Raw genomic sequence first — 57671 nt, 5'->3', positions numbered from 1 at the left:
CATTGCCATATCAATTTGCATTTGAGGTTTTAATTCGTTTGCGAGAGTTCTCCATTGTTCTATCAATCGAATCGCTTTTTGAATTTTATGTTTATTTACATCTTTGGCAATTGTTGCGGTGTATCCACCACGTTTAGCATTTTTAACTTGTCTTACATAATTAGTGCTGGTATTCATCATCACTCCCGAATATCAGTTTTATGTTATTCACTTGCTTGAGTTGCTACTGAGTTACATTAGGTACTTTGATTATCGTTAAGGAATATTGCATCTATATGATATTTATTTTTAAATTTTTATGACCCCCTTAGAATACACTAGAAGTTTTATGATTTGATACTAATTCAGGAAAATAAGAATTGAAACAGTGATGTGCATTTTTATATAGGGTGTTATGTATCTATTTGCTTCAAAAAGTAAAAGAATGATTGGATAAAGAGTTTGAGCTGGAAGAATAGTTTTATTTTTAACAAGACTCAAGTACAGTAAAACAGCTTTAGAATATTATCTATAACTATTTACGCATGTATTTAGAATGAGTTATTTTTAAATCGCATTATAAAAACTTGGCTAGATTGTGAATGAATGACTTAACAACAAGATTTTTAAATAATTTTAGTCAGTGGCATGAGTTGGCTCTGACAACCATAAAAGCCATTATTGCGATAGGAATATTATGCTTGGTTGCTTATCTCCTAACAATTGGTTATATCCCTTCAGAAATTAGCTTTGGCGATACACTCATTTTTTTACTGATTTTTGCTGCCTGTTCTATAGTCTACGCTGGATTAAGTATGGTGCTATTTTTCTTTGGTATCTCTTTAATGCCAGTGGTGTACCTAATCTTTAGTACGCTTGATAAATATTTACCACCTCATATAAGAATTGGAAAAAAGCTTCCATTTCCAAAGGTCAGTATAATCACATTAGCTGCATCCCTATATCTTTTATATACTATACGTGGCTTATTATTGTTAGATTGGAAAATTAGCCTTTATGTTGTTATTACAGCAAGTTTTATTTCCTTGTTTTATTATGCTTTTTACCTAAATCGACAGAAGATCAAAGAATTCAATAATAAGTTTGAAAATCTAAAAGATATTATTGATGATCCTGATGCGAGTGAAAATCTTAAAATGTTTGCAAGAGCCAAATTGAAGCGATTAGAAATTCATATTAAAGACAGCATACAAATCGCACTTTTTCTTATTCTGACACCACTCGTTCCCATGTACTTTATTGGAGATATTGGTAAAGTTTTTTTAGATTTTACGATGCAAAAAACAGGTGTAAGAATAGAAAAACCAACCTTATATATTAAAGCGCCTTATGCCAATTTAATTGATTTACCAAAGACTTCAACTCATGAGTTAAAACAGCAGCAAACCTATATTTTTAAGGATGCAAAAGTGTTATTTCAGGGTATTGGTAAAAATACTTTAGTCTCTTATAAACTTAAAAATATTGAAAAGCAGATCGTCATTCCAAATGAATACATTATTGTGGAGCGAATGAGGAGTATTGATGATTAATTTTCATGCACTTTAAGCATGTCATCTAGATTGGGACAGATGATAACAATAAAAAAGGCTTAAACCCTTATGGTTTAAGCCTTTTGAAATGAACGGTAATTTTTGAAAACATAATCTTGGCGAGAGAGGGAATCACATTTGAAGCCTAAATAATTGATAATATTTAAATAAAAAATAATTAATTTTATTTGATCCCCCAATCGTCCCCCAGACTATAAAAAATTTAGATTAGCATTTGAAGAACCATTCTTATTATACATCAATGTGATGCTGTAGCTGTCAGATTTCATTGCTATGAATTTTTCATGTATGATCATTTGATTTCATCTGTAGAGATAAACCATGTTTGAGATCATTGATGATTTAAAAGCTAAATTAGATCAGCATCGACCTCTTTCACCTGCAATTGTTAAAAATCTACATGAAGACTTGATCCTACGCTGGACTTATCACTCGAATGCGATCGAAGGTAATACCTTAACCTTATTAGAAACTAAAGTTGTTCTAGAGGGGATTACAGTAGGTGGGAAGGCGTTAAGGGAGCATTTTGAAGCGATTAATCATCGTGATGCAATTTTGTACGTTGAAGATATTATTAAAAAACAAGAACCGTTTTCAGAGTGGCAAATTCGTAATATTCATCAATTGATTTTAAAAAATATTGATGATGAGAATGCAGGACGATATCGTCAGCAAAATGTCTTAATCTCAGGTGCTACCACCACTCCTCCAGATCACACATTGCTCAATGACAAGATGGCTCATTTTATAGATTGGTATAACATGGAAGCTCATACATTGCATCCAATTGAGCGAGCAGCCAAAGTTCATGCTGATTTTGTGGGTATCCATCCTTTTGTGGATGGGAATGGACGTACATCTCGATTGTTGATGAATCTTGAATTGATGAAAGCAGGATATCCACCAAGTGTGATTACTGTCGAAAATCGTTTAGCCTACTATGAGGCTCTGGATCAATGGATGGCGTATGGCAATAGTGAGCCATTTAATAACTTAGTTGCTGCTGTTGTATTGGAGGGATTCAAGCCATATCAAACAGTTTTAGGAATCTAGGAAAGTAAAAGAAGGGCAAAAGCCCTTCCTCGTCAATTTTTGCTATCACACTCTAGGTAGATGAATTTTGGTGATACGAATTCAGATTCATAATAGACATATTTGTATTTTTCAACTTGTTGTCCAAAAATGACTTTCCATATCTTTTCATTTATACCGTCTACACCTTGAATATTCATTGAATTTTGAAATTCAAAAATACTCATGGTGATCTTCGAAAGTGGTGCAAAATTAAGAGTGCCATTATCACGAAAGTTGATGCAATCTTTCATTGATAGAGGCTGGCATTCTTGCTCTGTCGCACAATACACATTTAAGACATAGTTATCAGATAAATCACGTTGTATACAAAAAAATAATGCTAAAATTTCTGATTGATGTTTTTCATGAAACTGATTGATGATGCTGCGCATTTTTTGGGTCAAAGCATTTTCCACAGATTTATTTGCTTTAAACAGTTCATGCTCATTCATGTGGAACACATAAGTAAAATGATTTAGATTAAATTGTTGATGAGTTTTGAATAACTTTTTCATCACAGGTACATTTTCTTTACGTATTTCTTTGATTAATGCAATACGCTTATCACGATCAGCGATTGCATTTTTACTGGTTGAATGCTTTTTCAATTCATATATGAATGTATCTACAACAGGTTTTATCTGCTCAACATAGTATTCATTGTGTAGCAGCATTGGATTAATAGGTCCATCCGAATTGTAGCCCAAATTTACATATGCCTGATGCACAGCCTTTACACTTTGACTGATTTTGAATAGTGAGTGTTCTCGTAATTGAACATTAATTGGTTGAAAGCTCAGTAGTAGTTCAAATACATGATCTGTATGCGGAGTATTACTGACATAGTATTGAGTAGAGATTCGACTGATTTTTTTAAATTTTTCCTTGAAAGGCAAATAACTCGGATTCGTAGCGATTTCCGAAACGCTTTGCATATTGAATAGGTTGAACTCACCCATACAAAAATAAGGTAGATTGATGCTTTCTGTCGTATTGGTAGGTTGCATTGACATGTTCATTGTAATCTCGTTTTTTAAATAGGGAAGCAATGCTCTCTAAGGCTGACTGAGAGCATGATTTGAATATTTTGAATTAAGTTACTATGGTCTCTAGGAGAAGCTTACGGGGTCTTCCAACATTGCTTCTTTCAAGGTTGCGAGTGCTATAGCCAAAAGTCCGTTGTTTGACTTGACTCTTTTCGATGATGAATTGACTGGTTTTAGTGAGGTAGTTGACAACTAACTGGTCTAGTGCGTCAATTTTTTCCTGATCATTATGCACAAGTGTCCCAATTGCAAGTTTTTGATAAAAAGCCTTATCGTGATTGCAGCTATGGTAAGACCCTTTGTTCTGGGTAATATTTTTCCATAATTTGCCAAGTAGATCCGCAAAGTAGGTATCTTGCTTATAGATATTGCCATCCATAAAAAAGATAAAATGATAGTGATAGCCCTTTTGAATCCCATATTCTAATTTCCAAATAAAACCGACAATTGGGGGAACTGCATTATTTGGGGTATGGAGTTGTTTAATGAACATTCTCAGGTAATTTTTTAGAAGCTCAAGTGTGATTTTAAATTCTCGATAAATTGCAAAATCAATTCTGATTACCAATAATTTACTGAACTTATGAATCAATTTTCGAATAAGCTGTTTGGCTTTCAGTCTTTGGTTTAAGCTTTTCGCATGGCGTAATTGCTGCGCTTTTTTGTAGTCTTCATCATTCGCTATGGCATAGCTCAGTTGATGGCACAGTACATTGATCAATTCAGCTTTAAATACAAATTGTTGAGGTGCAATAGCGACTAGATCACTTTGACTTTTATGCCAAAAGTCAGTTTGACGATCAGCAAGGATATGTTGTGGTAGAACAGCTCTGAATATTTTTCGACATAAGTCCGCTTCGGGACTTGTACATGTGTCATCTTCCATATAGAAAGGATCAATACGGTTAAGTGAATCATGAATGTTTTTAAGTACAATAACAAATGTATCTTGTCTTTTTAAATGAATACGATAGACAGGATTATTACCACTCTTCTTTACGTGGTGTACGAGACAAATGAACTCAATTTGCTTGTAAGCCTCTTCCTCATTAAATTCTTTAGGTTCAGCATGATCCGTAATTGGTTCAACATCCATCGTTACTTTTTTTTCATTTTGAGTTATGAGATATGGGTTTAGGTCTGTGTTCATATAATGCTCTTTTAGGTAAATTTTAAGTAAGTGAATCCCTACCAAGGCATGGATAGCCTTGGTATGAGTCGTGATATATTTGATGTAGGTTTTAGAAGAGTTGTTGAATGAATAATAAATCTAATTAAAAGTATTATTTATCAATATCATATATTGATTATTATTACTTATTAATTAAATATAAAATCCTAAATTATTGAAAAATATGAGGACCATAATTCCGACAATCCATTTCATCTATTTTTCAGAAATATCGACCTTCGCAGTTGAAAGTCGATTTGGAAAGTTAGCAGGTACGTTGCTTAGCTTTAAACTCAAGCCAATCAACTAATTCATGCTTAAACCAACCTACTGCATTGGAACTGAGTTTGATGGGTTTGGGAAAGTACGGATCGTAACTTTTCGATTTTTCGTTTATCTTTTCATATATGACTGAACGACTTACGCCTGTAAATTCGGTGACTTTTGGTAATCGATATATTTCAATATCTTGATGTATATTTGATGGCATGGATTTTTCCTCCTCTTTTTGAATCCATGTAAGTATTGTGTCGTCCTAAAGGTGTATTGTCATAAAAAGAGCTCCACACTATTCTGATTGCATATATGAAACTTGAAATATCACAGACGATGCAGAGTGCTATTGATGAAAAAATAGTACCTGTCCTTAAAGATTTTTTGCTTTCTAGATTAAAAATATTGATCTTAAATGAATTTGAAAAAAATCATCTTGAAGACAATGCCTTATACGGCTACAAAGATTTTGTGAAGATAAATCAGGAAATTAGTGTTTTAATTTCATCAACGCTTTCATTCGCTCAAATTTTTGAAAGATATGTTGAAGATTCTGAAACTCACCATTCAATTTTTTTGAATAGGCATCCTTATGATGCAATGATTTATGAGTTATTGTGCTATGGGTGGTGGAAAATACAGTGTTCTGATGATTATAAATATCGACCAAGCGTTAAATATTTCAGAACAGATGAAAGCGTGGAAAAGGCTTTCTATTTAAAATTCTATAATCATTTGTCAAGAAAAGGAGAGATGTACAAAATTGAAGAACTGGTGAGGAAATATAATTTAAGTGCGCTAATTTCTCTTTATTCTGTGGAAGATTATTTTGTTGATTTGTATATTTTGACTTCACTAGTTGTGAACAGTAAATCTTTAAATATGAATTTTTTAATTGAGCAACTAAAAAATATCATGCATTTATTGCCTTTTAATCGCCTTACTAAATTTCCTCCTAATTATCAAATTTTGAATAAAAAAAACATAGTAATGGGGGACATAGAAGCTGTTTTGAGTATTGATGTTCCAATCAACAAAAATAGTGATATTGTGGATTTGTTTAATCAGCTTTCTGTGCAATTATCTATTAATTTTATAAATTTAGTAATTGAAAATAAAGATAATTTATTGAAAAATGATAGTCATACCTTATCAGATTTATCTACATTAATGCACCAAATTAAACAAACTGTAAGTGTTTCAAAATCACTTTCAGCACTACAGAAAGAAGTAGATTCACCTTATTTATTGGCACAAAATTTATCTTTACCAACAGCATTGTTTTTATTGCTTTATCGATTTTATATCAAAAAAAATCCTGATTACAGTGTAGACAGCTTTATGAAATATGTTAGTGATTTATTTAGAAAAAGAGGCTATGAAAATGAAATTATAAAGACAGGAAAAACTGATCAACATTCGGTTATCGTGAGTGTTAAAAATGTAAATAATGAGAAAGATACTAAAATTAAAATTACTTATGGAAGTATTCGTTCTAAGAAAAATGATTATCAAAGTGACTTTATTAAAGCCAATAAGCTAAATAAAGATGTGATCTAGTAGTGTGGGACACGGCATTTTTGCCGTGTTTCCTGATTAAAAATAACCATTTAAAATGTCAAACTCACATTGCCTTGATCAGTGATTAATTCCGCTTCAAGTACCTGATCACCACGGCATTTCAACAAGTACGATACAGTAGAGCTATAGCTCATTTGTACAGGCATCTTGCTATGAAAGTCAGCAGTGTAATAACCACAACGACCACGATTAATTTTCATACCTTGTAGAACAAAAGGCTGATCGCTGGTCGATTGAATTTCTATAATATATTCAATTGCCCCTTGTACATTAAAAGCAGATTGAGATTCTCTAGCACTAATGCGAGCCTTAACATTTAGATCGCTAACGAGTGCAGATTCATCCTCAAGCGGAATGTCGGCAACTTCTTGAGTGTTGTTTGGATCAAGGTCAGTTTCCATCATGGCTTTAAGCACATCAGGATACTTATTCCATCCATTAATATAAGACTCAGCTTCCTTGACCTCAGCAGGCAAATAGACATGACCATTGTCAATAATCATCTGCATTTCATTGAGTTTGGCTTTAACGGCTTCCTCGGTATAAGGAGCATAGATTGATTGAGTATCAGGACTTTTTGACACCGCTTGATTGGTCGTATTCGTTTCATCTGTTTTGGGTGGTTGATTGTTTTGACTACATGCCATTAACAGGCAACACAAGGCAATAGTAGGAAATAAAGATTTCATGATTGCACTCCCTTATAATTTAGGACGAATAACAACAAACCAGATGAATAGTAGAATCAAAATTCCACCAACGATTTTACCAACAACAGGAAACATCACCGCAGGCCACACTAAGCCTTGCCCTAAATTGTAGGTAAATGGCTTGTAGTTGTATTGCCCCCAGAAGTGTTGATAGATGGCAAAGAAAAAACCAATCACCAAGTAGCTACTAATCATCCATGTCTTAATATTTGAATTCATTTACTTTCCCCCAATTGCATATTTTGCCAATGCGATAAATAGTCCCATCACGATCATGAAGCCAATAAATGGCAAACCTAAAAAGCAAATCACTGCAATGATGCAGATGATGCCAGCAAGTGTTCTCATGGTTATTCCTTCATGCACTGATAGGAAATATTGACCATATCTTTTTGGAAGGATTCAGTTTGCTGCAAGGTGTAGAGGTTTTCTTTAAGCCCATCTTCCCCATATTTATTTTCAAGTTTGTCGTAAATACATGAACAGGTACTGCCATCAATGCCACCTGTTTTACAACCACTGATAAATTGACGTTCGGTTTTGCTGGCACAACCTGAAGCCATTAATGCAACAGAGATGAGTGCAAGTGAAGTTTGAATTTTCATCATTTCCCCTAATTTTTTATTGTGTTATTTGATGTGTAATAAATTTTGCTGAATGGACTAAAGTGTAGATGCAACAAAGCTTTCCAAGGCTAGACAGCGTTTAGATTAGTCAAATAAGCAAAAATTTATGAATGCTGTTAATGCAACAGAGAAATATAAAATCGTTTCAGGGAAAACAATATAGATAGGAAAAACTTAGTCATGGGTATGACTCCTTTGGCTATGAAAGAAGCTTCACCACGTTACTGCTAAATAATGGTGGCGAAACGAAAGAGGGTTAGCAGACTGATAGCCAAAGGATCAGCACACCTGAAGGTGTCCCCCTCCCGTTCCGCCGCAGAGGGGGCACGCAGGGTCGCCCACCAAAAAGATATACTTTTTAGTGTGCTTTGGCTGAACGGTCTGCTAAAACCGACTGACGATGTAGGTCAGCAGTTGAATGATAAAATTAAGGTTTCGCTGAGTCAATCAAGTGGTGTGAAAAAACAAATAAAATCAAAGGTAGAAAATGCATTTTATGTGAGGTTAGGGGGTTATTTAACAATGACAATAAATGATCGATTTATATTTAATGCTTGTGCAGGCTTGAGGTTGGTCATTGCTTGAGACATTTAGATCATTGATTATGGAAGTAAAGCAGAATCCAAGAGTACTGATTGAATTTGTATATTTCCACTTCATGATGAAGTGGAAATATATCTTGATGATGCTAAGACGGATTAGCAGTCTATAATTTCAATTTTTTCAGGGTCATTTTGAGCTGTAATAATAAATAAATTATGATCAAACTCTGATCTGTCATTTTTAAATTTTTGTTTATATTTTAACCCCTTAGTCGTCTTAAATACCATTTCAAAACTAAAGATAGCGTCTTTATTTGCAGAAATTGTAATTGTGACTTCTCGTGTTGTGGTGTTCGTTTTCAGTACAGGAATGTAAGAGGTCATATGCTCAATGTTTTGGTCTTTAATTAAAGAAATATCAATAACGGGAGAGCCGATATTAATGACTTCAAAATAGTTGTAATTTCCTGCGAATTTAAACTGGATAACAGGCATTGAATTCAGCTCATCTTTTAACTCTTGATCGCTACGTTGATTAGCTAAATTACTTTGGTTTTGATTATATTGGGTGATCAGCAAATCATACTCATTTTTAGCTGTTTCAACTAATGCTTGCTGTTCTTGTACGCTATTTCTAAGTTCTTGGGCTTGAATTTTCAAGGCGCTTGTATTGAGCATATAACCTAGAATTAATAAAATGAATCCTAATGGGGCAAATGTTCCCGCTAGAAAATCCCCAAGGGCATTGGGTTCAAGTGCTTTTATTTTATTAAAATCAACCCCAAAAAAATGATAGATACCAAAAAAGTAAATGCCAGTGATGATAATAAAAATGACAAATTGAACTATCGGTATTTCAAGAAACTTAGTCTCTGCTGTTGAGGTATTGCTTCCTGTAGGGTTATTGCTGGTATTCATGGGAATTTTCCATCTTATTTGAAAGTTATAACTATAAATAAAAACGAGGTTGTTCAGCTTTCTTGAGTAAAGCTTGTCCTCTTGTAAGTGATGATCTCAGATCAAGTTTTGTTCGTCTGCATACAGTCATTAGAGACCATCAAAATGAGAATCTTTTGCAGTAAATTAAAGCAGTGAAAACTAGACCGACGGCTCTTTAAAAGAGCGGGAAATGACGGTAAGAGCATCAACTCTTTGAGATCATTAAAATAATAGCTTGGTCAGGGCTATATTCCAAATAATTTCATATACATAACATACTAATGAGAATCATGAAACTCTTTTGAGAGGACATGAAAATATGAAAACAGAGCCTGCCATCGAGCAGGCTTTTTTATGCCCAAAATTTAAGGAGTCGAGCCATGAGCTTGAGCTGTCCCTTTTGTCATTCAACAAATGTGATATTGGTTGAAGCAAGTACACAACAATCAAATACGACCTTAACCAATTTGGTCACACCGACCACATTGGGTGCATTGGGAACCACGGTCGCAAAGTCTTTCAATCTGCCACCGATTGTCGGTGGAATTGCAGGAACAGTATTGGGTAGTGTGTTGAATTCATTCACTGAACAAAGCACATCATCACAGCAGAATTTGTGCTTTTGCCACAATTGCTACCAAAAATTTCCAACTCATCTTTTGCACTAAAGAATATTCATATCCACACAGATTCAAATTTCAGTTTAATTTAAAAGGAATACAACTATGGCACATCAACTTGAACAAATGGCTTATGTCGGTGATACCCCTTGGCATGGTCTAGGTAATCAACTAAGTCAAAACCAACCGATAGAAATCTGGGCACAACAAGCAGGCATGGATTGGCGGATCGAATCCTCTAATGTCAGTTATATGGCACAGAATGAACGAGGACAAAGCATCATCATGCCTTATGAAGAACAACGAGTACTTTATCGTTCCGATACTCATGCACCACTATCAGTCGTCAGTCAACGCTTTCAGGAAGTCCAACCGAGAGAGATTTTAGAATTCTATCGTGACCTGACTGAGCAATCAGGTTTGGAATTGGAAACCGCAGGGGTACTTAAAGGCGGTAAAAAGTTCTGGGCATTGGCACGCACAGGACAAACTTCATCACTCAAAGGTAAAGATGTCAGTAATGGCTATATTCTTCTAGCTACCGCTTGTGATGGAACTCTTGCTACCACCGCACAATTTACCTTAATCCGAGTGGTGTGTAATAACACGTTGGCGATTGCACTGAAAGGTCAGAACAGCAGTGCAGGGGTGGTGAAAGTTCCTCACAGTACCAAGTTTGATGCAGATAAAGTCAAACAACAACTCGGTATTTCAGTTCGTACATGGGATGAGCACATGTATGAGATGAAACAACTCAGTCAACGTAAAGTCACCCAGTATGAAGCAGCCGCTTATTTCGATGCTGTGTTTAATAACACCACGATGAGCATCACTGACCAAGAAGACAACATTATTCAGTTCTATCGAGATGTTGCCACTCAAGCACAAGCCAATGGCAAGGAAAAATCTGAACCGAATGCCAAGTCGATGAGTAAAGCTATGGAGATGTTTAATGGTCAGGGACGAGGAGCAAACCTCTCTTCAGCCAAAGATACCGCCTATGGATTACTGTGCTCGATCACTGAATTTATCGACCATGAACGTCGTGCTATGAGCACTGACCATCGACTTGATTCAGCTTGGTTTGGTGCAGGTGCATCAATCAAACAACGAGGATTGGAACAAGCGTTAAGCATGATTTGATCATGTAAAAAACTAAATTTCAGTCATGGAAAGTTAGACCTAACTGAGCATTTTTAAAGAGAATCTTTAATTTTAAAAATTATGAAAACCATAGCTTCGGCTGTGGTTTTTTTATGCCCATTTTTTATCACTCACATCCTTTTATACCACTCAAAAATCAGGACTTCAATATGAACACCGCAATTTTAAACCCATCTATACAACAGGTAAGTACCCCATTTATTGCCCCAAAGCTATTCACAGCCAAACGCTTGGTCAATACCAAAAATATGACTCAAGCAGAATGGCTTGAAGTCAGACGTCAAGGTATTGGCAGTAGCGATTGTGCCGCAGCTTGTGGACTCAATCCCTACATGTCGATGCTAGAGCTGTGGATGATCAAGACAGGTCGAGTTAAACAATCCATTGAAGATGAAAGCACAGGTCATGCTCCTTTATATTGGGGCAAACAACTTGAACCTTTAGTCGCTGAATATTACAGCATGCATACCAACAATAAGGTACGTCGCATCAATGCAGTGTTGCAACATCCCGAAGCAGATAAGCATTTTATGTTGGCAAATTTGGATTACTCAGTCGTAGGCAGTGATGAAGTCCAGATTTTAGAATGTAAAACCGCAGGTGAACATGGCGCAAAGTTGTGGCGAGATGGTGTGCCTTTATATGTATTGTGTCAGGTGCAACATCAACTCGCTGTAACAGGCAAAAAGGCAGCGCATATTTGTGTGCTGATCTGTGGTCATGAAACTCGTATCTATAAAGTGGTACGCAGTGAATCAGTCATTCAACATATTATGAATGCAGAGCGTTACTTTTGGGAATGTGTGGAAAATGACACGCCACCTTCAGTTGATGCCAGTGAGTCGGCAGCTAAAGCCATTCAGCAACTCTATCCTCAACATATTCCACTCAGTATCGAAGATCTCAGTCAAAATGAACAAGCCAATCAGTTGTTTGCTCAACTGATTCAAGAAAAGCATCATATTGAAAAACACCAAAACAGCTTTGATGAAACTAAGCATCAAATTCAGATGTTAATGAAAGATGCTGAACGAGCAACTTTTGCCAATGGTTCAGTGACGTGGAAACGATCTAAAGACTCGATTGCTTTAGACAGTAAGGCTGTACTCAAACTTCATCCCGAAATGCTTGAGCAATTTCCACAAAACAAAGCAGGGACACGACGCTTTCAGATTTATAGCGATGATTGAATCCATCACGGCTATATATCTATGAAATATCCATTCTCTTAAAAAGTGCAAAAAACCGCCCCGATTCACCAACACCCGAAGGTGTGGTGAACCCAAATGGCAGTCTTTGCGAAGTCATAGCTTTTCATATTTCTGTTTACTTACATAACAAGGGGTAAGCAGTAAAATTTTATTTATAGGACAAACAACATGATAAAAGGTTTAGCGATTACACCGCCAATACTCGGCAGAATTAGTATCGGTAAAGTGGTCGAAAAGAACGGTAAGCGTCTGCCTGAAAAGGATGACCAATTTACTATTACCAGCCAAATCCAAAATAAAGATGGTTGGGTGAAGCATCCACTTGATGAACAGCTCAGAGCTAAAGCACCGAATCAAAAACTACGCTCTATTCCTGTACGGATGATCTTTAATGATCCTGAACTGAACCTGCGGGCAGAGTACAGTTTATTTGACCGCCAAACAGGACGCCCCATTTGTGTAGGTAATGGAGAAACTTGCCAACGGCTGACCAATCAAGGTGTAGAACAGCATGCATGTCCTTCACCTGACCTATGTCCATTGGCACAAGGCGGCAACTGTAAGCCTTATGGACGACTACATGTCAATCTAGATGAATCGGATGAACTCGGGACGTTTATTTTTAGAACCACTGGTTTTAATAGCATTCGCACACTAGCAGCACGACTGAGTTATTACCATGCTGCTTCTAATGGTTTACTTTCGTGTTTGCCACTGCAACTGACCTTAAGAGGTAAGAGCACTGCACAAAGCTATCGTATCCCGATTTATTACGTGGATTTGACCTTACGTGATGGCATTAATTTGCAGGAAGCGATTACCAATGCAAAGCAAATCAGTGAAAAAAGCAAGGCAGTAGGATTTTATCAGGAAGCATTAGATCATGTGGCAAGGCAGGGTTATGGTAATGCCAGCTTTGAAGTAGGCGGTGAAGAGGGCTTGGATATTGTTGAGGAGTTTTATAATGATGAAAAGAAGCCAGAGCAGCACCAGCAAACGCATGATCTGACCGATGTTCAGTGTATCCAGAAAGGTTTGCAGCAGTCGGTGAAGGCTTTAAATTGATACAGAATCCCTGTGTAAAACATGGGGATTAATTATTAGATTAAATTATCACAGTCTTTATTTTTTAAATATAAAAATGCATGAAACTAAATTTTAGAAAAAGAACTTTACTTACGTCGTAAATGCATTTACATTTTATACATAAATTATTGTTGGCTAAAATAAAGCCAAGGAAAGATAACTAACAAAAATCACCTAAATTTGAGCAAATGCAATATTGATGTTGCATAGAGCCCATAACCAAAAACCAAATTTTACACTTAACAAAATTAGTAAATCTCATAATTTTTTAAATTTTATGGATTTTTCTATCTATTTCTATGGATTTTTTATGTCTTTAATTATTAAAACCCAAGCAAATGGGATTCATCAGCATGAAACTAAAGCTATTGATAAAATTAGAGAAGCATTTAGTGTTGAAGATGAAATGAGAAAATATAGCCCTTGGTATGGTTATGCTGGCTATACTTTGGTGGATCGAATTACTAAGAAAGAGGGGGAGTTTGACCTAATCTTGGTGACAAACAGTGTTGTAATAGTTGTTGAGTTGAAGGATTGGAATGGTAAATCAATAAAATCTGTAAATGGCAACTGGTATATGGATGAACGTGATATGGGAATTTCCCCAGTCTCACTAACACGCCAAAAACAATTCATTCTTGTCAATAAGCTTAAAGCACTTAAAGATAAATTTACAGGTAATCCAGGATTTGTCCCTAGAGTTTATTTTTTTGTTGTAATGTGTGGAAAAGTAAATTTTTCTGGATTACCAGAGGATGAAGCTAATCATGTCATTAGTATTGATAAATTTATCAAATTTTCTAACAAAATTGCATTTAATAAAGAATTTAAACCGCATCCAAATGCTCAACATTTAGATAAGGACTTTGGCTTAATCGATAAAATCTTTGTTACTAATGACACACAACCTAAAAAGGTTATTGTTCAAAAGTATAAGCAGGAGGAAGAACTCCTTGCTCATCCTCAAAAAATTTATACAGAGTATGAGGCAATATCGACCATTTCTCGTTCTGATAAAGCATTAATCAGACAATGGTATTTTGCTAACTTTAAGGAAATGAGCCTTCAATCACCAAAGCAAAGGGCTGCATTACTAAATCATGAACGTATCATTAGTGCCGAATTTCAGCAAAGTAACCAATTATATAAGACTGCTCTTGTACCCTTGATCATGCCTGAAGAGGATCAAATTACTGAACAGTACAATGAGTTGGTTGAATATCGGCAAAGTCATCTTCGTTTTAATGATTTTATCACTAGAATCAACCCTAATTTGTCTGAGGAAGATAAATTAGATTTGATTCAAATTTTAGTGAGTAAATTCGCTGAAATGCATAATCTAGGTATTTCACATGGAGATATTAATTCACACTGTATTTGGATTTCTCCTCAAAAAGATGTCGCTATTTCACACTTTTTAACTTCTAATTCAGAAAATATCGATAATCAGATTGAAGACTTACAATCAAGTCTTACATTTCTTCCAAGAGATTTTCAAGCCAAATTAGCAAATGTATCTGCGTTTAAAAAAGACGTATATATGTTAGCAATAGTTGCTTGGCACTTATGGGAGAATAATCGTTTAACTGCTAAAGCAATAAGTAATGTGTGCGTTAATAGTGACCATTGGATTGCTGACTTAGTAAAAAAGGCAATTACTTTTGAAATTAATGATGCTAGTCAATTGCTTAGAGAATTTAATGCGAAAAGGCCTACGCAAGCAGTAGAGTTTATTGCTGACGTTGCATTATTAGAGGAATATGTTACAGCAGATAAAATATATAAGATTTATCCAGAGGAGGATGAAATCTACGAAGATGTAGATAATAAAACCACTTTATATCGTTCAGGTGATCATCTTGTAAAAGAATGGTCAGATGTTCATTTGGATAGATTCTCATCAAGTGATATTCTTAAATATCAACATTTTTTTGAGCGACTTAAAGAGGCTACAGCCCAAAACTTATCATATTTACCGAATTTAGTACGATATGGTATTTCAACAAAGTCTAGATCTTTATTTGTTGTTTGTGATGTTGTTGAGGGTGTAAAAGTTGACGAAATTGAAGCTGAAAAAGAAAGCAGATTGCAGTTGGCTGCTAACTTGGTAGAGGCGATCATCCATTTACATAAATTGGGCTTACCAATTGGTCGCATTAATCATGATAGTGTGCTGTTCAACTCAGAAAACAGCAGTTTTGTTTTCAATGATATTATTGATATCAGACCATACTTAGATCATAAGAGTGAATATTATCCTGCACATATCGAAAATCCTACCAGTGAGCAGTGCCATAACCATGCCATTATGTATATGGTTTGCCAAATCCTAAGGTTTAAAATAGGTGATGATAGTACAGATTTTAAATGGATTAGTGATGCTGTAAAACTTGAGCTCAATGAAACAGAGTTTCCTTTAGGTGATTTAAATCGTCTATTGGAAAGTATTGAAACTACGCAAATTAACAGCGATACACCAACCATTCGTATTCCAGTACCTGATAAATTCACTGAGCTACAGATTTTTGCCGATAATAAGCGTATCTATGCAGCTTTAGAGAAGGGTCGTAATGGTAATGACATTATGGTCAAGTTACAGGGGATTGGGGGTTCAATTCATTTTATTATAGATCCTAATAGCAAAAGTATTCGCTTTGTGACAGGCGTACGTGAATCTGATGTTGTGCCACATTACGTCATAGATCAGGCTGTGCTAGAAATAGATATTAACTTAAATATTGAGCATTCAATTGGTAGACCAGATTATACAGAACTATCTAGTTTCCTGTTTAATTTGGAGGAATTTTCAACTGCAATTGATGATATTTTGCAAGATCAGTTTAATGACCAAGAGGATATTTTAGAATTAGAGACTGATTTTCCTCAGTCAACTGATGTATTGGATATTGATCAACAGTTACTAATTCATGATTCACAGGATCCTTGTGTCACAGATGAAATTGTAAATAAGATAACATTAGACTATGTCCATAATGATACTAATAAGCTAGCTGCTTTAAATATTGATACAAAGAAATTATGGAAGGCAATCTTAGAAACAGAGACTGAAGCTTTACCATACATTGTTTTATCACAACCGTTGCAATTGGTTGATACCAAAATTTATATTGCAAGATATGAAGATGATAACGATGTATTAGACAAATTTCCGAAAGATGCGTTAATTAGCTTAATCCATAAGACTATTGATTTTAATGGTGAGGATAGAGAGTTCCGTGTAGGTGATATTGATATTCAAAATTCTTTAGCTGGGGAGTTAAGAGTTAAAGGCGTAAAATATGCTGATAAAATTAAGGTAGGACAAGTTTTATATTTACGTACTAAGGCGGATAAATCATCATTTCTTAAACGTAAAAATGCATTAGAACAGATATTAAGACGACAATCTGATATCCCCAATTTAGTTGACTATTTTGAGCCGACTTCACAAATTATCCCCAAGAATTATAATATTACTGTTTCGGATAAAGACTTTGAAAGATACGATCAGAAAGATCAAAATGGAAAAGTAGTTGTCAGTCTGAATGACCTTCAACGTGAAGCATTCCGTAAATTAATTAACTTTGGTCCAGTCTCAATTTTACAAGGTCCTCCAGGAACAGGTAAAACTGAATTTATCGCAGCCTTTGTTCATTATGTTTTTGAAAAGCAAAATGCCAATAATGTTTTAATGGTTAGTCAATCGCATGAAGCTGTTAATACTGCTGCTGAGCGTATTCGTAAACACGCTCAGCGTTTAGAAACACCATTAGAAATTGTACGTTTCAGTAATAGAGAAAATGCCGTATCAAATAACTTAAAAGATGTGTATTCAGACTCTATTATTTCTACACATCGTCATTTGTTTTTAACTGAGATGGAAGATAGAGTTCTATCTTTGAGCCAGTCTATCGGAGTTGATAAAGAATATTTAGCTTGCGCTTTATTTTTGAAGGTAAATCTATTTGGTCACCTATCAAGAATGTTGGTTTCAACAGAGTCTGAAGATGAAAAATTATTGTCTAAAACTGAGTGGAATGGGTTATCGGCTAAGCTGATTGATCGTCTTAAAGATTATTCGCAAGAGCTACATACTTCTTTAATTGGATTGAATAGCCGCCAGATTTTAGATAGAGAAAGTCAAATCTGGGAAATGTTGGATGAGAGTTTTGAGGTGCAAGGTAAAGCTGCTAATAATGCCAAAGCACTTGTACAAATTGCATTTGATTATGATCAATTGATTGATAGTCCAAATGCCAACTATGAGACTTATCTTTCCAAGACACGGCAATTCATCTGCGGGACTTGTGTCGGGATTGGGCATCATTCGATTGATATTGCAAATCAAACATTTGATTGGGTCATTATTGATGAATCTGCGCGATCAATTTCTTCAGAATTAGCTATCGCAATGCAGTCAGCTAAACGTATTTTATTAGTTGGTGATCATAAACAATTGCCTCCTTTGTATTCACCAGAACATGCTAAGGCATTGGCACGTAAATTAGGATTTTCAGAAAAACGTATAGAGGCAAATCTGAAAAGTGATTTTGAGAGACTATTTAATTCACCTTATGGGAAGGTGGTACAAGGGAAACTACTTTCTCAATATCGGATGGCCCCTGCAATAGGTAATATGGTTTCGGATTGTTTTTATGATGACCCACTTAAAACTGAGGTAATTGAACCATTTGAGAAGCCTTATACAAGAGAAATGGTACGAGTTGTGCCGAATATCTATCTTAAATGTTCAGTTCAAGAACTACGATCTACAGTGACATGGGTTGATACGTCTGAGAAGTATAGTGATGGTGTAGGTACAACTTTCTATAACAAACATGAAGCTCGTAAGATTATGGCATTGTTAGAGAAAATTCACTCAGATAAGCAATTATTGAAAGAGTTAAAAGACAGATCAAAGCCAAATGAGCCACCTATCGGTATTATTTGTATGTACGGCGAGCAAAAACGATATTTACGTAAGCAATTTAATTCGAAGTCTTGGGATGAAGAATTTAGATCCTTAGTTAAAATCGATACTGTTGATAGCTATCAAGGAAAAGAGAACAGAATTATTATTTTATCTATTACACGTAATAGTTCTGATAATAAAATTGGTTTTATGAATATGCCAAATCGTATTAATGTGGCTTTATCTCGAGCGATGGATCGGTTGGTAATTTTTGGTGCATCTCGTCTATGGGATATGCCAAGACATAAAGAAAGTCCATTAGGATTGGTTCTTAGTTATATCCTGGAGCGTACAAATGATGATCAGCATTATCAATATATTGCTGATCAGAAACTTGCACCAACTAAGAATCCCAATTCATTGAAATTTAAATATAAAACAAGTTCGAATCGAGGTGGCAATCATGAGTAATTATAGTATTCCTTATCATGATATTGATATCTTAATTCCTTCTCAAAAGTTTGAAGTAAACTTTAGTTATACATCAAGTCAAATGCCTAACTTCATAGATTCTATGATTATGCGTTTATTGCGTATAAGCCCATTGTCTGTGAAGAATATCGCTAAATTTTTAGGCATGAATCAGCGAGAGTCTCGCATTGTATTAGATCAACTCATTACTAATAATGAAGTTGAGCTTCAGCAAGATGGACTTTTTCATTTGACTAATAAATCAATGAAATATTTCACCACGGTAGATTCAATACCGAAAGTTGCATCTATTTTGGAGCATACTCACAGTTTGATCTATGAATTAACCAATTTTAATTATATTGCTCAAAAGCCAGATAACAATATGTATGGCATTAAATTGATTGCGACTAGTACTCATGCTGCAAATAGTGAAAATATCGTTAGGGACCGATTTCAGAAGCAATTTTATCAACTTATCGAAGAGGATATTATTACCTTAAAGAAAATAGAAGGCAGACCTAGTATTTATAAAATGGGTACAGTGAAAAAGGTTAAAGAATGTACTGTTCGTAAGTCGCTCGATCTTCATGTTGATGCTCAGGCTGAACCACAAGCCATAAAAGTTTTGGACTCGATTATGAGTGATGAACTCAAAGATAAAACTTATCAAGCATTGGGGCAAAGTAAAAAGGGTAACAATATTCGTGATATTTTGAATAATCTAGATGGGTTTGAGCAGTTAAAACTTAATCAATATTTTAAGGATGGCCGTTTTCTAGCACCTAATGCTTTATTTGATAGTATTAATCCTATTGAAAGTAAATCATCTGATGGAAATCATTTGTTTATTGGTCCTTGCTATAGTCAGAGCAATTCAAAGATTATATTGAATAAAATTAAAGAAAGCATTGCTAAGAATCATCAAGTCAGCAGTATCTACTGGTTAGCGCCAGATGATGTCTTTTGGGGTAAATCACTAAGATTCAATACTTTTATTAATGCTTTAGGGCAAATTAAGACTAAACAGAATACTGATTTACAACTGAAATGCTTTTTACCGATGCATGATGAACAAGATCGAACTTCTGTAAATAATTACCGTAAGATTATTGCGAAAGATCAGCAAAAGTATTTTTATGGGATTAAGGATGGGATACTTGACGGTAATTTTGAACTTATTGTTGTTAAAAATGAATTTGCTGTAATTGTTCTACATGTTTTAGACTCAGAAGCTGAGTATTTAACATCATTTCCTTTTGGTTCAATTAGTTATGATAAACAGTTGGTGAATGGTTTAGTTAGTTTGTTTGAAGCATGGGAAAGACCAAAAGATGACGGTGGAATTAGTTTTGGCCAAATGTTTAAAAAACATAGCCAATCGTAAGCTATCTTTTTAATGGTTAAAATTAAGTGACTTATTATTCAAAGTGACGAGTTACTTACTTTACATCTCGCAATCAATTGCGTGAATTTAACTTTACAGCATGTGGTGAATCTTCAATATACGATTTAAGCAGCAAAGGAAATAGACCAACAAAGTAAAGCTGTAAGCTTTAATCAAAATGCTTTAGATGCAACAGCTAGATTAAGTTCTAGTAATGCACAGTTTGAGATAAATTTGGAGGAAGGATTAGATTTAGTGGAGGATTTTTATACTGATGAGGCTGAGCAAACTCAGCTTGAGTTTGAAGTCAAGGCGAAGTCTAAACTCTCTAAGGAGCCAAGTTCTGTAGAGGATATTCAACAAGGGCAAGGGAGTGTTAGGGCGGTGAATTAGTCCATTTTCTAAATTTAGTTTTGATAATGGTTGGAGAAATAAAACGTATTTATCAGATGATTAGATATTTCACATAAACCAAATCATTAGGATTAAAGAAGTCATTGCAGTTACGGATATTAGCCGTTCAGTTATATATGAAAAACTTAATCCTCAATCTAAATGTTAGATTCAACATTTCCTAAGCCAATTAAGTTGAGTGTGAATTGTGTTGGTTGGTCGGCATTTGAGGTAAACCAATGGATTGAGCGAAGGTTAGCAAGTCGATAGTTAGGGGGCGAAAGCTCCCAAATTTGAAGTAGTTTAGTTTTTGCAAAGAAATAGATTTCATGTATATTAGAAAGAAATAAAATTTATAAATAATAGGGTTTTATATGACAGAGGAGCTGCCTGACAGTGCAATATCATCTTGGGGAGGCTTCGTCTATCAAGGAAAGATAGCACTTTTTCATTCTATTAAGCTTCTATTGGATGAAAGCTTCGAGGGGAAAGAAGTCAAGAAATTTGCTTTACAGTTGGATAGTACTGATGACTTTGCCATTTATTCGGATGGTATTGCAATATCGGTTCATCAAGTTAAGGCTAAGGCATCTCCTTATAGATCTGCATTTGAAAAAGCACTAAATAAGTCGTCAAAAATATGTATAGATTGTTGTCCTAATACAAAAAGATACTTCCATATAGCTAATGAAATTGATGATTCTAGTGATTATGAAAATGAGAAAAAAGCAATAGTTGAATTTTATAAATATGATGAAGATTCTTATTGTAAATTAGATCGAATTGAGAGAGTAATTAAAGAAAAAATAGAAGAATATTTGAATAAGAATTCTTTGGAAAACTCTTTGCTACTTGTAGAGCAGAAATATCATTATTTATCAGAAATGATCACTTCAAAAGTTATTGAAATTCATTCCTTGATCCATCGGGGAACAAGTCAGAATAGAGCGGCCTATGAAAATACAATTGAAAGTGATTTAATTTTAGAAATTTTAATTACAGACTTTAATTTAGTACAGGATCTTCCATATGAGATGAGAAGGTTGCGAAATCTTTTTGCTGATACTTTGGAAAATTATGTATGTGAGAGTAATGAATATTTTACAATACAACAAATAGGCTTATTTAATGAGGTTTTTAAGCATATTTATAAAATGGATGATGCTGAGTTAGAATATATAAAACAATCTATCCGCTTATCATCTTCTGATCAAATAAGGAATGATGATGTAAGTACTTATGCTGAAATCATTACCGATATCTCAGCTAGTATTGTATTGGTTGACCTTCCTCATTATTCTAAAGAGTTAAAAAAATACTTACCTACAGCCTTGAAATTGCAAGATAGACGTGCTGAATCATTTAAAACTAAATTGATAGAACAACTTCGTAGTAATAATTTATTAGTAAAAATTTTATATGAGTACAATATTTTAATATCAGGTAGTGAAGTTCACAAAAATATTGAAATTAATGCTTATAATGACAGTGTAACACGAATCACTATCGATGATATTGAGGCTGAAAATCATATATTAAAAGAGCTTCCAGTAAAAGTAATTTGTACCAATGCAGCGCAAAGCGAGTTAAATAATGCTTAAAAAAATTATGCACGAAGCTGTGAAAGATTCAGGATTTATTTTAGAAAAGTCTTCAGATAATACAAATTTTTTCATTAAAGAAAATGGTGGAGCTCAAAGGTACTTAATTGTACATGTCTTAGATCAGCTATTATCTGTTGAAAGTATTCATAAGCTAATCAATGAATCTCTTCCAGATAAAATGCAAAAGCAACCTGCTTTTAAGAAAAATTGTGATTTAATTATTATTTACAAAGTTAATTTTTTAAATGATTTTAATGAAATAGAAGAACAAGTTTTAGAAATAGAAGAAAACCCTTTTTACTTCAAAAAATATTTTTTTTATTATTCAGATGCTGAAGAAAAACTACTTCTTGGAAAAAGTTATGAGGATTTTAAGAGTCAAATTAAGAAAATGGATGAGTTTGATGAATACAAAAAAGATCCTCTAAAACCTTCATTCCATAGTTTGGTTACAAGATTGTTTATTAAATTTCCATTTCTAGAAATTCCAAAATTTAGTAAATCATTTCAAAATCTGTTTGATAGTGTAAGTGAAAAAGTAAATGCTGAAAATTTAGTCAAAACCTATGATTTGATTGGAAAATATGAAGCAGATAGTATTGATGAAGTTATAGCGGAGTTATTAAGTGAAGAATTGGAAAATATCAAAGCTTCAGATTCAAGCATTTAAAGCATTTACAAAGATAGAATTTGATTTCAATAAGTCTTCATTGATTACTTTAGAAGGTCCAAATGGGTATGGAAAAACATCTACTTTTGATGCTATTGAATTGTTATTTACAGGAAAAATATCTAGAATATCAGATCTTTATAAGCTTGTGATGGTTGAGACAAAAAAGAAGTTCAAAGATAATCTATATTGGAACAAAAAAAGTGGTGAGGTTGATTTAAAAATTAAAGTAGAGTTGATGAATGATCATGATGATGAAAAACTGTTTTTTGTTAGAATGGGGTTTGTCAATGATTTAAAAGTCGAAATTAATAATAAAGCTAATAATTTTGATATTTTTAGTTTATATAAATTAGATGATTTTAACTCTGAACCTACTGAGAATAAGTTAGAAAATAATTTTTTTGAACAGTTTTTTGGTGAAAGTTTTTGTTCTAACTATTCAATGTTAAATTATTTACACCAAGGTCAGAGTCAATTTATTTTTTCGAAAAAAATCACTGATCGTAAGAAGGCTTTGGAAGAACTAATAAAAACAACTGAAATAAAGAAACGTATTGATATTTGTAATAAAGTCGAAAGTAAATTAACAAAACAGGAAAAAGTACAAAAGGTAGAAATTGATGAGATAGATGCTAAGTTAAAAAATATCTTGGAAAAAAATATTTCTGAAAATGAATATGATGTTATATATAAAAAAATATCTACACAAAGAACATCTCCAAAATGGGATGATGAAGAAATTTTTTTACAAGAGGCTGATGTAAATTATAATAATTTTATAAAAGAAATTGATCTATTAATAGAGTGTTGTAAAAGAAAAGAAGATATACGCATAAGAAATCAAAATTCAGCTATTGAAAAATTTATCATTGATAATGATAGTTCTTTGTTGCTGCTTGTATCTATAGGTAAGCATATAAGTAATTTTGATAATCTTCAATTGATTAATAAAAGACTCTTAGAGGTTGATCAAATTTTATTGATATTGGATAAGGATTTTAATGCTATTTCTCAAGAGGAAATTACAAAATTAAGTTCTTTAGGGGTGTTTATTTCAGATAAACTTAAAGAAAATATTATTGAGAAAGATAAGAAATTAGCATTGCTCTCAGAAAAAAAAGCGAAGTTATTAGAGCTTAATAAAATGCGAGAGGATTTATTTGAAAAACATAAACAAAGTTTTGGTGAGGATGGAACTATATGCGCTTTATGTGGGGTGGATTGGGGAAGTGTAGAAAAACTTATTGAAAATATAAGGGTGATTTCAGATTTATATTCAAAAGAAATTGGAAGTTCAACAGAAGATCTAAGTAAGGTCTATCTGATTATTTCTTCTGAGTTAAAGTTGATTAAAGAGTTATATATAAAAGAAAAAGATGCTTTTTTAAAAGATTTTAATATTAATTTGTTCACCAAATTAAATATAAGCCAAAACTTTTTTAAAACCTTGAACGGTTTGAGTTCTCGTCTTGAGAAAATGGCAATAAGTTATTCTTCTGAATATACAGATGATGATATTGAATTGGAAATTAGAAAAGATAAAATTATTTCTAATTTAAGAGGTTTAAAAAAAATAGAAGGAGATGTTCTACCTGTAGGGTGGGAGGAAGCTATAAGTGTAACTTTTGAGAAACATAAAGATTTCTATGACTTAATGGAAGATGATTTAAATCATAAGAAAAACTATGTAAATAAAAAGTTTAAAGACTTTAAGGATTTTGAACTTCAGCAGACGAAAAAATTGTTAAAGGAAAAGAGTGATTTATATAATGCAAACTTAAATGCAAAAGCTAAAATAATTAGGTTGAAAAAAATACTAATTGAAACTGAACGTGATTACTCTTCAAGAATTATCGCTAATATTGAATTAATATTTCATATCTATAGTGGGCGCTTAATACAAAATTATCAACGTGGTCTAGGACTGTTTATAGACTATGCAGAAGGGCAGCAAATTCGCTTCTGTACTGCGGAAAGTTCTGACCATGATGCGACACTAGCAATGAGTTCTGGTCAATTGGCTGCATTGAGTCTAGCTTTTTTCTTATCTTTAAATAGAGTTTATTCCGAGAACTCTTTAGTTTTAATTGATGATCCTGTGCAATCCTTAGATGAAATCAATATTGCCTCTTTAACTGACTTATTACGTTGTGAGTTAAAAGACAGACAGTTAATCATTTCCTCACACGAAGATGATATTTCTAGATATATGAGATATCGCTTTGAACGGGCTGGTTTATCTCAAGTATCGATTCATATGCAGAGCCATAATACAGATAGTGTAATTCAATGAAACTAAAAAAGACTAAATTGAATAGCACGTCAGAGATTGTCACACTTATGGGAAGGCGTGAGTAAAAGCCTAGGATTGAGCCTTTTTTAAATGGTAATCTATGCAAATTGCGGAATTTATGTTTTTGGGATTACTTAATGCCTACATTAAATTGGATAGGAAAAGAAGCGGTTGAAAAACATCATAAAGATGTTCCTTATAGGTTGCTTGAGCCTGTAGCTGAACTTTCATGCGGTGATGAACATAGTGGTAATCTTTTAGTGCAGGGGGATAACCTTCATGCATTAAAGGCCCTTTTGCCACGTTATGCTGGAAAAGTAAAATGTATTTATATTGATCCACCATACAATACAGGCAATGAAGGTTGGGTTTATAATGATAATGTTAATAGTCCTGAGATACGTAAGTGGTTGGGTGAGGTTGTAGGAAAAGAAGGTGATACTTTAGATCGACATGACCGTTGGTTGTGTATGATGTATCCCCGATTGTTGTTGTTAAAACAGTTTTTGGCTACAGATGGGGTTATATTCGTATCGATTGATGATTATGCAATACATCATTTAAGATTATTGATGGATGAAATTTTTGGAACTAAAAATCGTTTAGAAAGCTTTGTATGGAGAACAGATGGTAATTTTGATAATCAAGCTAAAATAAAAAACTGTCATGAATATATTTTAATGTATTCAAATAATGCTGCACTTTTTCCCCACCCTAAAGTTATTGATCCAAGTGTGGGAGAAAATAGTAAGTTAAATAAAAATATTATTCAAAATACGATTGTAAAAAATGGTCCTAAAAATCCAATGAGTTCTGTGCTATTGCCAGCTGGATTTCCTTGTACAGTGGATGAGGTGATAATTCCAAAGAGAACGGATGCTTATCCTCATTACGATAGCGATGTAGTAATTAAAGAGGGAAAATTAGTTTATCCAGTTAATGCTACTAGTGGTTGGTCATCCAAAAATATTTTATTAGATTTTATAAATAATAATTTAGAAGCAGTTTTTGATTCTAAAGATCAGCTAACAGAATTTGTTATTACGCACACTGGTGCCATCGAATCTAGAAAAGTAAGAAATAGTGCTAGTCATGTTGTATCAGTAATTAATGGTGTAGGCAGTACCCAGTCTCAAAAAGCTGAATTGGAAAAAATGGGTTTTGATTTTCAATATCCTAAACCAGTAGATTTGATTAGATATCTAATTTCTATGATAGCTGGTAACGATTTTATTGTGATGGATTCATTTGCTGGATCTGGATCTACAGCACATGCAGTTTTAAAACAAAATAGTCTAGATGATGGTAATAGAAAATTTATTCTTGTTGAATTGGAAGATGGGATTGCTAAAACAGTGACAGCTAAAAGAATAAATATGGCTATCTCTGGATATGAATATATTGGTAAGCATAAAAACACTATTTATTCTCATAAATTAACACTTAATAGTCTGAAAAATAGTGAGAAATTGTTGAGCAAGTTAAGTGAAATTCAAGATGAAAATAGAGATAAATATTCTAATATTAAAACAGTCATTGAAAGTGATTTTATATCATTAATAGGTGAAATCACTGTCACAGAAAAAACAAAACCATTAGGTAGTGGATTTCAATACTGTACGTTATCAAGTGAGCCATTATTCCAATCAGATGGTCAAATACGTTCGGATGTGTCATTTGCTCAGTTAGCAGAGTTTATTTGGTTTTCTGAAACAGGAACTGGTTATACAGGCAAAGCGAACTCACCTTTACTAGGTATATTCGAAGGACGAGCTATTTATTTACTATATAACGGAATTTTAAAAGATCTTACAGAACAAGGTGGTAATATTTTAACAAAGCAGGTCTATGATGTTCTTCCCAAATTTGATGGGGGAAAAGTGATTTATGCAGCAGCTAATCGTTTAGGGGTAAAAGCTAAACGTGAAAATATAACATTTAAACAAACACCTTATGCGCTAGAGGTTTAAGTCATGACTGCATTTATTGCTAAAGAATATCAGAATCAAGTTTTAGAAAGTGTACAAACATATTTTCAAGCATGTCATGAATTTGAGAATGCTTCGACCGCATTTTATGCAACTACTGAAAGATTATGGGGAAAAGGGCAAACTTATAATGCTTTGAATGGTTTTGCCTTAGATATGCCGTACTTTTGCTTACGTGTACCTACAGGTGGAGGGAAGACATGGTTGGCAAGCAAGAGTGTCACATTAGTTAATAAGCATTTTTTAAGAGTTTCTCAAAGTGTCGTTTTATGGTTGGTGCCAAGCAAGACGATACGTGAACAAACTATTACTGCTTTAAAAAATAAACAACATCCATATTCAGCAGCTTTACGTGAAGCAGGTGAAGTTACAGTTATGGATATTGAAGAGGCAAAAAGCATTACTCGTTCAACGCTTTTAACTTCAACAGTTGTTATTGTTGCTACACGCCAAGCCTTTCAAGTAGAAGAAGAAGAAAGTAGAAAGGTTTACCAGAACAATGGTGCGCTAATGCATCATTTTGAGCATCTAACAGCAGAACAAAAGTCAGAGTTGTTAACAGAGGGTGAAGGGAGTGATCTAATAGTTCCAAATTCTTTAGCTAACGTTCTTAGATTACATCGGCCCTTTATTATTGTAGATGAAGCACATAATAGTCGTACTGAACTTGCTTTTGATATGTTAGCTCGTTTTAAGCCAAGTGGTATTATGGAGCTTACAGCAACACCAGATACAGTGAGAACTCCAACCAATGTTTTACATAGCGTCTCTGCTGCTGAATTAAAAGCAGAACAAATGATTAAATTGCCGATTGTTTTAGAAACAGAATCAAATTGGCAACAATGCTTAGCATATGCGATTCATAAAAGAGAGTCTTTAGAACATATAGCGTTAGAAGAACAGAGACAAGGTTTTGAATATCTGAGACCGATAGTACTTATTCAAGCCGAAGCAAAAAGTAAAGTTCGTGAAACATTGGATATTTATGCTGTACTTAATGAACTAGAAAATAATCAGAATATTCCAAGAGAGCAAATCGCTCTTGCCACAGGAGATGAGAAAGAACTTGAAGAAATTACAGCAAAATATCCTAAAGGAATTTTAGATAAGGCTTGTAAAATTAAGTATGTAATTACTCAAAAAGCTTTAGCTGAGGGTTGGGATTGCCCATTTGCTTATATTTTAGTGAGTATGGCTTCTGTGCAATCAAGTACAGCAGTTGAGCAATTATTAGGGCGTATTCTTAGACAGCCAAATGCATCACATAGACAGAGTGAACAGTTAAATCAATCTTATGCTTATGTTGTATCAAAAAGTTTTTCTGACACAGCTGAAACTTTGAGAGATAGCCTAGTTGAAGGGGCTGGTTTTGATACTAAAGAAGCGGCTGAATTTGTTAAAGCAGGTACGGGTGAGCAAGCTCGTTTGGACTTTGGAAATTCTAAAATTATTGTGAAACCAATAACAATTCCGTTACCTGAAAAGCCAGATTTAAAGTCTGTTACACCTACGATAAAAAAGAAAGTAGAATGGAATAATAAAACCAATGAATTGACGATTATTACCCCGTTGACTAAAGAAGAGACTGTGGAACTAACGAAAACTGTTTCACAACTAGAGTCAGTGCAGCAGATTGAGAAAGGGGCCGAGGTTAGCCGTCAATCTATCGAATATTTTCAGACACCTGCGGAATTGGGTAAAGAGTTTAAAGTCCCACTATTAGCATTATCGGTTCAGGGCGAGCTTCAATTATTTGATGATCCAGAAGTTCTTGAATATCCTTGGAATTTAACAACAGTAGATGCAAAAATTTTGCATGATGATATTTCAATTTTAAATTCAGCTTATGCTTCAAATGATTTTGGAACTTTAGATATTGATGAGACTAAAGGTAAGGTAAAAGTTACTTTTCTTCCAAAACTTCAGAGAGATTTAGGTTTGGTGTATAAACCTGAAAATTGGGATGAAGTCAAATTAGCAACTTGGTTATGTAAGAATATCTTAGAAGAATCATTAACTCATGAGGCTAAACGAAATTTTGTTCTTGCGTGGCTAAATGATTTGTTAAGTAAAGATGATTTTGATTTGGCTCGAACAAATACTCAGAAATATATAATTCGTCAGTTGATTGAAAAAAGAATTAATATTTTACGAAAGGAAGCTGTTAATGATGCTTACCAAAATTTCTTATTTGGCAATGATGAGCTTCATCAAATAACAGTCTCAAATGAACAAGAATATCAGTTTAATTTCCATCCAAATGTTTATGCACCTTCTCGCGATGATAATGGTGAATACGGATATTATGCATTTAACAAACATTACTATGGCCGTATTGGGGCTTTTGATAGTGGTGAAGAGTTTGCTTGTGCATGTTGGTTGGATCAGCAAGCAGTTAAAGGAAATATTGAGTTTTGGGTGAGAAACTTAGTTCGTAAAGAAGGCTGTTCTTTTTACTTGCAAAAGGGAAATGGTCGCTTCTATCCAGATTTTATATGTAAACTACCTAATGGAAAAATTTTAGTGGTTGAATATAAAGGGGCTGATAAGTGGGAAGCTGCTAAGGATGATCGCCAAATTGGGGAGCTATGGGCTAATTTATCAGAAGGACAATGTAAATTTATTATGATTAAAGATAAGCGCTTCGATCTGATTGAGAGCTTGTTAAGCTAATTTAAGTAATAGTTGGGAGAGTACATGAAGTTAATTCATATCATTGATACCGATCAAAATATGTGGATTGATGTTGATGTATTCTTTCAACAATCTGAAATGGAACTTACACAATGGCGTAGTCAAATAAGGGAGCAATATAAAAGGAATAAAACCAAGCCTCATTTTACATGTGCTTGGTGTCAATCACCTGTAACCCTCGCTAGACGTACAGATCACATGCAGATCAACACTTCGGCAACATTCTTTTTCAGACATATTCCTGAGTTGGAAAATACCCCAAACTTCAAGTGTCCTGTAAAGCATATTAAAAAGCTATCGGAGCAAGAAAAAACTGCTTTAAAGTATCAGATTGCGAAAGAAACCCAACAACATAAATTGCTAAAAGAGAATATATATAAGAGTCTACAAGTAGATGAATCTTTTAGTGATATTCATATTGAACAAGTTCGTAAAAGCATTGACCTAAAGCAATGGCGTAGACCAGATGTATCTTCGTTATATAAAAAGCAATTAGTTGTTTTTGAAGGACAACTTTCTACAACTTTTTTGAATGTGATTATTGATCGTAAGATTTTTTATCAAGATAACAATGCTTGCTTACTATGGATTTTTAATCATTTTGAACCAACAGAAAAAGCGAAGAAGCAGTCAATGCAAGATATTTACTACAACAATAATGCAAATGCATTTGTAGTAAATGATTCTACAGTCGCGCAATCAATTAAATCAAAAGCTTTTACTTTAGAGTGTCATTATCTAAAGCCTGAAATACAGAATAATCAGATTGTTAATAAATGGAATAAAGAGTTCATTGAGTTTCAAAATTTAGTCCATAACGAATTTACAAAGCAAATATACTTTTTTGATTATGAAGCTGAATATCGAAAGTTAAAGCAAAAATTAGGCTTACGACATAGTTATTTACAAGAGAGTAAGAATCAAAAAGATAAACTAAAAGTTCAAAAATATATCGAATCACTAGAACAGGTTGATCTTGAAACACAAGTTCCATCAAAAACTAAATCTGAATTATTGGTCGAGTTTACTAAACTATGGATAAAAACTCATTATCTTACTGACAATCAATTCAACTATGAGTGGTTCTCTATTCGTAAGGAGATTGAGCTAATGGGAATTAGTACTCCTAAATATCTTTTACATGCGCCCTATAAAACAGTGGTTAACTCAATTTTAAGTGCAAAATTTGGCTATGCTGTAGGTAATAATATTGATGATATGGTGAGTGTGGCTCATAACTTGATGGAACATCATCCAGCTTACATTAAGCATTTTATGCTTACTTTAAAAGTAACTGGAAAAGCTAACTTATTGAATGAGAGAGATAGTTCGGGTAAATGGAAAGAACGCTATAAAAAATATACCCAACAGTCAGAGGATGCCAAAATTTATAATCATGATTTAAATCAATTTATTGAGTTTTTAGTACCTGAGTTTGAAGGACGTTTGATTTCTTGGGGGGAAGGTAGTACACCTTATTCTAACGCACAATTTGGTGGAGTAAACCAATAATGAAATCTCAAAACCCTTATAATATTACTTCTATAATCATTCATCTGAATGATTGCACAGTGCTAGGAAGAATATCAGATATTTGAAAGTTTTAGATGGTATTTATAAATGCTTGAATAAATTATAAATATGATATTGTTGAAAAATTAATTTTTGGTTTCTAAAAAATGACAAAGATGAGTTGTACGAATATATTGGGGCATAATTATGTCCTAATAGGCGAAAAGCAAAACAAGATCTTGAAAAAACATGAGCATTTAAATCTAGCTCCTTCATATAGAGGAATCTATAAATGCTCATACTGTGGTAAAGAAATAACATCCCTTTCGTATATAAATCCTAAATTCTAATATTAATTCTATTACTTTGGTAAGAGCGTGACTTTCGATCTAAGCTCTTTTATGTTTAGGAAAAGGCACAGTTTTATTACGTAAACTATCAATAAAATCTGACCAGTCCTGCATCATCTTGGTTCGATATTCTAAATGTTGAGCATGGTTGTAAGCCTGCGATACAGCATTACCAACCCTATGAGCTAATTGAATTTCAATTGCATCATGCATGTAGCCCTGTTCATGTAAGGTTGTAGAAGCAAGTCCACGGAAACCATGTCCAGTCATTTTCCCGTTATAGCCCATTGTACGGATTACACACAAAATTGCATTACTACTCATAGGGTTGGCTGTGCTGTGGTTATAAAAAACATACTGTTTTTTGCCTGTGAGTGGTAATAAGCTCTTTAGTAGTTCAATTGCTTGCGTAGATAATGGAACGAGATGAGGCAAAGCCATTTTCATTCTTTCGGCTGGTATACGCCATATCTTGTTGTCAAAATCGATTTCACTCCATTCCATCATTCTGAGTTCAGCAGTCCTTACAAAAGTTAGAGTCATAAACTGAATCGCAGTTTTGATCACAGGATTACCATGATAACGATCCATGCGTTCAAGAAAAGGAGGGAACTCCGAAATATCCAATCGAGCCATATGCTTCACTTTACGAGGCTTTAAGGCTTCGTGAAGGTGAGGTGTTGGATCATTCTCAATTAATCCTTTACGAATCGCAAAACGGAAAATACGCCCAGTCAAAGGAATAGAGCGTTTTGCCATTTCTTGTGCGCCACGTGCTTCAATTTTTTTAGCACATGCCAGTACATCTTTCCCTTTGATTTGATCGATAGGCATGTTACCCAATGCAGGGAATATATCTTTTTCAAAAACAGATAAATCACGTAGGTAGGTTGCTTCTTTGATAACGGCTTTACGGTCTTCCATCCACTCCATCGCAAGGACTTTAAATAGCCTACTTTCATCAGTTTGCTGAAGGCGGTCATTCTTTATGGCATTAGGGTCAATATTTTTATAAAGCTGTATACGAGCTTCATCACGGGTGCGACGAGCTTGAGCTAATGAGATTTCAGGATAGCTCCCAATGGTTAAAGTACTTTCACGACCATTGAAGCGATACTTCAATCGCCAGAACCTTCCGCCTGAAGGCGTGACCTCAAGGTACAGCCCTTTTTCATCGGCATAACGCTTTTTCTTTTCAAGCGGTTTTATTTTTCTAACGTGAGCATCTGTCAGCATTTTTAGCTATTTCTTTGGAATTTGGGGGACGATTTATAGTATAACCAAATCATCCCCCACTTGTCCCCCATGATATTTCAGGAGTACAAGGATAGCCAAGGATTTAAAAGAACATTAAAAAAGGCTTAAACTATTGTAGTTTAAGCCTTTAAGGTATGTTTCGGTATTTTTAAAACAGAATCTTGGCGGTGAGAGAGGGATTCGAACCCTCGATACGCGCAAACGTATACACACTTTCCAGGCGTGCTCCTTAAGCCACTCGGACACCTCACCAAGGCGAGCGATAATAACCAAAAAAAAGAGCTCTGCCAAGCTGAAACAATTGATTTAGAGCAAAAGTTTTTACACAGTGATATTATTACGAAAAAATAGTGTCTACTTTATAGAAGACGTTTTATGCAAAGTACTGCAAAAAAGGCAGCATTGCCTGCAATTACGCTAGCGGCTTTAGGTGTGGTATTTGGTGACATTGGAACCAGCCCCTTATATGCGCTACGTCAATGTTTTCTCACCGCACACATTGCCATCACTGAAGCGACAGTGCTCGGAATTCTGTCGTTGATTTTCTGGTGCATGATGCTGACCATCAGTTTCAAGTATGTCACCATTATCATGCGTGCAGATAACAACGGTGAAGGCGGTATTATGTCTTTGCTTGCGCTGAATTTAAGAACGAATCGAATTGCAGAAAATAGAAAAATCTATTTGATTGCACTAGGATTTATTGGGGCATCTTTATTCTTTGGCGATGGGATTATTACGCCAGCAATTTCAGTACTTTCAGCGATTGAAGGCTTAAGTATTGCTACCCCTATGTTTAATAAATGGCTGATGCCTTTGGCAATAGGGATTCTTACCGCACTGTTTCTTGTACAAAGACACGGAACAGGAACCATGGGGAAATTTTTTGGCCCCATTACGTTTACATGGTTTATCTCCATTGGTTTGGTCGGTATTTACAGTATTAGTCAAACTCCCTATGTATTGAGCATGTTGAGTCCGCATTGGGCATTGAACTTTATTTTTCATCAGCCGTACGTGGCCTTTTTAACCATGGGTGCTGTGATTCTTACCGTAACTGGTGGTGAAGCACTTTATGCAGATATGGGGCACTTTGGGCGACTTCCGATTCGTTTGGGGTGGTTTATTATTGTTTTACCCTGCTTAATTCTAAACTATGCAGGGCAAGGCGCATTATTGCTGCGTGATCCAAATGCAATTGAAAACCCATTCTATTTACTTGTTCCAGAATGGGGCCTGTATCCGATGATTGCCTTGGCTACAGCTGCCGCAGTAATTGCTTCGCAAGCCGTGATTACAGGTGTATTTTCGATGGCAAATCAGGCAATACAACTGCGTTATTTGCCACGCTTAACCGTACATCACACCTCAGATGTGGAGCAAGGTCAGATCTATTTGCCGTTTATTAATTGGGTATTATTTGTCTCTATTGTCTTACTCATTGTGATTTTTCAGAACAGTGCGAATTTAGCCAATGCTTATGGTGTTGCAGTCACGATGACCATGTTCTGTGACACTATTTTAATTTCCTTTTTGGCATATGGTTTCTGGCGTTGGCCAAAATGGAAAGTGGCTTTGTTTGCCATTCCATTTTTAATCATTGATGTTGTTTTTATTGGTTCAACCTCATTAAAAATTATCTCTGGTGGTTGGGTACCGATTCTTATTGGAGCAATCGTATTTACGATTCTCATGACATGGAAAACAGGGCGAGAAATTGTCTTTAATCGTTTAGAAAAAGATGCTTTACCTCTAGATCTGTTTATTAAAAGTGTCAGTTTGAATGATGGGGCAATGTGTGTACCTGGGCAAGCGGTGTTTTTAACAGGTAATCCCAATATTGTGCCGCATGCAATGTTGCATAATATTAAACATAATAAAGTCTTGCATGAGCGAAATATTCTGGTCACTGTGATTACTCGTGATGTGCCGTATGTTCCAGATCAGGAGCGAATCCGAGTAGAAGTTTTGGATGATAAGTTTCAGCGTGTGTTTGTTTATTATGGATTTAAAGATCAGCCTGATATTCCAAATGCCTTAGCACTTGCTTACTCGCAAATGGAGATCGCTTTTGACATGATGCATATTAGTTTCTTCATCTCACGTGATCGTTTAATTCACACAGTGGGCGATGGTATGGCGCCTTGGCGTGAAAAATTGTTTATTTCAATGCAAAGAAATACCAGCCCTGTGAGTGATTTCTATCAAATTCCACCCAATCGTGTGGTTGAAATGGGCAGTCAAATCGAAATTTGATGATCATATCTATTCAGTTAAAATTTGTGGAGAGCCAAGATCATTCTTGGCTTTTTTATGCATGCTAAAAATATATTAACGTCAGTTCGGGTAAACTCTGATGTAAGTTATTGAAAAGATTGATCAGGTACAGCGGAGTCTTACTGTTTAAAGTCAGGTGTAAGGATTAACCTTCGGTTCGACCTACTTTTCTTTCGGGAAAAGTAGGCAAAACCATTTGTCAGTCGCCAACTCGACAGATACTATCAAGTACCAAATATATTGCAAAAACAGTATATTGCAGATGTAGCCCTGCCTCGAACAATGCGACTGACGTTTTCGCGTATCATATAGTTGGAAACATATCTTATCCCGAGCTCGGGTTATATTAGCTTTTAATGTTTTAGTCATTTTGGTTATATCAAAGCCTCAACTTTCATTTTGCGATCATTTAATGATAATTAAAACGACAAATGATGTCGCTTTAGCCTCGCTGATCTGTTTTTAAAGTGGCATACTCAATGTATAAATTTAGCTGAAACGATTGAATGAAAAGGCTTTCAAGGAAGTTTGTTGAAAAAGCAATGAATTGTTACATGCAATGCTGCTTTATTAAGCAGAAGGTGTTGTAGGTTTATTCATTTGAATATTCACATAATATCTTTGTTGTGATTGGCTTGCTAGGCTACTGAAGTTCAAAAGTTGTTTTGGATTTATTCATAAAGTGATTTAAGGTATTTGGGAAGTTTTTGGTTGAAAAATTCAGTTGTAAAAATGGTGTTAGGTGTAGTTGCTACTGGAAGTTTTGCCATTGCTTTTGGGCAAGAAAGAATTACTCAGTTTATTCCATTTACTCAAGAAAAACGGTTGAATTCAGATTGTTTGGCCCAGTTTTATAGAGATGAGCCACCTGTTTTAGCAAAAGAAAGTTTAAAGAAAGATAGTTATCCCTTATGTTTTAATGGTTTCAATGTCATGTATTCAGGGGTGTCGAAAACACCGTTATGGACAGCAGAACATTTATCTCCACAACGTTTAAGTCAGAAAATTAAACGTGAAGATAATTTTCATGAAGAGCAACGTTTGAGTTCGGCACATCGTGCTTTATTGTCAGATTATCGTGGTTCTGGCTATGATCGTGGGCATATGTCGCCCAATGGTGATATGTCTGATAAAACTTCACAATTTGACAGTTTTTCATTAGCCAATATCGTACCGCAAGTACCTAAAAATAATCAGCAAGTATGGCGTGAGCTTGAAGAAGCAACACGTGCAATGGTCACCAAGCAAAAGAAAGATATTTATGTGGTGACGGGGCCAATATTCTCAGGTAAAAGGTTGAAAACGATTGGCAGTGGGGTGATTGTTCCTACCGCATTGTATAAAGCTATTTATATTCCTAAGCATGGCATTATTGGGGCGTACTATTCACCAAATAATGACTCGCAACAGGTGAGAATTGTGAGTGTTTGTTATTTAGAAGAACAATTGGGGGTAAATTTATTTCCACAATTGACTGAAGAGCAAAAGCGGAATACATATAAATTGCCTTTGACTGCAAATCAGGTCAAAGCCAATAAAGAAATTGAATATTCGCATTGGGATGCAGAAAGCCAATGTGCAGAAGATGTTTCTAAAGATCAAATACAAGCGTTGCAAAAACAATTTCAACCCAAAAGTGCAGTAAATACTTCAGAGATCCAATTGCCTAAGGTCGATGAAGAAACCAAAGATGCCTTGGTTAAACAATTGGTTGAGGCTTTATTGCAATATATATTACAAATTTTAAAGTAATTTTATGGTCGTATTTTGTTCGGGTTCTAAAATCATCTTATACTGAGCAATATCAAAAAAATGAGAATACTCAATGTTTAAACCATTTGAAAATGGAACAGAATCACATTCAATTCATGATTTAACTTTAGAAAATCAAGATGATTGTGTCAGTATTTATGGCAATTTACAGATCACCAAAGACCAAGCCGGTTTACAGGCTGCTTTAGTTTTACAACGTTATTTAAATGATATTGTGGCAAATTTAGAGAAACAAACTGATCTTCCACAACACATTATCCGCCGAACGGAAGGGGAGATTGAAAACCCTTTTCTTTAATAATTTGCATTTATTCATATTCTTTTGACAATAAAAAACCTGCCGTAGCAGGTTCATTATTGTCATTGTCAGAATCAATTAGTTTTGTGGTTCATTGCCCACAACTTTATAAATCACTGCGCCTATGATCGCACCAACAATCGGCGCAACCCAGAATAACCACAATTGACTTAATGCAGCAGTTTCAGCAAATAATGCCACAGCTGTACTACGTGCAGGGTTTACCGAAGTATTGGTTACAGGAATACTGATTAAGTGAATCAGTGTTAAAGCTAGACCAATTGCAATGGGTGCAAAGCCAGCAGGAGCACGTTTGTCCGTAGAGCCAAGGATCACGATAAGGAAAATTGCGGTGAGTACGATTTCGATGATGAGTGCAGATACCATCGAGTATTTACCTGGTGATAAGTCACCAAATCCATTGGTTGCAAAACCGCCAACACCTGTAAATCCAGCTTGACCTTGTACAATGATGTAGAGGATAAAGGCTGCAAAAATACCACCCACAACTTGGGCAATAATATATGGAAGGAGGTCTTTTGCATCAAAACGACCTCCTACCCATAAGCCTACACTGACTGCTGGGTTGAAGTGACCACCTGAAATATGACCCAGTGCAAAAGCACCTGTGAGTACAGTTAAACCAAAGGCTAGAGCAACGCCCATAAATCCAATACCTAGCTCAGGGAAAGCCGCAGCCAGTACTGCACTACCACATCCACCAAATACGAGCCAAAAGGTTCCGATAAATTCTGCGAGATATTTATGCATGTTTATTCCTATTTCTTTTTATGGAAAGGGTTGGTTATCCAATGTTGTAATCAGTGAAGGATAGCCAGTTGATTATGTAAAACTTTATTTTGCTGAGTGAATAATAATCTAAAAATATGAAAATAAAATCACAAATATGCATTTTTAACGTAAATTTTTTTATAATATTTTTATGTAGAATATTTAATAAATATATTTAACAATAACTTGATTCAAAATAAATGAGTAAATTTATCTTAAAAAAGATGTAGAGAATTTAAATCATTTTATTTTCAAACAGGTTCTAATGCACTATTTCAGCTGTTTATTTTGAATCCTCCATTGTTGAGGGGTGAGTCCTGTCCATTGTTTAAACGCACGTTGGAAGGCACTTTGTTCAGAATAACTAAGTAATAAAGCAATCTCATGCAGCCCTAAATAAGGGTCTTGCAAATACTGAACAGCCAATAATTTCCGAACTTCTTGGACGCGTTGTTGATAGGTCGTACCTTGGTTTTGCAAGTGCCGTTGAAGTTGTCTAATCGAAATATTCAGTTGCTTTGCAACCTCTCCAATTTGATAAAGATTTCTTTGTAAGCCTAAAAGAATATTTTGTTGTAAACGTTCATCAATTTGACTGGAATGAGGTAAATCATTGAGTAGCGCTTGAGCTTGTTGCATCAATAGTTTTTGTAAAGTTTGATCACCATGGCTGAGTGGAACAGTCATCACTTGTAGTGGAAAGATGAGTTCTGCTTGCGGTTGATTAAATTTGACAGTGCATTGAAAGAAATTTTCATAAATCTTTAAATTTTGAGGTCTTGAATGCGTAAAATTAATTTGATGTAACTGAATATCTTTTGTAGAAAGAAAATGCCTTAGAAATTGTACCATGAGTGCAATTGCAATTTCATCTGTGACTTGTGTTGTGAGGTGAAACGGTAGGGTTGCCCAATGAATACCTAAATAACCATCACTAAAAGACTCTATTTTTAAAGGGCTTCCATCAAAAATCAAACGATGGTAGTCAAAATAACGAGTGAGCGCCTCTCCCATTGTGTCGCAGGATTGGGCGATATAAGCAATAATGCCAAGATGTTTCGGTTGTACATGGGCTGCAATTTCAAGCCCTAAAGCAGGGCTTTGGGTTTGAGTTTGGATATCATCTAAAAGCTCACGCCATATATTGAAATCAAAACGTTCTAAGTTTTGAACTTGTTGTAATTTTTCAGAAATTTTCAATCCATTTGCTTCACTAAAAGCAAATAGTAATTGTCCAAGTCCTCCATAGACGGAGCCAGCGTAATCCTTAAATTGTTGCATCTCTATAATCTTTTTATTGTTGATCAAAATTGCGAATAAAACGACTTTACCTGAATATCTTAATCAAGCTTGTTTCTGACAAACAAGTGCATTTCAAGACACGTTTAGTTCAATAAAGAATAGTAAATGAATGTCGTAATTTGTCAATGGAAATGTTTTTTCATGTCAATATCTTTTTTTTAAGCTCTTTTATATTGAATATAAGAAAAGGAGATATCCCATGTTAAAAGGTTTTGTCGTTGGTTTAGTCTTTGCAAATGGTTTTGAATGGATGGCGCATAAATTCATTTTGCATGGTACGCATCGTTCGGGTCAGCCACGTTATAGTCCTGTGCCTAGAAGTATGAAATCACATTGGGAGCATCATCGTGAAGTGCGTAAGCAAGATTTCAATGATGATGGTTATGTGGAAGGGATTTCAAACTGGCGAACTAAAAATGAAATTGTTGCATTGGCAGTTGTTGCAGGTGCTGCAAGTTTAATTTTTTATCCAATATCAAAAGGTATGGTTGCAGCGTCGTTATATAGCGCTTGTAATTATTATTACATTCATCGCCGTGCGCATCTTGAGCCAGATTGGGCGATGAAAAAAATCCCTTGGCACTACGATCATCATATGAATTCAAATCAGGATGCCAACTGGTGTGTTACAAAGCCTTGGTTTGATTATTTAATGGGTACACGTGTGGTTTCTTCTGCAGATTTAAAAGAACAAAATCCGTTGGGTGTGAAATTGCCAGAACCTGTTGCGCGTTTATTGTCTTCAACTGTAGAAAAATATTTTCCTGCAAAGTGGGTAGAAAAGACACCTAAACTGGTTCAGAAAGAAGCTGAAGAAAGCATAGAATCAGTTGCTTAAATTGATTCTAAGTATTTTATTCTTATGAAAATGTAGTTCAGTGTTGAACATTAAAATCATATTCGTATGTCAATTTTAAGCTTATTTTGAAATTTAAATAAGTCGCAAATTGTCAAAAAAATGTGCGCATATTGTCAATATTTAAGTGTGTAATTCATATAAACTAAGCGTTATAAGTACTTTTGTGCTTATTCAGAATGCAAACGCTGTAGTTTCTAAAGTTTATAGGAGTCTCCAAGACTCCTTTTTTTATGGCTAGAAAAACCTTATGGCTATTCTCCGTAATAAGAGCTAAACATAAAAAACTAACACATAAAAAAATCCCCTCTAATCTAACTAAGAGGAGATTTTTAATATCTAACGTCAGTTCGGGATAAACTTTGATGTAAGTTATTGAACAGATAGATCAGGCACAACGGAGTCTTACCATTTAAAGTCAGATGTAAGGATTAACCTTCGGTTCGACCTGAGAGGTACTACCTCGCAAGGCTTTCGGGAAAAGTAGGCAAAACCATTTGTCAGTCGCCAACTCGACAGATACTATCAAGTACCTAATATATTGCAAAAACAGTATATTACAGATCTTGCGGAATATATTCCTCATGCCTCGAACAATGCGACTGACGTTTCCGCGTATCATATAGTTGGATATATATCTTATCCCGAGCTCAGATTATCTAACACTACGCACGCTTTCCGCGATTGTTTCGTATCAAATGGATTGTTCTACCGTATGCTTTTGCTCAGGCATAGCCTGCGCCTTGCGTTCGGGTGGAGCAATGCTCCACTTATCCTCACTCAGGCTTAAGACCTTCAGCTTTTTCCAATGATTCGTCATTGTTGAAGAACTTCTCACGTTGTTCTTCCAAAAACTTTTTCGCATCAGCTTCAAACACATTCAATCGTTTTTCATTGATCAAAGTGGTTTGATGTTTTAACCATTCTTGCCAAGCTTGTTTTGACACTGTATCAAATAATTCTTGACCCTTTGCACCAGGGAACGGTGCAAAGTCTAAGCCTTCTAACTCTTTTTGATATTTACGGCAAACGACTTGTCGAGTCATATCAAAACTCCTTATGCATAAAGTTTTTCTAAACGGGTGTAAGCACGTTCAATTGCGGCAGCAACTTGAGCAGGCGCAGTACCACCAATGTGATTACGTGCATTGACAGATGCTTCAAGTGTCAGTGCTTTTTCAAATACATCGGCTTGAATTAAATCTGAGAATTGCTGAAGTTGTTCAAGTGTTAGCTCTGATAAATCTTTAGATTCTTGAACACCTAATGCTACAGCCTTACCGACAATTTCATGCGCATCACGGAACGCGACGCCATTTTTAACCAGATAATCTGCAAGATCGGTTGCAGTTGAGAAGCCACGAAGCGCTGCTTCACGCATGATTTCAATATTTGGAACCAATGCTGGAATCATGTCAGCAAATGCCATCAAAGAACCACGGACAGTATCAATTGCATCAAACAACGGTTCTTTATCTTCTTGGTTGTCTTTGTTATATGCCAATGGTTGACCTTTCATCAGTGTCAACAGGCTCATCAAATCACCGTATACACGACCTGTTTTGCCACGAATAAGCTCAGGAACATCAGGGTTTTTTTTCTGCGGCATGATTGATGAACCCGTGCAGAAACGGTCAGGAATATTCACAAATTTAAACTGTGCAGATGTCCATAGGATCATTTCTTCAGACATACGTGATAAATGCATCATGATCAGAGAAGCAGCGGCATTGAATTCGATGCCAAAGTCACGATCTGATACAGCATCAAGCGAGTTTTCGCATACAGCTTCAAAACCTAATAGTTCAGCAGTGTATTCACGCTCGATTGGATAGGTTGTTCCAGCAAGTGCTGCTGAACCTAAAGGTAGGCGATTGACACGTTTACGGCAGTCAATTAAACGCTCAGAATCACGTACCAGCATTTCAAACCAAGCCATTAAGTGATGACCGAAAGTCACTGGCTGAGCTGTTTGTAAATGCGTGAAACCTGGCATGATCGTATTGGTATTTTTAGCGGCTAAGCCTAAAATACCTTTTTGTAATTTTTCAAGTAATTGTAAAATGGCATCAATTTCATCACGTACATATAAGCGAATATCTGTAGCAACTTGGTCGTTACGGCTACGCCCAGTGTGAAGTTTTTTACCTGTGATACCGATACGCTGTGTTAAGCGTGATTCAATGTTCATGTGCACATCTTCTAAATCGATGCGCCATTCGAAATTACCCGCTTCAATTTCAGCTTTAATGGTGTTTAAACCATTGATAATGTCGTCACGTTCTTGTTCTGTTAAGACACCAACTTTTGCTAACATGGTTGCATGTGCAATAGAACCTGCAATATCTTGTTTATAAAAGCGTTGGTCAAATTGAACAGATGCAGTAAATTCAGCAACAAAGGCATCAGTAGCTTCGGAGAAACGACCGCCCCACATGCCTGAAGTTTGGGCTTGTGACGGATTAGAGGAATTAGAAGATGTGGTCATATCGGCTCAGTAGGAAAAAAAGCAGTAGAACTCGCAACAGTATAACAAATTCAGCCTCACTTGCCGAAGTAAAGCACAATCATTCATCAATAAAATCAAATCAGCATTTTCGGCAGTCTTATTTTTTTAGGAAAATGGGGCATCGACGCTATTTGTGGGAACTGTTTATTGCCAGTAATGTGCTTGCGTTGTTGTTGGCACTTTCTGAGGCAAAAGGGTGGGGAAATTTAGATTTTGGACATGTCTTAGAATATATTTTTTATATTAATTGGATCTTGTTAGCATTTGCAGCATTTCAAGATGTATTCCAAAAGAAAATAGCTCAAATGGGGTATTTAACTGCCACGGTGTTTAGTTTTTTACTGTTACAAGTCATTGTGCTGTGTACAACAGTAGTTTTAAACATTGTGCATTATTGGGGGCAGAATTTTTCTTTACAGCATATTTCAGCGTTGGATATTAAACATAATTTGGTTTTACATCTCAGTTATGGCATTTTATTAGGCGCATTTTGTTTGCGTTATATGTATATTCGAGAACAGACCGTTTTACAGCAAAATAGTGAGCTCAATGCCCGTATTCAGGCCATGCAAGCTCGTATTCATCCGCATTTTTTATTTAATAGTTTAAATAGTGTGGTGAGTTTGATTGCGATTGATCCTGATAAAGCAGAACAAATGCTGATAGATTTATCTAAATTGTTTAGAGCAAGTTTTCAAGAATTAAAATTGGTGAGTTTAAAAGAAGAAATTGAATTGAGTAAACAGTATATTGCTATAGAGCAAATTCGCTTGGGAGATCGTTTAAAAGTTGAATGGAATATACCGCAACCCTTGTTATTAAGTGGGATTCAAATCCCTTTGTTGACCTTACAACCATTAATTGAAAATAGTATTTTTCATGGTGTAGAGGGGAAAATATCCAATGCTAAAATAGCCATACTGGTTGAAATATTAGAAAATCAAGTCAATATAGTCATTACCAACCCATTTTTACAAGATAGAATAAAAGTTAGAGAAGGGCATGGAATTGCTTTAGAAAATGTAAAACAGCGTTTGAAAGCACATTTTGGCGATTCTGTTTATTTTCGAAATTATGCGGGAAATGGATTATTTACCACAGTAATTCAATATCAGTATAAAAAGAGATGATTGGGATAAACATTAAAATAAATATTAGGTTTCGGGGCAAGGAGGGGAAATGGACATCCTGGTTTGTGATGATGAGCCATTGGCAGTAGAACGTTTGTCACGATTAGTGTCTCAATTAGGACATCACGTTATTGCAACAGCACAACATGGTCAGCAAGCTTTGGACATGGTTCAGCAGTTTGAACCAGATGTTGTATTGCTTGATATTCAAATGCCTGAAATGGATGGGCTGACTTGTGCACAATATTTGGCACACTTTAACCCAATGCCTGCAATTGTATTTTGTACAGCGTATGATGAACACGCTTTGCAAGCGATTCAGTCTCAAGCAAAAGGATATTTGTTAAAACCCATAGCAAAAGATGAATTGGAAGCAGTTTTGGAGAATGTAACCAAACTGACTCAAGCTCAACTCACTAATTTAGAAAAAAAAGAACTCATGGAAGAAAAAGTGCAAAGACAGCAAATTGCTGCAAAAACGTATCGAGGTTTGGAATTAATTCCTGTAGAAAATATTTATTATTTTCTTGCAGATCAGAAGTATGTCACCGTGCGCCATAAAAACGGTAGTGTGCTTATTGATGAAACTTTAAAAGATTTGGAAACTGAATTTGCAGATCGGTTTATTCGAATTCATCGTAATGCTTTAATTTCTTTAGACTATTTGGATGGTTTGGAAATGGTGGCATCTGGGCAATATCAAGCAAGGTGTAGAGAATTGGAGGAGCGGCTCGCAGTGAGTCGTCGTCATTTGCCTTTGCTTAGAGAGCGTATGCAAAACCTATAATAGAATCTATAGTTTGATATGAAAGTTAAATCATTTTGATAATTTACTTGCATTTTTGACATAGCAAGGTAAGTTTACATTGTTTAAAGTTTGGCAAAGCTGAAATGAAGAAAACCTTGAAAATAGCTACACGTCAGAGTCCACTTGCGTTATGGCAGGCAGAACATATTCGTGATCGATTAGAACAGTTACATCCTCAACTTCAAGTTGAGTTAGTCACTTTCGTTACTCAAGGTGATAAAATTTTAGATACTCCATTGGCTAAAATAGGTGGTAAAGGCTTATTTGTTAAAGAATTAGAAGCCGCATTGATGGATGGTCGTGCAGATTTAGCCGTTCATTCTATGAAAGATGTGCCTATGCATTTACCCGAAGGTTTAGAGCTAGCAGTTATTTGCGAACGTGAAGATCCTTTTGATGCTTTTGTATCAAACTATTATGAAAAATTTGAAGATTTACCACAGGGTGCAAAATTAGGAACATCGAGTTTACGTCGTAAGAGTCAGATTTTAAAACAGCGCCCAGATTTAGATGTCATTGATTTACGTGGAAATGTTGGCACACGCTTATCAAAGCTTGATGCAGGACAGTATGATGCGATTATTCTTGCGAGTGCAGGATTAAAGCGTTTAGGGCTTTTCGAGCGTATTCGTCATACCTTAATACCTGAAATCAGCCTACCTGCGGTAGGGCAAGGTGCATTAGGTTTGGAATGTCGTTCTAATGATCAAGAAGTTTTAGATTTGATCATGCCGCTTATGCATGCTGAAACCAATGTATGTGTTCGTGCTGAACGTGCTTTTAATGCGTATTTGGAAGGTGGTTGTCAGGTTCCTATTGCAGGTTTTGCTACTTTGGAAAATCAAACATTGTCCTTAGAAGGACGTGTTGGTAGCGCAGATGGTCAAACTTTGTTGCGTAGCAATGTTCAAGGTGCGCCAGAAGATGCTGAACAGCTTGGTGTGCAACTTGCTCAAGATTTACTTCAACAAGGTGCTGGAGAATTACTCAAAGCACTTTATAAAGACTAAATGCTTTTTATCAACACTCGACCGATTGATCGTGCGCAGGCATTGACGCAATGCCTCCGTCAATCGGGCTTTGATGTGCTTGATCTACCTTTGTTAGAACTCAGGCCTCGACCTTTAACTCAATCATTAAAGCAACTTTATTCACAGTTGTTAGATACGCAATTTATTGTTGTGGTGAGTCCAACCGCAGTACAAATAGGCATGCAATATTTGCAACAAGCTGGTATTTTAGCTTCACAAATTGAACATATTCAATGGATTGCTGTGGGGAAGAAAACGGCTGAGGCATTAGCGGGCTATCAGATTTCCAGTCATGTACCTGACGTAGAAACATCGGAAGGGATGTTGAGTCTGCCTATTTTCAATCAATTGCAAGATATCACTCAAATTGCTTTTTGGCGTGGACAAGGTGGACGCCAGTTTATGATGCAGCAATGTACAGAACGTCATATAAAGGTTTTAAACTTTGTATTGTATGAACGTGATTGTCCACAAATGACTTTAGTAAAATTTTCTGAATGGCTTCCACAAATAATACAAGCGGAAAAACCATATTGGAATTGCATTACCAGTGAAGCCAGTTGGAACAATTGGGTCGCACTAACTAGAGATCATCCAGTCGTTTTAGACAACTGCCATTATTTGGTTTTAGGTGAGCGTTTGTATCAATTATTGCTTGGTGAGAAGAATAATCATCAAAAGTGTTTTAATATCACTAAGATTTTAGATTTAGAACCCGATACGATTCTACAAATGATATTGCAGTTGCAAAGGAAACTATGAAGAAGTTTATTTATTTCTTATTGTTCATCGCTTTAGGATGGCTCATTAAACTGAGTTATGATTTCTATCATGTTTCGCAGCAACTTAATGATATTCAACAGGTTTTACATAAAAGTGAACAGAAAAATGCCAGTTTGAATGATCAATTGGTTGCAGTACAAAGACAAACAGATGAACCTGTTTCAAAAGAATTGAAAAAAACCACGACAGTGGATACACAAATAGAAGGGATTAGTCCAAGTATTGTGATTAAACAGCAACTTGAATTGGTACAATTTGCATTACAACAACAACAGTTTATTTACGCACTTGAACATTTAACGCAACTGAATCGGTCGTTAGATCATTACACTTTGGCGGATACCGTAAAGCAAAGTTTGCATCAGACCATTAACCAAGATATACAAAGTATTCAACAATTTGTGATTGCTAAGAACGGACAGCAAGCCCAGTTGGATGTCATGATTAAACAAATTGACCAAAATTTAACGGCTGAATTGAAAAATAATCAACTGAGTCCTGCTAAAAATCAGCCTGAACATTTTTGGCAAAAATGGTTACAAATCGATGTCATTGAAACGAATACTCCTGAATTGGTAAATCGGAAATTTATTTTAAAAGAAACACAATTTAGACTGTTACTTGCGCAACAATTACTTAGCAAAGGGCAAAGTTCAGAATTTCAAGCGATGTTAAATCAAGCGATTCAACAGCTTGATCAGTTGCCTGACAAATCAAGCCAAAGATTAAAACAGCAATTACTTCAACTCAAACAAATGCCGATGCTACCAGTGCCAAAACTGAGTAGTTTGGCTGTATTGGGGTAGGTCGATGAAACATATCTTTCAAATTTATGCGCTCATCAGCTTAGTGCTTATTGCTGTTTTAAGTGTGATGAGTTATGCCGCAGGTGCGGGATATGTTTATCTGTTATGGAATAAGATTCAAATACAAAGCAATTTGTGGGTTGTTGTATTCCTTTGTATTTTTATTAGTTTGTTGATGCAGGTACTTTGGACTGTATTTAAACGTTATTTAGCACTTGAAAAAAGAAAGCTAGAACAAGTGCTGAGTTTTAATGACTTACATCCTTATGAAAAATTAGGTGTACTTTGGTTGCTTGACGGTGATGAAGAACAGCAAGATGTTATTCAGCAAATTTTTGATCAATCTGGATTATTAAAACAAATTATTCAAGCGCGTTTGCTGTTTAAACAAAATAATTATTCAGACGTATTAACACTATTAGAAACCAGCCCACCATCTGCATTTGAACTGGCTGAGATTTTAAGAATAGAAGTTTATCTGGCTCAGCGAGATGCTCAGCAAGCTTTAACCCATTTGGAATTTTTAAATGGGCATGATTTATCGCCATGGTTAAATCCATTAGCTGAAAGTTATAAGCTGTGCATGCAAAAATTGTGGGGGCAATTTGCGGTAGCGTTTCCATGGGTATATTTACATTCCACTCAATTTGGCCAACTTGAAACAGCAACTAAGCAACAATGGTTAATACAATTGCTGAGTGATTATGATCAGGCAACTTTTGATGATATAGAGTTATTGCAGCAAAAGTTTTTGGAAATAGAAAATCAACTCGATCAAATGCCTTTTGAAAACAAGGTATTGTGGTTGAAAATCATTACGCGTTTACCTGAGTTAGTACGACAGCAGCAACAATTGGCAATTCAATTATTAGATGAAAAGTTTGACGAAGATGTATTTTATTTGTGGTTTCAGCAGCAATTATTAAGACAAAATCCAGATTATATTTATTTAGAACAGCAGATTTTAAATCTGGAAAATAAATATATCGATATTCCAATGTTTAGTTTTGTTAAATGGCATATATATACAGCAACGCAAAGAGAATATGAAGCGGATCAACTTTTATCATTATATCCAAATAATGTTCTAATGAATTATTTGCGAATAAAAACGACATTTAACGGTAATGATGAGTTAATTCAACAGTTAAATTTGATTTTTGAGAAAGACACCAAGTATATTCAGTTTAAAATTTGAGAGCGCAGTATGAGTCAGTTAACACAATTTCCAGTTATTTATGAGCAAAAAGTCGCATGGGGAGATATGGATGCTTTCGGTCATGTGAATAATGTTATCTATTATCGTTATATGGAAAGTGCGCGAATTGCATATTTTGATCTATTGAATGTATTTGAACAAGATGTTTTGACTGTTGTGGCTTCCAGCCAATGTAAATATTTAAAACCCGTATTTTATCCAGATGTGTTGCATATTGGTGCAAGAGTTGAAGAAGTTCGAAATAGTGCAATGAGAATGCATTATGTTTTATATAGTACTCAACAACAAACAGTCGTTGCAGACGGCGAGGCTGTTATCGTTTTTGTTGATAAATTAGAAATGAAAAAAACATTAATTCCTGAACAGTTGCGTCAAGCTATTTTAGCTTTAGAAAGCTCAGTTCAAAATAATTTAATGTAGTTTTAGTCTATATTCGGTAGTTTAATGTGCTTTAAATTGTATTTTAATACTGAAAATTTAAAGTACATTTCATAATATTGCATTCATTACCCATATTTCATTAGATTATTTTTTGTTTTTTTATGTATTTAATCGAGTTGATCTCTATTTAAATGTATTGCTAATTTGAATGAATGAAAATATTATTGCTGGGAAATTATTTTAAATAATTATTAATGGAATTAAGTGGAGTGTTAATAATGCCTGATATTAGTAATCTATCGGTTGAAGAGTTAAGAAAGTTAACAGCTGAAGCGGAAGCTTTAATTGAAACTAAAAAAGATCAAGCTGTTGAAGATGCATATAATAAAATTATTGAAATTGCAGAATCTGCAGGTTTAAGTTTAGAACAGTTTATTGAATACGGTGCACACAAACGTAAAAAGACAACGCGTAAAGCAGTTGAACCGCGTTACCGTAATAAAAAAGATGCTTCTGAAACTTGGACTGGACGTGGTAAACAGCCACGTTGGTTGGTTGCAGAAATTGAAAAAGGTGCAAAGTTAGAAGATTTCTTGATCTAATCTTCATCTAAGTGTCATTCAACGCTTATAAAGTAAGAGAACCAAGCAAAACAGCTTGGTTTTTTTATACGAGTGAATTGGCGATGTGAAAAAATTATGCATAATGTATAGATAATGAAGGCATCATCTCGCACGGAAGAAAAAATGAATATGGTAAAGCTGGATGAATAAAAAATCTAAACAGATCACTTGGTGGATGACAGGGGTTATTGCATTTTTAGTTTTTGTGCTTTTGCAGGTTCCCGCAACTTGGATAATTTCAAAATTTTATAAAAATAATCAAATGCTTCAAAATGTGAGTGGGAATATTTGGCAAGGTCAGGCCGATTGGCGTAAAGGTAATTTACGTGGTTCAGTTGCTTGGCGTACACGTCCATGGGATTTAATTTTATTACGTGTAGGGGCTAACGTTGAAATTCATAGCGGGCAAACCCAGCTCAACGGTATTGTGGGGTATGGTGTTGGGAAAAATATTATTATTAAAAATATCAATGGTCAGATTGCACCTGAAACTTTAAAAAATATTGCCAACTGGCAATGGCCATCAAACTCAATTCAATTGACCGATATCAGTATGCGTTTCAAAAAAGATGCAGGATTTAGCAATGCTGATGGTAAATTGCAATGGGGTGGGGGCGAGCTGAGATATACCTTTGGACAGCGGCAAGACCAAATGAATATTCCTTCTTTAAATGCGCAGTTGAAAGATGATGCAGGTAAACTTATTTTTGATATTCAAGACCAAAGAAGTCAAAAAATGGCGAATATTAGCCTAGACCAAACCATGATGCTTGATGTGCAATTAACACAACGTATGTTGTTGAATGTGCCTTCATACGATGGTAAAGCAGGTTTGGATACTTATGTGATCAGTTCAAGACAACCACTGATACAAGGTGGCTTCTAATGATGAGTTTGAAAGAAAAATTTGAACATATTTCATGGAAGAAAACGGAACATATTGCGCCTATTGCACTGCTAATCTTGATTTTGGCACTGTGTTGGAAATTAGCTTCTATTTTCTGGTGGGTTGTTGCTCCACCTCAAGTCATGCAACCTGAGCAGGTGAGCTTGGGTTCTCAACAAGTGCAAGTACCTAATATTTCAAGTTTCTCGCTTTTCAATGAAGTGGGTGCGAATTCATCTGCGGATGATAGTGTGGCAATGGTTTTACAAGGCGTTGTTGTGAGCTATCCTGCTCGTTTTTCCTCGGCTGTGATTAAAGTAAAAGAAACAGCAGATCGATATGTCGTTGGAGATACAATTGAAGGTACGAGTTATACCGTATCCGAAGTATATTGGGATCATGTGGTATTAAGCCAAAACGGAAGTAATGGTAAAGAATTGCGTTTTACAGGTTTAGATAATTTGTATCAGCCTTTGCCGAATAATGCTTCAGGGCAAAATACAAGTATGCCATCTAATGGTCCTGAACAGACACCTCAGCCATCGCAACAATCGAATCAAAATCAAAACGCATTGGGTCAAGCGATAGATCGGATGAATGAAAATAGGGAACAATACCTAAAGAACATGGGGGTGAACACGAGTAATGGTCAAGGCTATGAAGTTACCGAACAAACCCCCGCAGCACTTCGAAATAAATTAGGTTTAAGAACTGGGGATCGCATTCTTTCACTCAATGGACAGTCAGTTGGTCAAGGACAGAGTGACGTTCAACTGCTAGAACAAGCAAAGCGTGAAGGAAAAGTAAAAATTGAAATTAAGCGTGGTGATCAGGTGATGACCATTCAGCAAAGTTTGTAAGTGGCTAGGACTACAAATAAAATTAGGATAGATAATAAGTTATGGCTTTTTTGAATCACAATCGACCGCTTTGGGCTTTAGTTGCTGCAGCACCAATGATGGCTGCAATGAGTACGGCAGCGCATGCACAAACGTGGAAAATTAATTTACGTGATGCTGATCTCACTGCTTTTATTAACGAAGTAGCCGATATTACAGGTAAAAATTTTGCTGTTGACCCACGTGTACGTGGCAATGTGACTGTTATCTCGAATAAACCGCTCAATAAAAATGAAGTTTATGACTTGTTTTTGGGTGTTTTGAATGTCAATGGTGTGGTGGCGATACCATCTGGAAATACCATTCGTTTAGTACCTGACAGTAATATAAAAAATTCAGGGATACCTTATGATCCACGAAATAATGCACGTGGTGATCAAGTCGTAACACGTGTGATTTGGTTGGAAAATACCAATCCGAATGATCTTATTCCGGCATTACGTCCACTCATGCCGCAATTTGCACATTTAGCGGCTATACAAGGTACCAATGCGCTGATTGTTTCGGATCGTGCAAGCAATATTTATCAGATTGAAACCATTGTCCGTAATTTGGATGGTACAGGGCAAAATGATATTGAGGCAATTAGCTTGCAAAGTAGTCAAGCTGAAGAAATTATTAAACAACTAGAAACAATGAGTGCGACAGGTGCGTCTAAAGACTTCGTGGGCTCACGTGTTCGAATTGTTGCAGATGCTCGAACCAATCGTATTTTAATTAAGGGTGATCCCAATACACGTAAGCGCTTACGTAATATGATTGAAATGTTGGATGTTCCTTCTGCTGATCGTTTAGGTGGTTTAAAAGTTTTTAAATTGAAATATGCGAGTGCTAAAAACTTGTCTGAAATTTTACAAGGTTTGGTTACAGGACAAGCGGTTAATTCAGGTTCTAATAATTCATCAAGTAGTAGTTCTAGCAATAGTTATAACAATAATAACAATTCATCATCGAATTCAAGTTCGACGACTGGAAGCGGTATTTCAACACCATCTATTAATTTAAACAGTAATTCAAATAACAATAATCAAAACAATATCACCAGTTTCAATGCCAATGGGGTCAGTATTATTGCTGATGGTGCACAAAATGCCCTAGTGGTTAAAGCTGAACCACAACTCATGCGTGAAATTGAAGCCGCTATTCAACAGCTCGATGTACGTCGTCAACAAGTGTTGATTGAGGCAACGATTATTGAGGTTGAAGGTAATGATAGCGATCAGCTCGGTGTGCAATGGGCAATGGGTGATTTAAGTAGTGGTGTGGGTGTTGTTAATTTTTCAAATGTAGGTACGAGCTTATCTAAATTGGCGGCAGGCTATCTTTCAGGTGGGGCAGCTGGTTTAGGTGGTGCTGTTGGTGCAGGCACATCACTTATTCTAGGGGATTATAGAGAGGGTGCTGATGGTTCGCGTAAATTATATGGCGCAGTTATTCAGGCTTTAAAAGCTAATACTAAATCAAACTTATTGTCTACACCATCTATTGTTACGATGGATAATGAAGAAGCGTATATTGTCGTTGGGCAAAACGTTCCATTTGTTACAGGCTCAGTCAGTACGGGTACAGGTGGTACAGTCAATCCCTATACATCCATTGAACGTAAGGATGTGGGAGTGACGTTAAAGGTCATTCCGCATATTGGTGAGGGTGGTTCGATTCGTTTAGAGGTGGAGCAGGAAGTTTCTGCAGTTACTGATAAAGGTCAGGCAACGGATTTGGTCACCAGTAAGCGCTCCATCAAAACCTCAGTGCTTGCAGATCATGGGCAGACAGTGGTGTTGGGTGGATTGATTTCGGATGATACTGCTCATACACGCCAATCTATACCATTCTTGGGTGATATCCCAGGCTTAGGCCGTTTATTTAGAGCGGAAGGCAAATCAAATGCTAAACGTAACTTATTGGTTTTTATTCATCCAACGATAATTGGGGATAATGCTGATATACGTCGTGTATCTCAACAACGTTATGATCAACTGTATAGCCTACAACTGGCAATGGATAAGGATGGTAACTTTGCCAAACTTCCTGCCAATGTCGATGATGTTTTTCAGCAACGGTTACCGATTAAGTCTTCGAAAAGCACACAACCAACAATTGTTCAACCGCAAGCAACACAGCAGCCAAGTCAATATAAGCAAGTACCTTCTGGCGGGACTACCACTGTTCCAGCAAAGGGTAATGCGGTGACGACACCATTGGCAATTGAGTAAAATGTTTATTATGTGACGAATTTTTTAGCGTTTTAGTTGAATGTTAAATCGATCTTTTATGCAGTTTTTTAGTATTTAAATCTGCTTCTTAAGCCGTAATTTAGGGCTTTAGAAATGTCGTGCTAAAATATTATGAATTGGAATGAGAAAATCATTATGACTTGGAAATTACAGGCTATTACGGGTGAGTTTGAAGGGCAAGAAGTTGCAATCGAACGCGATATGTTGATTGGTCGCCATCAAGATGCAGACTTGGTTTTACAATCTGCTGAGATTTCACGCCGTCATGCAGCATTTTTATTGAAAGAAGATGCGCTTTGGGTGCAAGATTTGAAATCTTCAAATGGTACTTTTGTTAATGATATCCGTATTGAGCATGACAAAATGCTGAAAGAGGGTGATATTGTACAATTTGCTAGTATTAAATTTAATGTATTGGCGCCTGCAAAAGTTGAGCCAGTGATTGAGCAGCTTGTCCCAGAGATTGAAATTGAACCAGTGACTCAAGCCATTGAGAAGCCTATTCAACAGCCTTCAGAAGCGATTGCAACAGCTGAAATTGAAAAAACAGTGATTGAAGAAAAAGTTGAAGAAAAAACAGCAGCTCAACAGATGAATGAGCAAGGCATGCCTGAGCTCGCTGCACGAGACAACAATGTGCAATTGTCACGTGATGGAATGCCTACCGTTATGGGGATTCCTAAGCCTGCGCCTATTCCAGAAGGTATCGATCTACAAACTCAAGTTGAACAAACGCCTACTGTCGTATCTGAAGCACCGTCTATGGTCGATCAACAGCTTGAAGAAAAGAAAAATACTTCAGTAGGTTTAATCACTATTGTGACTTTGATTATTTTGGCAATTATTGCTTGGCTATTCTTTAAATAATTTCTAAATGCGATAGACTCAAAGGCATGCAATCGCATGCCTTTGTCTTATGTTAATGGCGTTTTATCTATTCAATTTCAGGTGTAAATCATGAATGTTGCAAAATTAGACCAACGAGAACTCATTTTATTTGATTTGGATGGAACTTTGGTAGATTCAGCATTTGATTTGTATCGTGCGATGAATTTGAGCTTAGAACGTTTAAATTTACCCTTAGTCACAGAAGCGCAGGTGCGTGTTTGGATTGGTAAGGGGACGTCACTATTTTGTGAAAGTACATTGAAATATTTAAAAGGTGAGATTGATCCTGTATTGCATCAGCAACTTTTAGATACATTTTTAGAAATTTATAATGCTGAACCTTGTGTTGATACAAGGCCATTCGCGGGGATTTTAGCTTTTTTGGAATGGGGCATTCAAAATAATAAAAAACTGATCTGTGTGACCAATAAACCTGAACAGCCTGCACGAAAAATTTTGCAAGAACTTAAAATGGATCACTATTTTGTTGATGTGATTGGTGGAGATCGTTTTGAAGTGCGTAAACCACATCCAAAACCATTGCTATATTGTGTGGAAACCTACCAAACTTCAAATGATAAAACCTTGATGATTGGTGATTCAAGTAATGATGTAGAAGCTGCACGCCGTGCAGAGGTTGATTGTATTGTAGTCAGCTATGGCTATAATCACGGTGAAGATATCCAGCTTTGTCAGCCACAGCAAGTCGTGGATGATTTGACAGTACTTTTGGTTTAATTGATTACACGTTAGCGATATCGTTGCGAGATAAGGAAAGAGGAATGAACAATAAGCGTATTTTTCGATGGCGTCATTAAGTGAAATTTACAGACCTAAACACTTAGTAATATCGAAAATAGAGAGAATTCCTCATGACAACTTTAGCGCAATTTGAACAATTAAAATCAGCGGGTTACAACCTGATCCCAGTTTATCGTCAACGCTTAGCAGATACAGATACACCATTATCTGTATTTGCACGTTTAAAAGAACATCAACAAGCTTATTTATTTGAATCGGTTGAAGGTGGTGAAAACTGGGCACGCTACTCAATCATTGGTTTAGGCGAGTCGACCGTATTTTCATGCAATGCTGGTCAACTAACGATTCAATCACCTGATGGATCAATTCAGACACAAACATGCGCTGACCCTTTTCAGTTTATTCGCGATTTTCAAGCACAGTTTAAAGTACCTACCCAAGATGATTTGCCTGCGTTACCAAGCTTTACAGGTGGTTTAGTGGGGTATTTTGGCTATGACTCAGTTCGTTATATTGAACCACGTTTAAAAAATGTGCCTGAGGCTGATCCTGTCGGTGTACCTGATTTGTGGATGATGCTGTCTAAAACTGTGATTGTTTTTGATAATTTAAAAGATACTTTATTTGTTATTGTGCATGCTGATGTCAATGACGTAGATGCTTATGCTAAAGCACAACAGCAACTTGATCAGTTAGAAGCCTTACTCGCAACCCCGATCAGCTTGGTTGCGAGAAAACATACGGCACCACATTTTGAATCATTGACTGGCCATGACAAGTTCCTTGAATCAATTGAAAAAGTCAAAGAATACATTCGAGCAGGGGATGTGATGCAGGTTGTACCTGGACATCGTATGGTTTCGGATTTTGATGGTGAACCATTACAAGTTTATCGTGCACTTCGACATCTCAATCCTTCACCTTATTTATTCCTTGTACAAGGGCAGACTTTACTCGATCAAAAACCTTTCCATATTGTGGGATCTTCACCTGAAATTCTTTCTCGTCTTGAAAATGGTATAGCTACAGTGCGTCCACTTGCTGGTACGCGACCACGTGGTAAAACTAAAGAAGAAGATTTAGCACTCGAAAAAGATTTACTTTCGGATGAAAAAGAAATTGCAGAACATTTAATGCTGATTGATTTGGGGCGAAATGATGTTGGGCGTGTCTCTAAAATCGGTAAAGTACAAGTGACTGATCAAATGGTGATCGAACGTTATTCGCATGTGATGCATATTGTGTCGAATGTTCAGGGTGAAGTATTGGATGATGTCGATGCTTTGGATGTTTTTAAAGCAACTTTTCCTGCAGGAACGCTTTCTGGCGCACCAAAAATCCGTGCAATGGAGATTATTGACGAAGTTGAGCCTGTAAAACGTGGAATTTTTGGTGGGGCTGTTGGTTATTTAGGCTGGCATGGTGAAATGGATATGTCTATTGCCATTCGAACCTGTGTTATTCGTGAAAATAAGGTTTATGTTCAGGCTGGAGCAGGGCTTGTTGCAGACTCAAATCCTGAATCTGAATGGAATGAAACCCAAATAAAAGCTCGCGCAGTGATCAAAGCGGTTGAATTATCATCAAACGGATTGATTTTATGAGTTTTTGGCAATTTTTTTGAAAAAAACACTTGCAAGGATTCTGAGTTTTGCTAAACTGCACACCGTTCCGATACGAAACGTACGAAACACTAAGAAACGCCGGCATAGCTCAGTTGGTAGAGCAACTGACTTGTAATCAGTAGGTCCACAGTTCGAATCCGTGTGCCGGCACCATCTTAAGGTTTTGTGATATAGTAGTAAAGGTCAACACTGAAAGTAAGTGTAAAGGTGAGATTCCCGAGCGGTCAAAGGGAGCAGACTGTAACTCTGCCACGAAAGTTTCGAAGGTTCGAATCCTTCTCTCACCACCATTAACTTCGATAAGTGGTTAATTACCAACATTAAGCGGGAGTAGCTCAGTTGGTAGAGCGGTAGCCTTCCAAGCTACATGTCGCGAGTTCGACCCTCGTCTCCCGCTCCATCGAAGATGATTGCTCTTATAGCTCAGTGGTAGAGCACTCCCTTGGTAAGGGAGAGGTCTCGAGTTCAAATCTCGATAAGAGCTCCAGATACAGTTTAGTAGATTAATCTACACCAGTTATTCAAAAGCAGGCTTATTAGTCTGCTTTTCAAGTATTAGGTGTCTAGTTTTTTAGACGATTGTCGATGCTGAGTTGTTTAACTCGTGTTCGACATAAACGAGGAACAACAAATGGCTAAGGCTAAGTTTGAACGTA

The 57671-nt window shown here is 35.6% G+C and carries 47 protein-coding genes, 5 tRNA genes and 2 pseudogenes (1 of these 54 running past the window's edge); 39 read left to right on the top strand and 15 right to left on the bottom strand.

The window, feature by feature from the left end; all coding sequences use genetic code 11:
* Positions 1-177, bottom strand: partial view of a hypothetical protein gene (locus CDA10_RS03665; protein ID WP_089604141.1) — the 5' portion only. The gene continues 51 nt to the left of window position 1, outside the view; the window shows 177 of its 228 coding nt (coding positions 1-177); its start codon is at positions 175-177; its stop codon lies beyond the left edge, outside the window.
* 404 nt (positions 178-581) lie between these two features.
* Here CDA10_RS03665 and CDA10_RS03660 point away from each other — a divergent pair, with 404 nt between their 5' ends.
* Complete coding sequence (locus CDA10_RS03660; RefSeq protein ID WP_089604140.1) at positions 582-1532, top strand: hypothetical protein; 951 nt, start codon at positions 582-584, stop codon at positions 1530-1532.
* A 342-nt stretch (positions 1533-1874) separates the two neighbouring features.
* A complete protein-coding gene (locus tag CDA10_RS03655) occupies positions 1875-2606 on the top strand; it encodes a Fic family protein (protein WP_032027716.1) in 732 nt (243 codons plus the stop codon).
* 32 nt (positions 2607-2638) lie between these two features.
* Here CDA10_RS03655 and CDA10_RS03650 read toward each other — a convergent pair whose 3' ends face one another.
* The 3 genes from CDA10_RS03650 to CDA10_RS03640 all read right to left on the bottom strand — a co-directional run bounded on the left by CDA10_RS03650 (position 2639) and on the right by CDA10_RS03640 (position 5334).
* Positions 2639-3646 carry a hypothetical protein gene (locus CDA10_RS03650; protein ID WP_032027715.1) on the bottom strand — a complete coding sequence of 336 codons (1008 nt, stop codon included), beginning with the start codon at positions 3644-3646 and terminating at the stop codon, positions 2639-2641.
* 73 nt (positions 3647-3719) lie between these two features.
* The gene (locus CDA10_RS03645) at positions 3720-4823 is read right to left on the bottom strand and encodes a YagK/YfjJ domain-containing protein (RefSeq protein WP_032027714.1); all 1104 of its coding nucleotides are present in this window, start codon (positions 4821-4823) and stop codon (positions 3720-3722) included.
* Between the two features lie 286 nt (positions 4824-5109).
* Positions 5110-5334: a helix-turn-helix transcriptional regulator gene (locus CDA10_RS03640; protein WP_032027713.1), complete on the bottom strand. Its 225-nt coding sequence runs from the start codon at positions 5332-5334 to the stop codon at positions 5110-5112.
* A gap of 95 nt (positions 5335-5429) precedes the next feature.
* Here CDA10_RS03640 and CDA10_RS03635 point away from each other — a divergent pair, with 95 nt between their 5' ends.
* Positions 5430-6677 carry a hypothetical protein gene (locus CDA10_RS03635; RefSeq protein WP_043041484.1) on the top strand — a complete coding sequence of 416 codons (1248 nt, stop codon included), beginning with the start codon at positions 5430-5432 and terminating at the stop codon, positions 6675-6677.
* A 50-nt stretch (positions 6678-6727) separates the two neighbouring features.
* Here the strand turns inward: CDA10_RS03635 and CDA10_RS03630 are convergent, their stop codons facing one another.
* The 5 genes from CDA10_RS03630 to CDA10_RS03610 form a co-directional block, all read right to left on the bottom strand.
* The gene (locus CDA10_RS03630) at positions 6728-7387 is read right to left on the bottom strand and encodes a hypothetical protein (protein ID WP_032027711.1); all 660 of its coding nucleotides are present in this window, start codon (positions 7385-7387) and stop codon (positions 6728-6730) included.
* A gap of 12 nt (positions 7388-7399) precedes the next feature.
* A complete protein-coding gene (locus tag CDA10_RS03625) occupies positions 7400-7627 on the bottom strand; it encodes a hypothetical protein (protein ID WP_089604138.1) in 228 nt (75 codons plus the stop codon).
* Positions 7628-7756, bottom strand: a complete 129-nt coding sequence (locus tag CDA10_RS17085) for a hypothetical protein (protein WP_005146783.1) — start codon at positions 7754-7756, stop codon at positions 7628-7630.
* Between the two features lie 2 nt (positions 7757-7758).
* Positions 7759-8013, bottom strand: coding sequence for a hypothetical protein (locus tag CDA10_RS03620; protein ID WP_005146782.1), 255 nt, complete (start codon positions 8011-8013; stop codon positions 7759-7761).
* 719 nt (positions 8014-8732) lie between these two features.
* Positions 8733-9494: a hypothetical protein gene (locus tag CDA10_RS03610; protein ID WP_005146779.1), complete on the bottom strand. Its 762-nt coding sequence runs from the start codon at positions 9492-9494 to the stop codon at positions 8733-8735.
* A gap of 401 nt (positions 9495-9895) precedes the next feature.
* Here CDA10_RS03610 and CDA10_RS03605 point away from each other — a divergent pair, with 401 nt between their 5' ends.
* The 14 genes and pseudogenes from CDA10_RS03605 to CDA10_RS03545 all read left to right on the top strand — a co-directional run bounded on the left by CDA10_RS03605 (position 9896) and on the right by CDA10_RS03545 (position 31523).
* Entirely contained in the window at positions 9896-10183 is a 288-nt protein-coding gene (locus tag CDA10_RS03605; RefSeq protein ID WP_005146776.1) for a hypothetical protein, read from the top strand.
* Positions 10184-10240: 57 nt separating this feature from the next.
* Positions 10241-11278: a DUF932 domain-containing protein gene (locus CDA10_RS03600; RefSeq protein WP_005146770.1), complete on the top strand. Its 1038-nt coding sequence runs from the start codon at positions 10241-10243 to the stop codon at positions 11276-11278.
* Between the two features lie 170 nt (positions 11279-11448).
* Entirely contained in the window at positions 11449-12489 is a 1041-nt protein-coding gene (locus CDA10_RS03595) for a YqaJ viral recombinase family nuclease (RefSeq protein WP_005146769.1), read from the top strand.
* Between the two features lie 189 nt (positions 12490-12678).
* Positions 12679-13575, top strand: a complete 897-nt coding sequence (locus tag CDA10_RS03590; RefSeq protein WP_005146768.1) for a recombination directionality factor — start codon at positions 12679-12681, stop codon at positions 13573-13575.
* A 331-nt stretch (positions 13576-13906) separates the two neighbouring features.
* A complete protein-coding gene (locus CDA10_RS03585) occupies positions 13907-18979 on the top strand; it encodes an AAA domain-containing protein (protein WP_005146767.1) in 5073 nt (1690 codons plus the stop codon).
* Complete coding sequence (locus CDA10_RS03580; RefSeq protein ID WP_005146766.1) at positions 18972-20366, top strand: hypothetical protein; 1395 nt, start codon at positions 18972-18974, stop codon at positions 20364-20366. The genes CDA10_RS03585 and CDA10_RS03580 overlap by 8 nt, the downstream gene beginning before the upstream one ends.
* A gap of 81 nt (positions 20367-20447) precedes the next feature.
* A pseudogene (locus tag CDA10_RS17155) lies at positions 20448-20759 on the top strand (hydrolase or metal-binding protein); the annotation flags it as partial.
* Between the two features lie 64 nt (positions 20760-20823).
* A pseudogene (locus tag CDA10_RS03575) lies at positions 20824-21029 on the top strand (helix-turn-helix transcriptional regulator).
* A 104-nt stretch (positions 21030-21133) separates the two neighbouring features.
* Complete coding sequence (locus tag CDA10_RS03570) at positions 21134-22360, top strand: ABC-three component system protein (protein WP_089604137.1); 1227 nt, start codon at positions 21134-21136, stop codon at positions 22358-22360.
* On the top strand, positions 22353-23033 hold the full coding sequence (locus CDA10_RS03565) for an ABC-three component system middle component 1 (RefSeq protein ID WP_032027699.1): 681 nt from the start codon (positions 22353-22355) through the stop codon (positions 23031-23033). The genes CDA10_RS03570 and CDA10_RS03565 overlap by 8 nt, the downstream gene beginning before the upstream one ends.
* Positions 22990-25329, top strand: a complete 2340-nt coding sequence (locus CDA10_RS03560; RefSeq protein ID WP_089604136.1) for an ATP-binding protein — start codon at positions 22990-22992, stop codon at positions 25327-25329. The genes CDA10_RS03565 and CDA10_RS03560 overlap by 44 nt, the downstream gene beginning before the upstream one ends.
* Positions 25330-25466: 137 nt before the next feature.
* Positions 25467-27299 (top strand): site-specific DNA-methyltransferase, encoded by a 1833-nt coding sequence (locus CDA10_RS03555; protein ID WP_032027697.1) that lies wholly within the window; start codon positions 25467-25469, stop codon positions 27297-27299.
* A gap of 3 nt (positions 27300-27302) precedes the next feature.
* Entirely contained in the window at positions 27303-29990 is a 2688-nt protein-coding gene (locus CDA10_RS03550; RefSeq protein WP_043041486.1) for a DEAD/DEAH box helicase family protein, read from the top strand.
* 24 nt (positions 29991-30014) lie between these two features.
* The gene (locus tag CDA10_RS03545; RefSeq protein ID WP_032027694.1) at positions 30015-31523 is read left to right on the top strand and encodes a DUF6035 family protein; all 1509 of its coding nucleotides are present in this window, start codon (positions 30015-30017) and stop codon (positions 31521-31523) included.
* 389 nt (positions 31524-31912) lie between these two features.
* Here the strand turns inward: CDA10_RS03545 and CDA10_RS03540 are convergent, their stop codons facing one another.
* Together CDA10_RS03540 and CDA10_RS03535 are read right to left on the bottom strand one after the other, a co-directional pair.
* Entirely contained in the window at positions 31913-33109 is a 1197-nt protein-coding gene (locus CDA10_RS03540) for a tyrosine-type recombinase/integrase (RefSeq protein WP_032027693.1), read from the bottom strand.
* Between the two features lie 183 nt (positions 33110-33292).
* Positions 33293-33382: transfer RNA gene (locus CDA10_RS03535), tRNA-Ser, on the bottom strand.
* Positions 33383-33505: 123 nt separating this feature from the next.
* On the opposite strand from CDA10_RS03535, the gene CDA10_RS03530 reads away from it, so the two are divergent.
* The 3 genes from CDA10_RS03530 (at position 33506) to CDA10_RS03520 (ending at position 37478) form a co-directional block, all read left to right on the top strand.
* Positions 33506-35386 carry a potassium transporter Kup gene (locus CDA10_RS03530; protein ID WP_089604135.1) on the top strand — a complete coding sequence of 627 codons (1881 nt, stop codon included), beginning with the start codon at positions 33506-33508 and terminating at the stop codon, positions 35384-35386.
* Positions 35387-36139: 753 nt separating this feature from the next.
* Positions 36140-37159: a DNA/RNA non-specific endonuclease gene (locus tag CDA10_RS03525; RefSeq protein WP_171333942.1), complete on the top strand. Its 1020-nt coding sequence runs from the start codon at positions 36140-36142 to the stop codon at positions 37157-37159.
* A 73-nt stretch (positions 37160-37232) separates the two neighbouring features.
* Positions 37233-37478 (top strand): hypothetical protein, encoded by a 246-nt coding sequence (locus tag CDA10_RS03520; RefSeq protein ID WP_089604133.1) that lies wholly within the window; start codon positions 37233-37235, stop codon positions 37476-37478.
* A 78-nt stretch (positions 37479-37556) separates the two neighbouring features.
* Here the strand turns inward: CDA10_RS03520 and aqpZ are convergent, their stop codons facing one another.
* Both aqpZ and CDA10_RS03510 read right to left on the bottom strand, forming a co-directional pair.
* Positions 37557-38249: an aquaporin Z gene (aqpZ, locus tag CDA10_RS03515; RefSeq protein ID WP_089604132.1), complete on the bottom strand. Its 693-nt coding sequence runs from the start codon at positions 38247-38249 to the stop codon at positions 37557-37559.
* Positions 38250-38540: 291 nt separating this feature from the next.
* Positions 38541-39551: an AraC family transcriptional regulator gene (locus CDA10_RS03510; protein WP_089604131.1), complete on the bottom strand. Its 1011-nt coding sequence runs from the start codon at positions 39549-39551 to the stop codon at positions 38541-38543.
* 220 nt (positions 39552-39771) lie between these two features.
* Here CDA10_RS03510 and CDA10_RS03505 point away from each other — a divergent pair, with 220 nt between their 5' ends.
* A complete protein-coding gene (locus CDA10_RS03505) occupies positions 39772-40410 on the top strand; it encodes a sterol desaturase family protein (RefSeq protein WP_089604130.1) in 639 nt (212 codons plus the stop codon).
* Positions 40411-41204: 794 nt separating this feature from the next.
* Here CDA10_RS03505 and CDA10_RS03500 read toward each other — a convergent pair.
* Both CDA10_RS03500 and argH read right to left on the bottom strand, forming a co-directional pair.
* Positions 41205-41474, bottom strand: a complete 270-nt coding sequence (locus CDA10_RS03500) for an oxidative damage protection protein (RefSeq protein WP_089604129.1) — start codon at positions 41472-41474, stop codon at positions 41205-41207.
* 11 nt (positions 41475-41485) lie between these two features.
* Positions 41486-42916 (bottom strand): argininosuccinate lyase, encoded by a 1431-nt coding sequence (argH, locus tag CDA10_RS03495; protein WP_171333941.1) that lies wholly within the window; start codon positions 42914-42916, stop codon positions 41486-41488.
* Here argH and CDA10_RS03490 point away from each other — a divergent pair.
* The 18 genes from CDA10_RS03490 to CDA10_RS03405 all read left to right on the top strand — a co-directional run bounded on the left by CDA10_RS03490 (position 42907) and on the right by CDA10_RS03405 (position 57502).
* On the top strand, positions 42907-44067 hold the full coding sequence (locus tag CDA10_RS03490; protein WP_167374943.1) for a sensor histidine kinase: 1161 nt from the start codon (positions 42907-42909) through the stop codon (positions 44065-44067). The genes argH and CDA10_RS03490 overlap by 10 nt on opposite strands.
* A gap of 49 nt (positions 44068-44116) precedes the next feature.
* Positions 44117-44854 (top strand): LytR/AlgR family response regulator transcription factor, encoded by a 738-nt coding sequence (locus CDA10_RS03485; protein ID WP_089604127.1) that lies wholly within the window; start codon positions 44117-44119, stop codon positions 44852-44854.
* 104 nt (positions 44855-44958) lie between these two features.
* Positions 44959-45885, top strand: a complete 927-nt coding sequence (hemC, locus tag CDA10_RS03480) for a hydroxymethylbilane synthase (protein ID WP_089604126.1) — start codon at positions 44959-44961, stop codon at positions 45883-45885.
* Positions 45886-46668 (top strand): uroporphyrinogen-III synthase, encoded by a 783-nt coding sequence (locus CDA10_RS03475; protein ID WP_089604125.1) that lies wholly within the window; start codon positions 45886-45888, stop codon positions 46666-46668.
* Positions 46665-47495, top strand: a complete 831-nt coding sequence (locus tag CDA10_RS03470) for a hypothetical protein (protein WP_089604124.1) — start codon at positions 46665-46667, stop codon at positions 47493-47495. Before CDA10_RS03475 ends, CDA10_RS03470 begins: the two co-directional genes overlap by 4 nt.
* A gap of 4 nt (positions 47496-47499) precedes the next feature.
* A complete protein-coding gene (locus CDA10_RS03465) occupies positions 47500-48693 on the top strand; it encodes a YfgM family protein (protein WP_089604123.1) in 1194 nt (397 codons plus the stop codon).
* 9 nt (positions 48694-48702) lie between these two features.
* Positions 48703-49134 carry an acyl-CoA thioesterase gene (locus tag CDA10_RS03460; protein WP_089604122.1) on the top strand — a complete coding sequence of 144 codons (432 nt, stop codon included), beginning with the start codon at positions 48703-48705 and terminating at the stop codon, positions 49132-49134.
* A gap of 236 nt (positions 49135-49370) precedes the next feature.
* Entirely contained in the window at positions 49371-49697 is a 327-nt protein-coding gene (locus CDA10_RS03455; protein WP_089604177.1) for an H-NS histone family protein, read from the top strand.
* Positions 49698-49860: 163 nt separating this feature from the next.
* The gene (gene gspN / locus CDA10_RS03450; protein WP_089604121.1) at positions 49861-50604 is read left to right on the top strand and encodes a type II secretion system protein N; all 744 of its coding nucleotides are present in this window, start codon (positions 49861-49863) and stop codon (positions 50602-50604) included.
* Positions 50605-50606: 2 nt separating this feature from the next.
* Complete coding sequence (locus CDA10_RS03445) at positions 50607-51464, top strand: type II secretion system protein N (RefSeq protein ID WP_089604176.1); 858 nt, start codon at positions 50607-50609, stop codon at positions 51462-51464.
* Positions 51465-51505: 41 nt separating this feature from the next.
* Positions 51506-53719, top strand: coding sequence for a type II secretion system secretin GspD (gene gspD / locus CDA10_RS03440; protein WP_089604120.1), 2214 nt, complete (start codon positions 51506-51508; stop codon positions 53717-53719).
* 156 nt (positions 53720-53875) lie between these two features.
* The gene (locus CDA10_RS03435) at positions 53876-54607 is read left to right on the top strand and encodes an FHA domain-containing protein (RefSeq protein ID WP_089604119.1); all 732 of its coding nucleotides are present in this window, start codon (positions 53876-53878) and stop codon (positions 54605-54607) included.
* Positions 54608-54697: 90 nt separating this feature from the next.
* Entirely contained in the window at positions 54698-55366 is a 669-nt protein-coding gene (locus CDA10_RS03430) for an HAD-IA family hydrolase (RefSeq protein ID WP_089604118.1), read from the top strand.
* Between the two features lie 134 nt (positions 55367-55500).
* Positions 55501-56994 (top strand): anthranilate synthase component I, encoded by a 1494-nt coding sequence (gene trpE, locus CDA10_RS03425; RefSeq protein ID WP_089604117.1) that lies wholly within the window; start codon positions 55501-55503, stop codon positions 56992-56994.
* A gap of 98 nt (positions 56995-57092) precedes the next feature.
* A tRNA-Thr gene (locus CDA10_RS03420) sits at positions 57093-57168 on the top strand.
* Positions 57169-57221: 53 nt separating this feature from the next.
* A tRNA-Tyr gene (locus tag CDA10_RS03415) sits at positions 57222-57305 on the top strand.
* Between the two features lie 34 nt (positions 57306-57339).
* A tRNA-Gly gene (locus CDA10_RS03410) sits at positions 57340-57415 on the top strand.
* A 12-nt stretch (positions 57416-57427) separates the two neighbouring features.
* Positions 57428-57502 (top strand) — tRNA-Thr (locus tag CDA10_RS03405).
* Positions 57503-57671 lie beyond the last annotated feature (169 nt).

The sequence above is a fragment of the Acinetobacter piscicola genome, from assembly GCF_002233755.1.
GTDB classification, from domain to species: Bacteria; Pseudomonadota; Gammaproteobacteria; order Pseudomonadales; family Moraxellaceae; genus Acinetobacter; species Acinetobacter piscicola.
This window is presented reverse-complemented; position numbering and strand designations above follow the sequence as displayed.

What these genes read in the sequence shown, in the direction of transcription:
- CDA10_RS03660 (WP_089604140.1), top strand. Translation starts at nt 582, where the DNA reads ATGAATGACTTAACAACAAGATTTTTAAATAATTTTAGTCAGTGGCAT.
- CDA10_RS03655 (WP_032027716.1), top strand. Translation starts at nt 1,875, where the DNA reads ATGTTTGAGATCATTGATGATTTAAAAGCTAAATTAGATCAGCATCGA.
- CDA10_RS03650 (WP_032027715.1), bottom strand. Translation starts at nt 3,646, where the DNA reads ATGAACATGTCAATGCAACCTACCAATACGACAGAAAGCATCAATCTA.
- CDA10_RS03645 (WP_032027714.1), bottom strand. Translation starts at nt 4,823, where the DNA reads ATGAACACAGACCTAAACCCATATCTCATAACTCAAAATGAAAAAAAA.
- CDA10_RS03640 (WP_032027713.1), bottom strand. Translation starts at nt 5,334, where the DNA reads ATGCCATCAAATATACATCAAGATATTGAAATATATCGATTACCAAAA.
- CDA10_RS03635 (WP_043041484.1), top strand. Translation starts at nt 5,430, where the DNA reads ATGAAACTTGAAATATCACAGACGATGCAGAGTGCTATTGATGAAAAA.
- CDA10_RS03630 (WP_032027711.1), bottom strand. Translation starts at nt 7,387, where the DNA reads ATGAAATCTTTATTTCCTACTATTGCCTTGTGTTGCCTGTTAATGGCA.
- CDA10_RS03625 (WP_089604138.1), bottom strand. Translation starts at nt 7,627, where the DNA reads ATGAATTCAAATATTAAGACATGGATGATTAGTAGCTACTTGGTGATT.
- CDA10_RS17085 (WP_005146783.1), bottom strand. Translation starts at nt 7,756, where the DNA reads ATGAGAACACTTGCTGGCATCATCTGCATCATTGCAGTGATTTGCTTT.
- CDA10_RS03620 (WP_005146782.1), bottom strand. Translation starts at nt 8,013, where the DNA reads ATGAAAATTCAAACTTCACTTGCACTCATCTCTGTTGCATTAATGGCT.
- CDA10_RS03610 (WP_005146779.1), bottom strand. Translation starts at nt 9,494, where the DNA reads ATGAATACCAGCAATAACCCTACAGGAAGCAATACCTCAACAGCAGAG.
- CDA10_RS03605 (WP_005146776.1), top strand. Translation starts at nt 9,896, where the DNA reads ATGAGCTTGAGCTGTCCCTTTTGTCATTCAACAAATGTGATATTGGTT.
- CDA10_RS03600 (WP_005146770.1), top strand. Translation starts at nt 10,241, where the DNA reads ATGGCACATCAACTTGAACAAATGGCTTATGTCGGTGATACCCCTTGG.
- CDA10_RS03595 (WP_005146769.1), top strand. Translation starts at nt 11,449, where the DNA reads ATGAACACCGCAATTTTAAACCCATCTATACAACAGGTAAGTACCCCA.
- CDA10_RS03590 (WP_005146768.1), top strand. Translation starts at nt 12,679, where the DNA reads ATGATAAAAGGTTTAGCGATTACACCGCCAATACTCGGCAGAATTAGT.
- CDA10_RS03585 (WP_005146767.1), top strand. Translation starts at nt 13,907, where the DNA reads ATGTCTTTAATTATTAAAACCCAAGCAAATGGGATTCATCAGCATGAA.
- CDA10_RS03580 (WP_005146766.1), top strand. Translation starts at nt 18,972, where the DNA reads ATGAGTAATTATAGTATTCCTTATCATGATATTGATATCTTAATTCCT.
- CDA10_RS03570 (WP_089604137.1), top strand. Translation starts at nt 21,134, where the DNA reads ATGACAGAGGAGCTGCCTGACAGTGCAATATCATCTTGGGGAGGCTTC.
- CDA10_RS03565 (WP_032027699.1), top strand. Translation starts at nt 22,353, where the DNA reads ATGCTTAAAAAAATTATGCACGAAGCTGTGAAAGATTCAGGATTTATT.
- CDA10_RS03555 (WP_032027697.1), top strand. Translation starts at nt 25,467, where the DNA reads ATGCCTACATTAAATTGGATAGGAAAAGAAGCGGTTGAAAAACATCAT.
- CDA10_RS03550 (WP_043041486.1), top strand. Translation starts at nt 27,303, where the DNA reads ATGACTGCATTTATTGCTAAAGAATATCAGAATCAAGTTTTAGAAAGT.
- CDA10_RS03545 (WP_032027694.1), top strand. Translation starts at nt 30,015, where the DNA reads ATGAAGTTAATTCATATCATTGATACCGATCAAAATATGTGGATTGAT.
- CDA10_RS03540 (WP_032027693.1), bottom strand. Translation starts at nt 33,109, where the DNA reads ATGCTGACAGATGCTCACGTTAGAAAAATAAAACCGCTTGAAAAGAAA.
- CDA10_RS03530 (WP_089604135.1), top strand. Translation starts at nt 33,506, where the DNA reads ATGCAAAGTACTGCAAAAAAGGCAGCATTGCCTGCAATTACGCTAGCG.
- CDA10_RS03525 (WP_171333942.1), top strand. Translation starts at nt 36,140, where the DNA reads ATGGTGTTAGGTGTAGTTGCTACTGGAAGTTTTGCCATTGCTTTTGGG.
- CDA10_RS03520 (WP_089604133.1), top strand. Translation starts at nt 37,233, where the DNA reads ATGTTTAAACCATTTGAAAATGGAACAGAATCACATTCAATTCATGAT.
- aqpZ (WP_089604132.1), bottom strand. Translation starts at nt 38,249, where the DNA reads ATGCATAAATATCTCGCAGAATTTATCGGAACCTTTTGGCTCGTATTT.
- CDA10_RS03510 (WP_089604131.1), bottom strand. Translation starts at nt 39,551, where the DNA reads ATGCAACAATTTAAGGATTACGCTGGCTCCGTCTATGGAGGACTTGGA.
- CDA10_RS03505 (WP_089604130.1), top strand. Translation starts at nt 39,772, where the DNA reads ATGTTAAAAGGTTTTGTCGTTGGTTTAGTCTTTGCAAATGGTTTTGAA.
- CDA10_RS03500 (WP_089604129.1), bottom strand. Translation starts at nt 41,474, where the DNA reads ATGACTCGACAAGTCGTTTGCCGTAAATATCAAAAAGAGTTAGAAGGC.
- CDA10_RS03490 (WP_167374943.1), top strand. Translation starts at nt 42,907, where the DNA reads ATGTGGTCATATCGGCTCAGTAGGAAAAAAAGCAGTAGAACTCGCAAC.
- argH (WP_171333941.1), bottom strand. Translation starts at nt 42,916, where the DNA reads ATGACCACATCTTCTAATTCCTCTAATCCGTCACAAGCCCAAACTTCA.
- CDA10_RS03485 (WP_089604127.1), top strand. Translation starts at nt 44,117, where the DNA reads ATGGACATCCTGGTTTGTGATGATGAGCCATTGGCAGTAGAACGTTTG.
- hemC (WP_089604126.1), top strand. Translation starts at nt 44,959, where the DNA reads ATGAAGAAAACCTTGAAAATAGCTACACGTCAGAGTCCACTTGCGTTA.
- CDA10_RS03475 (WP_089604125.1), top strand. Translation starts at nt 45,886, where the DNA reads ATGCTTTTTATCAACACTCGACCGATTGATCGTGCGCAGGCATTGACG.
- CDA10_RS03470 (WP_089604124.1), top strand. Translation starts at nt 46,665, where the DNA reads ATGAAGAAGTTTATTTATTTCTTATTGTTCATCGCTTTAGGATGGCTC.
- CDA10_RS03465 (WP_089604123.1), top strand. Translation starts at nt 47,500, where the DNA reads ATGAAACATATCTTTCAAATTTATGCGCTCATCAGCTTAGTGCTTATT.
- CDA10_RS03460 (WP_089604122.1), top strand. Translation starts at nt 48,703, where the DNA reads ATGAGTCAGTTAACACAATTTCCAGTTATTTATGAGCAAAAAGTCGCA.
- gspN (WP_089604121.1), top strand. Translation starts at nt 49,861, where the DNA reads ATGAATAAAAAATCTAAACAGATCACTTGGTGGATGACAGGGGTTATT.
- CDA10_RS03445 (WP_089604176.1), top strand. Translation starts at nt 50,607, where the DNA reads ATGAGTTTGAAAGAAAAATTTGAACATATTTCATGGAAGAAAACGGAA.
- gspD (WP_089604120.1), top strand. Translation starts at nt 51,506, where the DNA reads ATGGCTTTTTTGAATCACAATCGACCGCTTTGGGCTTTAGTTGCTGCA.
- CDA10_RS03435 (WP_089604119.1), top strand. Translation starts at nt 53,876, where the DNA reads ATGACTTGGAAATTACAGGCTATTACGGGTGAGTTTGAAGGGCAAGAA.
- CDA10_RS03430 (WP_089604118.1), top strand. Translation starts at nt 54,698, where the DNA reads ATGAATGTTGCAAAATTAGACCAACGAGAACTCATTTTATTTGATTTG.
- trpE (WP_089604117.1), top strand. Translation starts at nt 55,501, where the DNA reads ATGACAACTTTAGCGCAATTTGAACAATTAAAATCAGCGGGTTACAAC.